Raw genomic sequence first — 56787 nt, 5'->3', positions numbered from 1 at the left:
CACACACGCCTGCTTGCAGGGTGCAACGCTCGAGTGCGGCGGAACTAATGATTGCCTTCCGGAAAATCAAGCGACGTTTGAACACAAACTGTTTCAAATCTTGCTGAATGTCCGAAGGGCGTGATCCCCTCGGGATGAGCTCGCTTCGGATTTGGTAAGTTTGGTTAACGCCTTGTTTACCACGTCTGGAGAATTGTGCGTCAGTCGGTTTCCCGTGGTTATCCTGTCTCGCGTTCCTCAGGGCTGTCTGCATGCAGGAGAGGAAGGGCGCAATGGCCGCCAACGCGACGAAGAGCATAACCCCGGGACCGGTATCCGTTCCCGACGGGCCAGTCCGCGCGACGTTTCACCGCAACCCGCGCACCCTTTCCAGACAGGCGTTCCAATGAGCAGCAACTGGTCGTATCTCGACAATCTGAACCAGGGCAGGCAGCGCCGCCCGCGCACCTCCCTTGAGGATCTGAACCGCACACTGGACGACCTTGAAGCCAGGTTCGGCGGCGATCAGCCGGGCCATGGAGGCGCCTCGCGCGAATCGGACAGGCGAACCCGCAGGCTGACCGGCGAGTACGAGAGCGGCCCCGTCCGGGAACCGGCTTCCCACGTCGCGAGGGAAAGCGCACGCTCGTCCGATCTCGAACGCTCGCTCGCAGAACTCCGCCAGGAATTGCAGCGCTCGCGCCCGCAGCCGGCAATCTCGCCGCTCGCTTTGTCCGACGTCTCCGGCGAACTCAAGGCCTTGCGGGAGGAGATGCGCACCCAGATGGCATCCGGCATGCGCAAGGAATTCGACGTGCTTCGCAAGGACATCGAACACGCCTACGGGAACAACGGTCCGGACGGGCGCGCGCTTGCCGCGGAGATGGAGCGGCTTTCCACCACGATCCATTCCATGGCCGAACGCAGCGACGAGCGCGGGCTCGACCTGTTGCGCGCCGAAATGGAACAGGTCCGTCAGACACTGGCTGAACTCGCGCGCGAGGAGACGGTCCGCTCGATGGACAGCCGCTGGGAAAAGCTGGAACAGCGATCGCTCGGCCGGGCGGGACCCGATCCGGAAGTCGCTGCGCTGAAGGAACGGCTCGAGCAGATCGGCGAGGCCGTCGGCAATCTTCCCGATTCGCGTTCGCTGCTGTCGCTTGAAGACAAGGTCCGCACGCTGGCGACGGCGATCGACCATTTTTCCCGCAACAACGACCGCAACTCGCCCGCTTCCGTCAAGAATGTCGAAAACCGGCTCGACGAGATCTCCCGCGCGATTGCTTCGTCTTCCGCCAGCGCCCAGACCTATCGCGCCGAACCGTTCGAGCGCATCGAAGCCCGCATTTCAGCCCTGGCCCAGCAACTCGACATGCTGGTTGAAGAAGCCTCCGCTTCGGATGTGGCCGAAAGATTGAACAATCTCACGCGCCGCGTCGAGGACATCGCCCATCTCGCCGCGCGTCCCGATGAATCCATCGAACTGCTTCACCGTCAGATCGCCAAGATCGCGGAACGGCTGGAAACCAACTCCAGCGGGGTCGAGCGCGAGCAGATCGTCGACAGCCTGGAACGGCGCTTCGCCGAGATCGCGACGCTGTTCGAGGAACGTCACGACCGTGCCACCACGCTTGGCCAGGCAATGTTCCGCGAAATGGAACACCGGATCGATGGTCTGGCGGAAAGGCTGGACAAGCGCCGGGAACCGGAACTCGGCATCGACGTGGCGCTCCTGCAGGCGCTGGACGAAAAGTTCGCGGACCTGTCGGAGCGGATCGACTCGCGGCATCGGGAAGGCGTCGACCCGCGGCTTCTGGAGGAGTTCGACCGCCGGCTGGAAAGCATGGCCGACCGTCTCGATTCGACGTTCCGCAGCGCCGCCGATCTCGATCCCTCGCTCCTGCAGGCGCTCGACCGCAAGTTTGCGGATCTCTCGGAGCAGATCGATTCGGGTCGCAGCACGGAGCCCGACGCAAGGACCATGCTGACGCTGGAACGCCGCCTCCAGGAAATCGCCGAAAAGCTCGATAGCTCCAGCAGCTGCGCCTCGGATGCGGATCCGCAGCTTATCGCCGGTCTTGAAAGACAGATCGCGGGCCTGGCCGAGCACCTGTCGAGACCCTCCCGCGAAGCGGACGCGCAGGCGGGTCTGGCACCACGGCTCGATAACATCGAGCGCTCGCTCGCCGATCAGCGGGACGCCATCGTCTCCGCCGCGCAGGAAGCTGCTGAGAACGCGGTCCGTTCGATGCGCGACGGCGGGTTGGACGACGAGGACATCGCCGCCCTGGCCAGCGAACTGAAGACGCTTGAAATTCTTGCGCGCAAGTCGGATGAGCGGAATTCCCGCACATTCGAGGCGATCCACGACACCCTGTTGAAGGTCGTCGAGCGCCTCGGCTCGCTGGAGGTGCGAAACGGCGATTTGGCCTCGTCCTACCGCAGCCGAATCCCCGACGCGGGCGTGCCACCGATGGCCCCCGTCTCGCCGGAACCGCAGATGCCCCCGCTGGCAAGGGCGACGCCGGCAGCGCTATCCGCCTCCACCGCCATGCCCCCTCGCGCACCGATGCCGGTAAAGAAGTCGCCGGCTCAGGCCGCGGCGGAAGCGGCGTTCGCCGCCGGCACGAGCGATCCGGCAATCGAGGAGGAAGAGGAACCGGTCCGCCGCTCCATGCTCGGCGGCCTTACCCGCGCCTTCACCGGCAAGAAGCAGGCACGCCCGGTCCGCCAGCAGCCCGATCCGGTCATGCCCGGCATCGAACAGGTCCGGCTCGACGAACCACTGAACGGTACGGTGGCCGACAAGCCCCTGGAACCCGGCTCCGGCGCGCCGGATCTGAACGCCATCATCAAGCGCGTCCGTGACGAGCGGGGCACCACCGTACAAGAATCGGACCCCACCGCGGGCAAGGCGGACTTCATCGCGGCGGCGCGGCGCGCGGCACAGGCGGCCGCCGCCGAGGCACAAACGTTCAAGCAGGGCGGGTCGCCAGCCGGTCCGAAGGGAAAGCTCAGTCCGGCGGAATTCCTGCGCGCCAAGCGCAAGCCCATCCTCATGGCTGCGGCCGCGATCATGATAGCCCTTGCCAGCCTGCAACTGGGCAAGGCCTTCTTCGGCGGCGAGGCGCAGATGGCCGAGATCGAGCCCCTCCCGGCGAGCGACGCCCTGGTAGCGAGCGCCGCCGACACGGCGTCGGTCGACGGAGAAGACAATGCCGCCGGCGCGGTGCGTGCGGTCGATGGAACGCCCGCATCGTCCGACGCCGATATGGAGGGCTCGCCGAACTTCGACGTCTTGCCGGCGACGGGTGCCGAGGAGATGGACGACGACGGACTGGCGGCGCTCCCAGAGGACGAAACCGCACCTGACGCTGGCGAAGTGGCGGCGCTGCCGGAGATGGACGGTGGTGGAACCGCGTCCTCGCCGACTTTCGAGGCGCCGCCCGTCGAGGCCGGGCCGATCGCGCTGCGTGAAGCCGCCGAGACCGGCGACCCGAAGGCGATGTTCGAGATCGGCAACCGCTACGACACCGGCCGCGGCGTCGAGTCCGACCGTGCAGTCGCGGCGACCTGGTACGAACGCGCGGCGGAACAAGGCTTTGCTCCGGCCCAGTACCGGATCGGGAGCTTCTACGAGAAGGGTATCGGCGTCGAGCGCGACATCGCCCGGGCCAAGACCTGGTACCAGTTGGCGGCCAACCAGGGAAACGCCAGCGCGATGCACAATCTGGCGGTGCTCTTCGCCATGGGCAGCGACGGAGCGGTCGACAACGATTCCGCCGCGCGCTGGTTTCAGAAGGCGGCCGAACTCGGCGTGACGGACAGCCAGTACAATCTGGGCATCCTGGCGGCGAAGGGCCTCGGGGTCCCTCAGAGCCTGGAAGAGTCCTACAAGTGGTTCGCCCTCGTTGCAAAGACCGGCGACAAGGATGCCGCGGCCAAGCGCGACGAGGTGGCCAACTCGCTCCGGCCGGAGCAACTCGCCAAGGCGCGCGCGACCACCGAGTTGTGGAAGCCGAAGCCCGTCGTGGAGGATGCCAACGTCGTCGAGATTCCTGAGTCCTGGGAGGAGAGCGAAGGAACGACGGCAAGCATCGACATGAAGAAGGCCGTCCAGAACATCCAGCTGATCCTGAACAAGAACGGCTACGATGCCGGCTCGCCCGACGGCATCATGGGCCAGAACACCCGCAATGCCATCATGGCCTTCCAGAAGGACAACGGACTGACCGCCGACGGCGAGGTCAGCGACGAACTGGTGAAGCTTCTCCTCAACAAGAAGTGACCCCCGGCCCGCCTCCGGCCGGAGCGACCGATCCTCATGTCGCAATTGCGACCGGCGGCGGCGTCATAGGTCTTTGACTCCGCCGCAATGTCGGCGCAAGAACCCCTTAAGCACCCGTGTGCTACGAATATCGCGGGACGGGGTGTTTGTCTCAGGCAAGATGGTCTGGTTGGTCGCGTGGGTATTTATCTCCCCATCGCTGAGATGTCTGTCAATCTGTTCGTTCTGCTGGCGATGGGCGCGGCGGTCGGATTTCTGTCGGGCCTGTTCGGGGTGGGCGGCGGCTTCCTGATCACGCCGCTCCTGATCTTCTACAACATTCCGCCGGCGATCGCTGTCGCGACGGGTGCCAACCAGGTCATCGCTTCCTCGTTTTCCGGTGCTCTCGCCCATTTCAAGCGAGGCACGATCGACTTCAAGCTCGGCGGCGTGCTGTTGGTGGGCGGCGTCTTCGGCTCCTCGATCGGCATCTATGTCTTCAAGCTGCTGAGGCAGATCGGCCAGCTCGATCTCTTCGTCTCGCTGCTCTACGTGGGCCTGCTCGGCACCGTCGGCGCGCTGATGATGATCGAGAGTGTGAACGCCTTGCGTGCCGCGCGCCTCGGTGGCGCGCCGAGCCTGCGCCGTCCCGGCCAGCACAACTGGATCCACAAGCTCCCGCTGAAGATGCGCTTCCGGGCGTCGAAGCTTTTCGTCAGCGTCATTCCGGTTCTGGGCCTGGGCGCCGCGATCGGCTTCCTGGCTTCGATCATGGGCGTGGGCGGCGGATTCATCATGGTCCCCGCCATGATCTACCTGCTGAAGGTCCCGACGAACGTCGTCATCGGCACCTCGCTGTTCCAGATCATCTTCGTATCCGCCTACACCACCATCGTGCACGCCACGACCAACAAGACCGTAGACATCGTCCTGGCGCTTGCCTTGATGGTGGGCGGCGTTGCCGGAGCCCAGTACGGGGCAAAGGCGGGACAGAAGCTGCGCGGCGAACAGCTGCGCGCGCTGCTCGCCTTGCTGGTGCTCGCGGTGGCGATCAGGCTCGCCTTCGATCTCTTCGTGCGGCCGGCCAACCTCTACTCGCTTTCGCCGCTGGAGGTATTCTGACTGCCATGCGGAGCCGCCTCCTCCAATGGGCAATCGCCGTCGCGCTGCTGGCGACCATTTCGGCCGCGCCGGCACAGGTTGCCGAACCCGGCGCGCCGGAACAGGCGCGGCCTCAGCAGGCGCCTGTCCCCAACCCGGAAAGCATCCAAATCGGCCTTTCGACGGACCGTATCTCCATCACTTCGGACTTCTCGGGAGCGGACCTGACGATCTTCGGCGCCCTCGACAACGCCGACCCGCTCATCAACCGCCAGGGGCGATACGATGTCATCGTGGTCCTGGAAGGGCCAGCCCGCCCGACCGTCGTACGGAAGAAGGAACGCATTCTCGGCGTGTGGATCAACATCCATTCGCAGACTTTCGTCAACGTCCCGGCATCCTACTCCGTCGCCACCACGCGGGCGATGCAGGACATCACCGACCAGGTCAATTTTCGCCAGCTCGCGCTAGGCAGCGACAACATCTACATGCAGCCGCTCGACCGCACCGAGGATCCCGTGACGATCAAGGACTTCGAGACCGCCTTGCGCGGGCTGAAGAAGCTGCGGGGGCTCTACACCGAAAACATCGGCGGCGTGCAGTTCCTGACGCAGAGCCTGTTCCGGGCCACGTTGAGGCTGGCGCCCAACATCCCGGTCGGCACCCACAAGGCACGCGCCTTCCTGTTCCGCAACGGCGTCTTCATCAAGGAGAACTCGGCCAACCTGGCGATCCTCAAGGCCGGTTTCGAACAGTCGATCTTCCGCTTCGCCAACGATAACGGCCTGCTTTACGGCCTGCTCGCCGTCCTTCTGGCCATGGTGACGGGCTGGCTTGGCCGTGTCATTTTCCGGCGGGATTGAAGCCTTGAACCCGCCGGCCGACGAGATGGGCTCCGACGCGACCGGACGTACCGCGCGCCTTCTGGCCCTGATCGGTTTCATCCCCTTCGCCGCCCTGTCGCTCTGGCTGTTCGGGATTTCGGAGGAACATCCCTGGCGCGCGGCGACGATCCTTCTGTTGAAATCCTACGCAGTCGTGATCCTGTCGTTCCTGGGCGGAATCCGGTGGGGTCTGGGAATGAAGACGACTTCCGGGGAAGGACGCCGCGACCTCGTTGCGAGCTGCGCGCCTCCCCTTGCCGGATGGGCGGGATTTTTCATCCCGGTCCCCTACGCCTTCGCTCTGTTCGCCGTCGCCTTCGCCGCTCAGGGAGCCTGGGATGCCTTCGCGGTGCATCATGATCGCGCCCCGCGCTGGTTCGGACCGACGCGGCTGTTGCTGACGGTACTCGTCGTCTCCGCGTTGATCCTGTCCTTCGCCGCGACGGCCCGAAGTGCTCAGCCGGGATGAAGCATTGAGCCGGCGATCGGATAGACGCGGCTGCGGCCCAGCATCAAGGCCCTGAAGAGGCCCCAGTCGAAGAGTCTCGAGAAGGCCCGGTCGCGCACGTTGAGCGCCCCCGTATAGGCGCCGAATGCCGGCATCACGAGGCGCCGCCCGTCCGTGGCGAAACAAGGCCGGCGGACCGACCTGCCGCGCCGCACGATGCGGGCGCCGGGATGGAGATGTCCTGCGATCTCGCCGTCGCACGCGGCGCCGGTCGGCTCGTGCCGCAGCACGATGCCTCCGACCGCGAGCTCGCGGACCGTCTGGCCGGGCAGGCCGGCGGGCGGCTTGGGATCGTGATTGCCCGCCACCCAGAACCAGTCGCGGCCCGTCATCATGGCGAGCAGTTCGTCGCGGAAGATGTCGGGCATGCGTTCCGCGCCCCGGCCGTCGTGGAAACTGTCGCCGAGGCTGACCACGGTCGAGGGACGAAACGTACAGATGGTTGCCGCCAGTTTCGACAGCGTCGCGGCCGTGTCGTAGGGCGGCACCATGGCGCCGCGCCGTGCGAACGCCGATCCCTTCTCCAGGTGCAGATCGGATACGACGAGCAGTCCGAGCGCCGGAAAGAACAGCGCCCCGCTGCGGTCGCAGACGGCAAGCTCCCCGGCTATCGAGATCGTTTCGGCGCCTTCGGTGGCGATGGCTGCTGCCTGCATGTCTTCCCGGTGCTCAGTCGAGGCCCATGGCCTCTTCGATCAGTTCGTCCGCCGCTTCGCCGAGCAGCGCGTCGCTGGCGTCGCCATTCACCGGCTCCTTCCCGATCTCCAGCATGATCGGGACCGCGAGCGGCGAGATTCGCTCCAGATCCTTATGCACGATTCGCCCCTTGATCCGCGACAGCATTTCGCCGAGCCGGGCGACGTCGAGCAGCCCCGTCGCCGCGTCGGCCCGCGTCGCCTGAAGCAGGATGTGATCGGGCTCGTGCTCCCGCAGCACGTCGTAGATCAGGTCGGACGAGACGGTGACCTGTCGGCCGGTCTTTTCCTGACCCGGATGGCGCCGCTCGATCAAGCCCGCGATCACGGCGCAATTGCGGAAGGTACGCTTGAGCAGCCAGCTCTCGGCGAGCCACGCTTCGAGGTCGTCGCCCAGCATGTCCTCGTCGAAGAGCTGTCCGAGCGGCAACCCGCGCGTTTTGAACATGGCCCCCAAATCGCGCAGTCCCCAGACGGCAAGCGCATAGTCCGTGGCGACGAAGCCGAGCGGCTGCGCACCGGCGCGCTCCAGCCGTCGCGTCAAAAGCATGCCGAGCGTCTGGTGCGCCAGCCTTCCCTCGAAAGGATAGGCGATCATGTAGAAGCGCCTGCCGCGCGGAAACGTCTCGACCAGCAGATCGCCGCTCCTCGGCAGCACCGACTTGTCGCGCTGGATGCGCAGCCAGTCTGAGACCTGGTCCGGCAGGGCCTGCCAGCGGTCGGGATCGGCGAGCATGCCGCGCACCTGGTCGGCGAGATAGGTGGAGAGCGGAAACTTGCCGCCGGCATAGGACGGCACCATCGCATCGTTTCCGGCGGCGTTGGAGACGAAGGCCTCGTTGTCGCGGATGCCCTCGAAGCGCAGCACCTTGCCGGAAAACATGAAGGTGTCGCCCGGCGCGAGCGATTCCAGAAAATATTCCTCGACCTTTCCGAGCACCGGCCCGCCGCGCGAGGCGGTGCCGCGCCCGCCGCGGACGTATCGCACGTTGAGCATCGGTGCCTCGATGATTGTGCCGACGTTCAACCGGTACTGCTGCGCGATGCGCGGATGGCTGACCCGCCACAGCCCGTCCTTCGTCCGTCGTATCCGGGCATATCGTTCGTATGTCCGAAGCGCGTAGCCACCGGTCGCCACGAAGTCGACGATCCGGTCGAAGGTTCCGCGATCGAGGTCGGCATAGGGTGCGGCCGTCCTCACCTCCCGGAACAGGTCGTCGGCGGAGAAGGGTTCGGCGCAGGCGCAGCCCATCACGTGCTGGGCCAGCACGTCGAGCGCGCCGATCACCAGCGGCGGCGTGTCCTGCGCGCCGAGATAGTTCGCCTCGATCGCCGCGCGGCATTCCATCACCTCGAAGCGGTTGGCCGGCACGAGGATCGCCTTCGACGGCTCGTCCATGCGGTGGTTGGAGCGGCCGATGCGCTGCGCGAGCCGGCTCGCGCCCTTTGGCGCCCCGACATGCACCACGAGATCGACGTCGCCCCAGTCGATGCCCAGGTCGAGCGTGGATGTGGCGACGATGGCGCGCAGCGCGTTCGTCTCCATCGCCTTCTCCACCTTGCGCCGCTGCGCCACGTCGAGCGAGCCATGGTGCAGCGCGATCGGCAGCACGTCCTCGTTCACTCGCCACAGCTCCTGGAAAAGCATCTCGGCCTGGCTGCGGGTGTTCACGAACAGAAGCGTGGTGCGGTGCCGCCGGATCTCCTCGTAGACCTCGGGAATGGCATAGCGGGCAGAGTGTCCCGACCACGGCACGCGCTCGCGCGATTCCAGGATGGTGATCTGAGGCTTGGCGCCGCCGCTGACGGTGATCACATCGGACATGTCGCCCCTGGAATCCTGCGAGACCAGCCATCGCCGCAACTCCTCCGGCTCCGCGACGGTGGCCGAAAGCCCGATCGCCTGCAGCCCGGGCACGAGCGCGCGCAATCGCGCCAGTCCCAGCCCGAGCAGATGGCCCCGCTTGGAAATCACCAGCGAGTGCAGTTCGTCGAGCACGACGTAGCGCAGTCCGGAGAAGAACCGGGCCGCGTCCTTGGAGGCAATCAGAAGGGCGAGTTGCTCGGGGGTTGTGAGCAGGATGTCGGGCGGCGACATTTTCTGCCGTTGGCGCTTGTGCGAGGGCGTGTCGCCCGTGCGCGTCTCCATCGAGACCGGCAACCCGATTTCGGCGACAGGCTTGGCGAGGTTGCGCTCGATGTCGACCGCGAGCGCTTTCAGGGGCGAGATGTAGAGCGTGTGCACCCCCCGGAATGCCTCGCCCGGCTTGCGCTTCGGCCGCTCCGCCAGATCGACGAGGCTCGGCAGGAAGCCGGCCAGCGTCTTGCCCGCGCCGGTCGGTGCGATGAGGAGGACCGATCTGCCCTCCTGCGCTCTGGCGAGAAGATCGATCTGGTGCGCGCGCGGCGACCAGCCCTTTTCCGCGAACCACCGGATGAAGGGCTGCGGCAGGCGGGCAACGGAAAGGTCGGTACCGAGGGTGGGCTGCTCTGTCACGCAGACAGAACTAAAGCAGAACAGCTGGCCCGCCAAGCCCGCGGCCGCGCGTCCCTTGCGACCGCCGCCTGCCCTGAAGGTTGCCGGCCGACTTCAGTTGAGCGCTTCGAGGGAGGCGGGAGGCTGGACGATCGTGGTTTCCAGTATGCTTTCGCGATCAACCTCGCGGCGCGCCACCACGATCAGTCCCTCGATCGGCTCGCCGCGATCCATTCGGATCGCCGCCGGTTCGATCGAGACTATCTGGAATCCGCTCGCGGCCAGGAGATCGCGCAGATAGCGCTCCGAATGGGCGTAGCGCCGGGACGGGCGCAGCACGAGGGGCTCGGGCCCGGCGTAGTGTTCGACGGAAAAGGCCAGAAGCCCGCCCTGGGTGCAAACAGTCGCCGCGGCGGCCAGCACGCGCTCCAGCGCGCCGACGTAGAGGAATACGTCCGCGGCCACGACGAGGTCGGCGCGCAGATCACCGGGGTCGAACGTCTGGAGGTCCTGCAAAGTCAGCCGGTCGTAGACGCCCTTGGCCTGCGCTCTTTTCAGCATCTGCGCGGAAATGTCATAGCCCTCGATGAAGCTCGCGGCGTGACGCAGGCGCTCGCCCATCAGCCCGGTTCCGCAGCCGAGGTCGACCACGTGCACGAAGGCACCGGCACCGGCATCCGCGAGCGCCTGCGCGATCAGTTCGGGCACGCGGTACGCCAGCTTCTCGACCAGCGACCTGTCGAACCTGTCGGCATATTGGTCGAAGAGCGCCGCCACGAAGGCGCTCGGCGGCGCGTCGATCTGGTGCGCGGCGCCGATGAGGCCGAGCTTCATGCTGGCGCCGAGCCGGTCGTCCGGGTCCAGGCGCAGGGCTTCGGTCCAGGCATCGGCTGCCCCGACCAGTTCGCCCGCCGCTTCGCGCATCTCGCCGAGGCGGTACCAGCCCGCCGCCCAGGTTGGCACCAGCCGCAGCGTTTCGGCCAGCAGATCGGCCGCCGCCGCGTGTTCGCCGCCTTCGAACAGCATCTCGGCGTAGTCCGCACGCCGGTCTGCGACGAGATCGCCCGAGGAAAGCTGCATCGATGTCATGAAGGTAAGTCCGGAAACCCGGATTCGCCGGGCGGCGGCTTATTGCTCAGTCCGGGAAAACTTGCAAGCGGCATTCGGCCGCTTCGACCGGGATTCTCTGATGGAGTACAGCGAGCCAGCTCACCGGAAGTAAATATCGTAATTAGTTTCTCATATATTCTATATTATTCTCGAATATTACTTAGATCTCGAAGAAAATTGAACCTTGCGCGAAGCTTGCGTTAACAGCTCTGCCCGCGTTGATTTCCTGATTGTGTCAATATATTCTTCGAGAACAGATTCTCGCGAAGGAGGCACTGATGACCTTGACGACAGTGATTTCGCAGCCGAGGCCGGTAGGCAGCGCGACGTCTCAAGCCAGGAAGGAAGCGGCGGACCCGAATGCGTTCTCCGAGGTCATGGGAGCACAATCCAATCAGACCGCGGCCGGCGACGACGGCGGGTCAGAGGCCGCCACACCGACCATTACGGCAAGCTGGACGGCCCCCACGGCGGGAGCCGGCCCGGAGGATCTCAGCGGTCTTCCCGTCGAAATCGAGGACGAACTGAGCGGCCTGCCTGTCGAACTCGAGGATCAGTTGAGCGACCTGCCCGAAACGGAAGACGAACTCAGCGGATTGCCTGTCGAGAAGCAGGATGATCTCAGCGGACTGCCGGTCGAAGCCGAAGGACCTGTCGCAAGCCGCCCGAGCGTCAGCAAGGAATGGGTCGGCGAGGCCGCGACCGTCTCCTCCAGCCAGGGCGCGTTCGCTGGCGATATGGCTTTCGAGACCGTGACAAGCCTGCTGGGCCGCTATGCGACCTCGCCCGCCGCACCCTATCAGGCTGCCTCCAAGTAGCGGCATCTCCGCAGGTCAGCGCGGTTCCGCGAAACGCAACATGCATTCCTGGAACGCGTCCGCCGTTCCGCAATTCGCCGGCATGTCCACCCTGAGGCGGGCGACCGCGAATTCCTTCCACGGACGCGGCTCCGTGCCTGAAATTGCGACGTTGATGAGTTCCGGCAAGGTCGAGCGGTTGTGCCATTCCGGATACGTCTTGCCGCCCGCTGCGGTATAGGTGAAGGACAGCCTGATCGGGCCACGGATCAGGGGCAGGTCCTCGCCGCCGGAGCGCTGGTCGCCGTGGTCGCGGCGCGATCGCACGATCGCCGGGTCTCCGCCGACATTTGCGCGCAGATAGGTAACGCGGTCGATGCCGGCCCGTGCGTTGTAGCCCAGCGCCGGGCGCAGGAAAGTGATGCTATTCTCGCTGCCCTCGAAGAGTACCGCGGTACCTCTGTCGTCCTTGGCAAAAGGTTGCGCAGCCTCCAGGTCCTCGACCAGCCGGTCGAGGATGATGGCGGCCATGTCCGTACGGCTCCCCGACGCGATGAGATCCCGCCAGCGCGTCAGCCAGCTGCCCGTATAGAGGGAAATGCCGCCGAACAGGATGCTCGCCAGGAGGAGGGCAACGATCGCCTCCAGCAGCGAAAAGCCGCGGCGCGACTGGCGCGAGCGCCTCCTCATTGCCGCCCGATCCGAACCGTCTCGAACAGCGGCGCCGAATCCAGACTCAGGTCGCCGCCCCCGTCGAGAACCGACACAATGTATAATCGCCATCCTACGAGCTCCAGATCGTCTTCGCGATCCCAGTCGTACGGTTCGACGCGAACCACGTAATCTCCGACCGTGCTTTGCCCTTCGCGCAACGGTTCGAGCCCCATCGCCACCGTGGCGGCTTCCTGCTGCTCCTGGCGCCGTTCCGCTGAGCGTTCCAGGCCCCCGAACGATCCGGCGACGCCGCCGATGATCGCGGCCACCGGCCCCATGATGAGCAAGGCTATGACGAAGGCGGCTAGCACCTCGATCAGCATGAAGCCGCGCTTCGAACGGAGCGTCATATGGACGCCATCTCCACGCGCCCGGTCAGCCAGTCGACGCGCAGTTCCATGGAGCGGCCGCCGCCGGTGAGCGTCAGCACTCCGCCGCAGGAGCGGCCGTCCGAGAGATAGCGCAAGGCCCGCTGGCCGTCGATGAGAGGGCAGAGGTTCGAAGTAACCCAGCGCAGGCCGATTCCGCTGCGGATGGCGAGGGGTTCGCCTCCGGCGACGCGGATGCGACCGCGATCCGCGTCCACCTCGATGTCCACCGCGCCCTGCTGCCGGACTGCCAGCGAACGGCCTTCCCGGAACGATGCGGCCACCTTCACGGCCTCGGCTTCAAGGTCGGCGGCCGATACGCTCGCGCGCGGCCGCGGCATCAGGACCAGCGCAGCCAGCGACATGATGGCGATCGCCAGCACGATGTCGAGGAGCACGATGCCCCGTCTCGAAGCTTTGCGGTCGGGACGCATCTCAGCGCGGTGGGAGCGAACTGGCTCCGTTTCCGTCCGGACCCGCCGTCGCGATGCGGAAGGTATGGCCGTCGCTGGAATAGATGTAGTCCCGGCCCCAGGGGTCGGCCGGTACGTTGTCGCCGCGCAGGTAGGGTCCGTTCCAGGTCTGCAGGCTGGATGGCTGCTTGACGAGGGCGGTCAGTCCTTCCGACTGGTTGGGATACCGGCCGACGTCGATGAAGAAGATGTCGAGCGCGCTGGAGAAAGCCTCGATCTGCAGCTTTGCCGCGCGTTCCCGCGAGTCCGACAGCTGCGCCAGCACGCGCGGCCCCACGAGTGCCGAGATCAGCCCGATAATCGCCAGGACGACCAGCATCTCGATGAGCGTGAATCCCGCCTGCCGCCGGCGCCGGCGCGAAGGGCGGGTCCGGAACGGGTGATTTCTCATCAATCGTTCAAACATGAGTTCAAGCTCCGCTAACGAACCAGATCGTTGAAAGACATCAGCGTCGACATGATCGACACGATCATGCCTCCGATCAAGACACTTATGGTGGCCACCGCCGCGGGTCCGACGAACCCGACCGTGCGGGCCAGGGAGCGCTTGAGCCGCGCTTCGTAGAAATCGGCCACCTTGTAGGCGAGAGCCGCCATCTCGCCGCTTTGCTCACCGATGCGCAGCATTCGCATGGCGAGCGGCGGCAGGTCCAGGATCTCGATCGCCTGGCTGAGCCGCTGGCCCTGTCGAACCGCGTCCGAGGCTCGCTGCGCCCTCTCGCGGGCAACGGCCCCGTGATCCACGGTTTCGCTGATCAGCTTGATTGCGGTCGGCGCGGGAACGCCCGTCTCGCTCATCATGCCAAGCATACGCGTGAAGCGCGCGGTGCGATAGCTGTGCGCGATGTCCGAAAGGATCGGAAGCTTCTCTCCGACGCTCCAGAGCGCGGTCCTCAGGGTGCCTCGGCGAGCCGCGATGAACAGTCCGAGAAGCACCACTGCCAGAAGCGCGAGCAGCCATTCTCCTTGCTCGCGCAGGAAGCGCGAGACCGTGAGCATGGTGTTCAGGAGCGCGTCCGGTTCCCGGGTCTGGGCCAGCATCGGCTCGAATTGCGGCAGGACGCCGATCATGAAGAAGACCAGCACGGCGACCGTGCCCAGCATGAGGACGGCCGGATACCGCAACGCCTCCGAAACGCGCGCGGCGAGCGCCTCGAATCGCTGCCGCTCGTCGGCCGTCCGTGAGAGCAGGCTCGGCAGCATCCCGGTCGATTCGGCGACCTTGATCATGGCGATCTGGAAAGGCGGGAAGAGCTGCGGCCAGTCCTCGAGTGCCTGCGAGAACGAGCGTCCGCTCGAAAGCGCAGCATGAAGTCCGCTGACGACCGGCCTGAGACGGCCATTGTCGAACTCCTTGCCCATGATGGCGAGGGCTTCGTCGATCCGGATCCCGGCATTGAGCATGATCGAAAGATCCGACAGGAAACGCGTCACCTGCTGCGCGGAGATTTTTCCTCCGGACAAAGACGAAGAGGAAGCGCGGTCGCGGTGTTCCTGGACGCTGACGGGAATCAGCCCGCGCCGGTCGAGGAGGCGCGCGGCATCGTCTGCGTCGCCGGCCTCGATACGGCCCTGCTCGAGACTGCCCTGCGCGTTGAGAGCCTTGTAGGCGAATGCGGTCATGGCGAACCGGCTGTACTTTACCCTGCTCCGACTCGCGCCGATCGATCGATCCTCGGGCGCGCACATTCCCACCCTGCTCGCGGCTCGTCTGTCTCGACGAGTTCTCCAAAGCCGGCACCTGGATTAGTATACCAAGCCGATACCTTCCGCAACGTAGACCCGGGACATGCATCTGGCGATCATACCCTCCGCAGTCCTGTCGCGGGTCGTCGTATGACGTTCATTGTGGGTTCAGCCGCGCCATGAAAGGATGCCGGCAACGTCGAGGCCCGTCGTGGCACGACAGCAAACGTTGAGGAACGACAAATGGCGCATCCCCATCTCGGCCAGGTCCCGATAAAGCCAGCAATGGAGAGCGGGAATAAGAGACGAAGCTCCGTCCGCCGGCCGGCGCTCGCGGTCCGGCTCTTCGCCCCTTTCATGGCCCTGGGTGTCTTCCTTGCGGTCATTCCAGTGTCTACGATGGAGGCTGCAGCGTTCGATTTCAGCCGCGGGCATTCTGGCCCTTCGCCGTTCGTGCGGACACCGGGAAAGCAGGGTCCGGGCCCAAATCTTCGGCATCAGATACAGGTGAGCCCCATGGAACGCGTGATCGTCCAGTTCAATCCGCACGGGGACCGTGACTCGGAAATCCGCCGGATCCTCGACGCGCTGGACGGCCTGCCCCACAAGGTGGCTTCCACGTTCGAGGTCACTCCGGCCATCGTGCTCGAGGTGAATGCGAAGGGCATGGAACGCCTGCGCGCGCTTCCCGGCGTGACGCTCCAGATGGATTCGCTCTCCAGGCCCAACTGATCGCGGCGTAAAATGTCGCCGGCTTACTGGAGTGACCGGAAGCGGATGAGGGCTTGGCCGCCCTCCCCGTCCAGTACCACCTCCGAACCTCTGACCTCCGCCAGCGTCCATCCGTCCCGGCTTTCGCCCTTGCGCAGGCTGAACGCGCTCTCCACCCCTGCCGCCCGGAACGTCGCGATGACGAGCCGGGTCGACCGCACGACCCCGACGAGTTCCCACTGCGGCGGCGAGAACTCGATCTCGGCTTCGGGAATGTCCTCGACCTCGATTTCCACGGGCCGCTCTATCAAGGCCGGGGGTTCGACTTCCTCTGGCTCGAACTTCACCGGCGCGCGCCGCTCGGGGGAAAATAGGGGAAGTTCGCGAAGCGCCACGTAGTCCTCGGGGGTGCGTTCGCTCACGGCCAGCGGTTCCGAAAGCTGCGTCATGGCCGGCCCGCCGAGCGCGACCGTGCCGATCAAGACCCAGAGGCGGAACAGTCGTCCCGGCCGCGCCATCAGATCTCCTCCCCGATCCGGAAAGCCGACAGCGTCATCCTCAGCGAAAGCGCGCGGTCGCCCCCGGCCATGGCGCTGTCTCCGGTGACGTCCCCGATGCGACGGTTCGGACGCAGCACGATCGAATCGACCACGATGACGGGCAGCGAAACCTCGATCGCGTGCAGGAACTGCGGCAGCGACTGCTCCATCACCTCCACGTCCGCGTTCAGGCGCACCCGCACGAGTGGATTTCCGGCCTCGTCGGTGACGTCTTCGACGGTCTCCACCTGGGGCGCGTCGACCGCGCGGACGACGGCGCCCGTCGCTGCGGCGAGGTCGGAGATCTCGCGCTGGAACTGCGCGGAAGCCAGCCCCTGGGTTCGCCCGCCCATGAGAAGCTGAAGATCCTTGAGGGTGTCCTCTTCCGTGGCGGAGCCGGAGCCGGCCATCGATGCGGCGCGCTCCTCCATCTGCGCAAGCCGCCTCTCGAGGACGGCGAGCGCTTCCTGTTCGGCCTGCCACGACATCCAGGCATCGCCTGCGAGGATCCCCGCCCCCACCACGAGAACGACGACGACGAACAGCGAGGACAGCCGTCCATCGAACCAGGATCTGCGGGCCGCGCTCAATGCAGCCCCCCCCCGGTGCGGATGAGCGGCAGCGTTTCCAGCACGAAATCCGACGTCGTCCCGTCCTGCGAGCGGGTCGCGGGGCCGACGAGCCGGCTTTCCACGAAACGCCCGGACGATTCCAGCGCAGTCAGCACGTCGGGCACGTTGCTGGTCTTCCCGGTCAGGCGCAGCGTCCCGTCGACGAAGACGATCTCCGTCGCATAGGCATGGATCGGCAGCGCCGCCGCCAGATCGTCGAGAGCGCCCACGACGCTCACCGCCTGATTCTTGATGTCGAGCGCGGCCTGTTCGGGAGCGGTGGCGACCTCTTCGGGATTGCTGGCCTTGACGATGGCGTCGCGCGCCTTCTCCATGCGCGCCTCCAGATCGGCCCGGCGGCCGGCATTCTCGCCGGCGGTAAGATTGCCCCACACCAGGGAGCCGCCGGCCACGACCGCGGCCAGGACGAGGATTGCCGCCAGGGAGCGCCTGATCACGCGTCGCGCGCTCGCGACACCGGCGCGGCCCGTCAGCTGAATGGCGCCTCCCGAACCCGCCGCGGGCGCTTCGACGGTGATGCCCCGCGGCTGCGCACGCTCGATCTGTTCCAGCACGGGCGCCAGGCGCGACCTCCCGACGATGGCGATCGAGGCCACCAGCCGTTTCGCCACGCGGTCGATCTCGGCGATCCTATGGCCTGAATACGATTCCCCCGGCGGCAGCGGAGACAGCGAACTCATCCGCGAGGCGACGATCCCGTCCATGTGATCCGCGGCTTCGAGCGGCAGTTCTATCCTGCGCCGGATCAGCCATTGATCGGGAACGCCGAGGACGACGTTGCGGCCCTTAACGGCGCTGGCGAGGGTCTCGGCATCGCCGGCTTCTCCGAGGCGTACGGCAACGGCCGTGCTGCGCGCGGAGCCCCCGAGCAGGTTCAGCGTCTTGCCATCGGGGTCGATCTCGATGTGCGCGCGTTTGCCGCGCAGCCCCGACCCCATCGAATCGCTGATCAGCGAGGCGGGACCATCCAGCCAGTCGTCGAACGCCCGGACAACGCCACCCAACGTCATCTGCATGTCAGCCTCGATGCCTCCCGGTCATGACGATGGCAGCCTCATTTAGCGTCATCCGCGAGACGGCGCCAGTCGAGGACCCGGTAGGGCAACTCGTCGTCCGCCGACACCATGATCGTCGCCTCGTAGGTCTCGCGATGGCCCGATGGCAGTTCGACATCGAGTTCCACCCGCCAACTCGGCGCGAGGTCGGCGGTGTTGTATTCGATGTCGGAGAGGAATTGCTGCAGTTCGGTCTCGTCGAGACGGCCTTCACGATATCGCCCGATCGCCTGAACGACCGATCGCGGCAGGCCCGGTATCTTTTCCAGCAGTTCGGGCTCGGCCTCCTCCATGTGCATCCCCTCCAGCCCGGAGGACACGGTCACATAGCGGTCGATCCCGACCGCCACGTCTTCGGGCATATCCCGGACGAGAGCGATCTCGTGCACCGATCGGAACGGATGCGCTTCCTTCGGCTGTCGCGGCGCGGTGGGGGTTTCTCCCTCCTTTGCCTCCTCCTCGTCTGCACGGCGGTCGAGGATCTCGTCGGAGAGCTTGTCGGAAAGTCCGTTGCTCGCGCCCGCGGCCCGCAGCACGCCGGTGATCAGCGGCTTCTGCGCGGTGTTCAGATCCACCCGCAGGGCTTCGTTCTTGAGGATCAGGGACACCGATCCGGAACTCGTCTCCAGCGAGCCGGTGAGCGTGTCGGGCAATGTCTCGTTCGCGTCGGACGCTCCCGCCCGAACCAGCCCCGCCGCCAGCGCCAGCCCCGCATCCGCCAGCATGCGCGCGGCGGCCTTGTCTTCGGTGACGCGCACGTTGGTGACGACACTGCTCATGTGAAGCCGCAGCACCACCGCGAGGAACGCGATGAAGATCATCACCCAAAGGACGCCGACGAGGATAGCGCCCCGCCGAGAGTCGGTGGGGAACCGCGGCAGCGGCAGCCACCCCCGGTAACGTTCATTCGTGCGCATATGCTTACGCATTGACGGGAAACCAAGCCCACACGATCACGGCGGAAGGCGCCAGGAACGCGCCGAAGGGAACGCGTGCCACCGCGCGCAGCGGGCGGCCCTTGCGCCATGACCGGATGATCACGAAGAGCGCCGCCGCGGTGGATGCGAGCAGAAGTTGCAGCCCGATTCCCCACACGCCCACCAGCATTGCCGATGCCCCAAGCAGCTTGACGTCGCCGAACCCGATCCCGGAGCGGCCGCGAAGCTGGGCATATGTAAAGGATATCGCCGCCATTCCCGTTCCCACGGCCAGTCCTTCCGCGAAACTGACTCCGACCGCCCACGGATCGGCGGTCGCTTCGAGACGGAGCAGAAGTGCAACGAGAGCGATCATGACCGTATACCGATCCGGAATGATCATGCGTGCCAGATCCTCCACCGCAATCGCGGCGGCGGCAAGGCAGAGAACGAGCCCGGCGATCAGAACCCACCAGGGCTGCGCCAACAGCCGCGGCAGAACGGCCAGGGCCAGAATTCCCGCACCGATCAGCGCGCCGCGGCGGCGCGCGGCCTTCGGCGTCATTCGATCACGGTCTTGACCGGACGGGGGAGCGGAACGTTGCGGCTCGGCTCCTGCATGATCCGCAATTGCGAACGCATCTGCTCCGCCACCATCTGCGCATCGAGGCTGTCCTTGATGACCTGCGGACGGATGAGGATGATCAGTTCGGTGCGGGTCGCGTTGTTCTGGTTGGAGCGGAACGCCTCGCCGATGATCGGCAGGTCACCCAGAACCGGAACACCGTCGCGTCCGCGCTGCTGCTGTTCCGAAATCAGCCCCCCGAGGAGCACGGTTTGGCCGCTGGTGACCGAGACGGTGGACTGGATCTTGCGCTGCGAGATCGTCGGCGTCAGCGACTGCGACGATCCTCGCGCGACCGATGATATCTCCTGCTCGATCGTCAGGTTGATCGTGCCGTTGGCCGTTATGCGCGGCAGGACCTTGAGGATCACGCCCGTTTCGCGGAACTCGACATTGTTGACGATCGGCGCCTCGGGATCGGTCACCGACTGCGCGGTGCGCGTCACGATCGGGATCTCGTCGCCGACCTGAAGGACCGCGGGCTTGTTGTCCAGAACCACGAGGTTCGGCGACGACAGGACCTTGACCTCGGTCACACCCCGCAGCGCGTCGATGACCACGTGAGGATCGGATTCAGGCCCCAGAAGCAGGTTGAAGCCGGGAAGAACCCTGGAGATCGCCGCTTCGGCGACGTCCTTGAACAGCCCGACGGATCCGTCGTCGCCCGATTGCAGGAAGAACTGGACGCCGTACCTGAGATCGTTGCTCAGCGTCACTTCGGCGATTGTGGCCTCTATCGCCACCTGCGCCGCCGGGCGATCCAATGCGAGGATGGCCTCCTCGATGAGGCGCTGCTGGTCAGGCCGCGCCAGGATCAGGAGCGAATTGTTTTCGGGATTGGCGGTCACGCGTATCCCTCCGCTATAGCCGCCACCCTGGTCGCCTCCGCCCGATTCGATGCCCGTCGACAGGTCGTCCTCGATGGGAAGCGCGTCGGCCATGCGATCGGAGGGCGTCGCGGGCGCGGCCGGATCGCCGGAGCCCGAGCGATCGGCAGGTTGCGAATCCGGCGGGAACTGCGCCGCCGGATCCTCCGTGACGGCAGACGCGCCATTGAATATCTGGTTGACCATCGAGGCCAGCCGCGTCGCTTCGAGATGCTGGACGCGATAGACTTGCAGGTATGAGGCCGAGGCCTCGAGCTTGTCGAGCCGCTCGATCCACGTGGCCGCGCGCTGCAGCATCTGCCGCGACCGCGCCACGACCAGCAGCGAATTGTTCCGCTCGATGGGCTGGACGCGGATCGTGTTGCTGCCGCGCCCGCCCTCGCCGAGGTCGAGCACGCGGTTGAGTTCCGGGATCATGCTCTTTGCCGTCCCGTTCTGGATCGGGAAGATACCGACCGACTCGTCCGCCAGCCAGTCCTGGTCGAATGAAATCGCGGCATCGATGGCCGCTCGCCGTTCGGCAGCGGTTCCCTGGAACAGCAGCGCGTTGCCGTTCGGGTCGACGCGAACCATCCCTTGACGCGCCACGAAATTCTCGAGCAGCGGCATGATCGTACTCGCCGAAACGTGACGCAGGGGATAAGCCGTTACGCCGTAGCCGGGCTGGACGTTCACGCCCCGGCTGAGTTCCGCGATCCCGATGGCGTCGGATGCCGGCATCAGCCGCAGCCTGTCTCCCTCGCGCACCATTGCGATCCCGTTGCTGCGCAAGGCGGATTCGAAGGCGGTCAGGATCTCGCCGGCCGGAAGCGGGCGGGAGGTGACGATCGAGACGGTTCCGGTCGCCCTTTCGTCGAGCGAATAGGTGATCCCGAGCATGTCCCCGAGCACGGTGCGCGCAGCCACCGCGACTTCGGCGTTCTCGAGACTGACGTCGAACTCTTCGTCGCCCAGCCGCTCGACCGACTTGCGTTCGCTGCTGGTCAGCCTCGCGTCGGTACCGTAGTAGATCGCTCCCTGACGATTGTCGTTCCTGGCCCGCCTGAAGCCTGACAGGAAGCCACCGCCTTTGGCTGCCCTCGCGCCAAGATCTGCCTGCGTGACGCCGCTCAGGGGATCGGGGCGGCCGGAGACGTCGTCGGCGGCGTCCTGGAGAAACGGTCCGGTCGTGCACCCGGATGTGGAAAACGCAAGGAGGACGGCCAATCCCCAGCATAAGAAGCGCGCTGTGGCCGGATTCCGCCGTCCGGACCTGGTAAAACTCACCGACCTACCCCCAACATTTAAGCGACGGCGCTGGTTCAAACCGTACCGACCCAGCTTCGCCTTGACAACTGGCAAGGCCTGTTTTCTCTTCGACACTTGGCCGTAAGCTGAACAAAGTTGCCAAAGCGCCACCGGAACCGAAAGTAAAGACATGCTCCAAGTCATCATTCGGCCGACGGCTGGACCAAGCTTCACATGAACATTCATCATCCGGGCATCGGGTCCGAGCGCTTGCTTGAAGCATTGGCCGGGTCGGGATTGATCGGCCGCGCGGAACTGCAAAACCTGTTCGGCGATCTGGTTGAGCCCGGCACTGCGGACATCTACAGGCTTGTCGAAGGCCAGCTCGTCGATCCCGACGCGCTGGCTGCGTTTCTTGCGACATATTACGGGCTCCCCCTAGCCGAACGCGAGGAACTCGCACATATCGAGCCGATTGCACAGCATCTTTCGCACCGGTTCCTGATCGACAACTGGCTGCTTCCGCACCGGACGACCGATGGACGGCTTCGGATCGGTGTCTTCTTCCCCGGCGACAGCGAACCCATCGATGCGCTGCGGGCCGCATTCGGAGAGGCAGCCGAACTGTGGGTGATGTCGGCGCCGGACCTGGAATCGGGGCTGCTGCGGCTCACCGGCAGCGAGAGCGGCGTATCCGTCTCAACCGACATGACGCCCTCCGACGATGCGATTGCCGGCCTACGGGATCTGGCGAGCGGTGCGCCGGTGGTCGTGGCGGTCGACGACATGTTCAGGCGCGCGCTCGATTTGCGTGCCACCGACATTCATCTCGAGCCGATGCGGGGACGCCTCGTTCTACGCTTCCGCATCGACGGCGTGCTGCGCATCATGCCTTCGCCCCCCCCGGAGATGGCCGAAGCGATGGTTTCCCGCATCAAAGTTCTGGCCGGGATGGACATCGCCGAGCGGCGCAAGCCGCAGGACGGCGGCATGCGCATCAGGGTCGGCGAACGCGACATCGAGTTTCGCGTCGCCACGCTGGCCTCCATCCATGGTGAGACCGTCGCCCTGCGCATCCTGCAGCGCGAGAGCGCGCTCCTTGATCTCGGCAGCGTCGGCCTCGGCGCGCGGGACCGCCGGTCCCTGGAGCGTCTGCTCGACCACACGCACGGCATGATCGCGGTTGCGGGTCCGACCGGCAGCGGCAAGACGACCACGCTCGCTGCGGCCCTGTCGAAGCTCAACGATCCCGGACGCAAGATCGTTACCATCGAGGACCCGGTCGAATACCAGATCCCCGGCGTCGTTCAGGCCCAGATCCAGCCGGCCATCGGCGTCACCTTCGAAGCCGCGATCCGCTCCTTCGTGCGCCAGGACCCCGACGTGATCCTCGTCGGCGAAATCCGCGACCGAGACACCGCGCGGGTCGCGGTGCAGGCCGCGCTGACCGGCCACCTCGTGCTGACGACGGTGCATGCGAACACGGCCACTGCAGCATTCACGCGCCTGCGCGATCTCGGCGTGGAAACCTATCTTCTGGTCGGCGCCATGCGCGGCGTGCTTTCGCAGCGCCTGGTGCGCAAGCTCTGCGATCACTGCAAGCAGGAGGCGACCATGACGGAGGAGGAACTGGTCGCCGAACCCAGGTACGAGGCCGTCGGATTCAGGGCCGGCGACCGCGTTCATCACGCGGTCGGCTGCTCGCGTTGCGCCGGCGCGGGTTACCGGGGTCGGATCGCCGTGTTCGAGGTGCTGACGCTTTCGGACGAGATCAGCCGCCTCGCCTCCAGCGGGGCCGACAATCTGGAGATCGAGGCTGCGGCGATCGCGGCCGGGATGACCACGATGTCGCAGGACGCCGCCGCCAAGGCGCACGCCGGACTGACCTCGCCCGCGGAAGTCATCCGGGTGACCGGCTTCCGCTGAGCGACCGGCGTTCTTCGGATGCGGGACCCCGCGCACCGCCGGAGCGGGCGGCGCCGCGCGTCGCTTCTGGCAACGTGCTCCGGTGACGCTATTCCGATGCGTCGTTTCTCCCCTAGCCCCCGGCATTGAGAAATCGGCTCCGTCTGCTAAGAACCCCTGCCCTGGGAGGAAGATGAAAAGCATGTCCGAACGACCCGTCCTGATCGCCGGAGGCGGCATCGGTGGTCTCGCCATGGCGCTGACGCTGCATCAGATCGGCGTACCATGCGTCGTGTTCGAATCGGTCAGGGAGCTTCGCCCGCTTGGCGTCGGTATAAATCTCCAGCCGAACGCCGTGCGCGAGTTCCACGATCTCGGCATAGGCGAGCGCGATCTCGACCGGATCGGCCTGCCGGCGCGGGAATGGGCGCTCGTCGGCCTGAACGGCAACGACATCTATTCCGAACCGCGCGGCCTGCTGGCGGGCTACGACTGGCCGCAATACGCCGTGCATCGCGGCCTTCTCCAGATGCTGTTGTTTGACAAGGTGATCGAACGTCTGGGCCGCGATGCCGTGCGTCTCGACCGCCGGGTGACCGGCTACCGCAACGATGCCGGCGGCAGCGTGACCGCCACCGTCGAAACGTCCGACGGAGGCATCGAGGAGGTAACGGGTGCGCTGCTGATCGGTGCGGACGGCCTGCATTCGGCCGTGCGGGCGCAGATGCATCCGGACCAGCCCCCCATCCACTGGGGCGGCGCGGTAATGTGGCGCGGCACGAGCCCCGGCGTGCCGATCCGCTCGGGCGCCTCCTTCGTCGGCCTCGGCACGCATCGCCATCGCCTGGTCTTCTATCCGATCTCCCCGCCGGACCCGCGAACGGGCCTCGCCACCATCAACTGGATCGCCGAGGTGACGGTCGACAATTCCGACGGGTGGAAGGAAACCGGCTGGTTCAAACCGGTCGGGATCGAAGATTTCGTCCACCATTTCGAGGGGTGGACCTACGACTGGCTGGACGTACCGGCGCTGCTGCGCGGCGCCGACATGGCCTACGAGAACCCGATGATCGACCGCGACCCGGTCCCGACTTGGCGCGACGGCCGGGTCATCCTGATGGGCGATGCCGCCCACCCCATGTATCCGACCGGCTCCAACGGCGCGAGCCAGGCCATCATGGACGCGCGGCTCCTGGGCGCGGCATTCGTGGAACAAGGCCTTACAGCCAATGCGTTGCGGGCCTATGACGAACGCCATTGCGGACCGGTCTCGCAGGTGGTCCTGCGCAACCGCGGCGCCGGCCCCTTCGGCCTCCTCAACATGGTCGACGAGCGCTGCGGCGGCGAATTCGACGATATCGACGCCGTCATTCCGGCCGACGAACGCGCCGCCTTCATGGCCGGCTACAAGTCGGCCGCCGGCTTCGCCATCGAGAAGCTCAACAACGCGCCGCCGACGATCCCTCCGGGAGCGCACGTGAACGCGAAGGTCGACGCGTAGGCGGCGCGCGAACCTCTACCCGTCAGTCGCCCATTCCGCGCCTATTCAGCGTCTCGCCAGCCCCGCCAACTGGTGGGAGATTTCGGCATTGATCGCCGACGCGCTCTGGAAGATCGCGAAGCGGTCGTCGTGATACCGGCGGCGAGTGGGATCCGGCCGGTAGAAAGTCCCTTCGACCGGCTGCGTCCGCGACACCATAGGGTCTCCCGATGCCGGTATGAGTGCGGCTCCCATGAGACCGGTTTCCGAATTTCCCGGCACGAAGACCGGGCGATCGAGCACATCGGCCTTCAGCTGGCAGACTGCGGGACTCGTGGCCAGCCCTCCAGAGAAACTCACGTGCTCGACGCGAACGCCGTTCGCCTGTTCCGCGCGCGACAGGATCTCGCGAGACAGATAGTTCATGCCTTCGGCCACCGCACGCACGAAGTCCTCTCCGTGATGCGACGTGCTCAATCCCAGGAAGGCGCCGCGCAGGTTCGGGTCCCACCACGGCGTGCGTTCCCCATCGAGGTAGGGGAGGAACAGCGGGGTCTCTCCGGCGGCCGTGACGGCGGCTTCCAGCTTCTGCGCCGTCGGGGCCTCGGGACAGAACCGGTCCAATGCCCATTGCAGGCGCGTCGCGGCGCCCTGGCTCGGTCCGCCTAGCTGCCAGATGCCGGCGCCCCATTCGACCGTCAGCAGACCCTGGGCTGCATGGGCCGCGTCGGAGATCACGCCGGACACGTCGCTGGTGCCGGAAATGCTGTAGGCGAGGCCCGGCACGAGGGCGCCGGAGCCCAGCACGCAGCTCCACGTGTCGATCGATCCGCAATGGACCGGCACCCCCGCCAGTCGGGAAAGCGGTTCCGGTAGCCCCTTGCGCACCTGGCCGACTGGCGCGAACGGGGAGTACGTGTCCGGCAGGATGTGGCGATTTATTCCCAGGGCATTCAGGACGTCGTCCCGGCTATCGCCCAACGCGCGGACCATCGGGGCCTGCGAAATCGTGTCCGACACGGCGACACCGGTCAGCATCAGGTTCAGGAAGTCTTTCGGCTCCACCACCTTGCGCAACTCGGCCCAATTGTCGGGCTCATTCTGCTTGAGCCAAAGAATGCGCGATAGCGGCTCGTACGGGCCGAGCCTTTCGATCACCTGGCGTACCTCTTCCGGGGCGTTGGCGCGCATGTCCTTCAGCAGGCTGGCCGATCTGGAATCCTGGAAGGGAATGGCGGAACGCACCGCTCGGCCGGACCCGTCGAGGAACACCTGTGTGCGGGTGAAGCCGCAGCCTGCGATGGCCGTCACCGCCGCCAGATCATGGCCGACAGCGGCCAGCTCCTTGCAGCCGTCGACGAACGCGCGCCACCAAACCATGGGATCGACGTCGAAGACCACCCCATCCGCGCTCTGGATGGATAGCGGCTTTCGCACGAAGGCCACGAAGCGGCCGTCGGCTGCGACGATCGCCAATCTCAGGCTGCTGCCGCCGAGGTCGAACGCGAGGGTATGCTGCATGGAGGGTCCCGTCATGCTTCGTTGGCACTAGTGGACCCGGTTTACCTCACCGCTCAAAATGTAGTGCGAAAGATTGTCGGCGGTGAGCGAGCCGCCTTCGAGCGTGATCTGGACCTTGCCCGTGCGCAGTATCGTCACCCGGTCCGCGACGGCGGCCACGTCGTTCATGGCGTGGCTGATCAGGATCACGGTCTTGCCGTTCTTTTTCAGCGACCGGACGAGTTCCAACACCTGTTCGGTTTCGCGCACCCCCAGCGCGGCCGTCGGCTCGTCGAGGATCACGACGTTGGCATTCCATCGCAATGCGCGGCAGATCGCGACGGCCTGACGCTGGCCGCCCGACAGCGCGTTGACCTTGGCGTTCATGTCGGTGATCGTATCGTTGAGCTGCGACATGTAGCCCATCGCGTCGCTCCGCATCCGGCGCTTGTCGAGCAGCCGCAGCCCCAGGACCCTGCGCGTCAGTTCCGCGCCCATGAAGATGTTCTGATAGATCGACATGTCCGGCGCCACCGCCAGATCCTGATGAATCGTGGCCAGGCCTGCCCGCAGCGATGCATTGGGCGTGTCGAAATGGCGCTCGGTCCCGTCGACCAGCAAGCTCCCCTGGTCGGGTTGTTCCACCCCGGCCAGGATCTTGATCAGCGTGGATTTGCCTGCACCGTTGTCGCCGCAGATCGCGTGGATCTCGCCTTCGTGAACTTCGACGCTGACGCCGCGCAAGGCTTCGACGGCGCCGTAGTTCTTGTAGATGTCACGCGTCGATATCTTGACCGGCATTGCGTTCTAGCGTCCCTGGCGGTGGCGGTGCAGGCTTTTCCCTACTGGAGGAATTCGTCGACGTTGGACTTGTCCACCAGCGTTGCCGGGATGAACAGGTACGGGCCGGGCACCAGTTCCTCCTTGGATTTTCCCTCGACCGCGATCTGGTTCATCATGTTGACGGCCTTGCTGGCCATGTCCTCGAACGGGATTGCGACCGTCGCGGTCATCATGGATTCCGGATCCTTGATGCGGCGATAAACTTCCTGCCCGCCGTCGATAGAAACCAGCGACACGTCTCCCTTGTTCAGGCCACTCTCCTTCAGGAGATCGTCGATGATGAGCGCCTGCCCGTCGAAGGAGGCCCAGACGCCGTCGAAATTGCCGGCGTTCTGGAGGATCAGCGCGCTCATGCCGTTACGCACGTCGTCCTGCCAGCTCTTGGTGCGGGCCATGGAGTGCTCGCCCACGACCTTTACCGCCGGGTTTTCGGCCAGCACGGCATTGAGGACGCTGCCACGGATGCGCGCGCCGGTGTTGGATTCGAAACGCTGCAGGAGGACGTTGCCTTCGAAGTTGATGGTGCCCAGCAGGTAGATCGCCGCTTCCGCCGCCATGATGTATTCGTTGGGGGTCACGTCGAACAGCGTATGCGGGCTGGCGCCGCTGGAGATCGTGATGACCGGTATGCCCGCATCCTTCGCCGCCTTGAACTGCGCATCGAACTCCACCGGCTTGGACATGCACAGGATGAGGCCGTCGACACCCTTCTGGATGAGGTTATCGAGTTGCGAGGCATGAGTCTCGAGCGCCCCGTTGGAGTTGAGCACCTGCGCTTCCCAGCCCAGCTTCTCCGCTTCCGCGCCCACGGTATTGGCGCAGCGCGCCTGGGTTTCCGCCGACATCTGGAAGGCGACCACGCCCAGTTCGAAAGCGGCGGCCTGCGCCGCGAAAAATGCGGTGCTCGCCAGGCCGCCTGCCACCAGCAATGCCTTGAACTTTCTCATCCTACTTCTCCCCTTTGTTGTTACAGAGCGAACGCCGCCCTCTTCAGAACGGACGCCGACACGGCGACCGATGCGATGATGATGATGCCGAGCATGATGTCCTGGATGTAGTATTGTGCGCCCAGAAGCACCAAGCCGTTCGACAGGATCACGATGATGAGGGCACCCACGACAGTGCCCAGTATGTTGGGTTTCGCCGGCGTGAACATCGTCATGCCGAGAAGCGTGGCGGCAATTCCGTTGAGCAGGAAATCACCGGCCATCTGGGGTGCTGCCGACGACAGGTTCGCGACGAGGAACACGGCTGTGATGCCCGCTGCAAGGCCTGCCAGCGTCAGCCCAAGGATCTTGCAGCTTCGTGTATTGATGCCCGACCGGCGCGCCGCTTCCTCGTTTTCCCCGGTGGCCTGCATGTGAACGCCGGTCCGCGTCTGCGTGTAGAGGACGACGGCGACCAGAATGAGTACCATCGTGAAGAGTATGATCACCGGCACGGGTCCGATCTTTCCGCGGCCGAGGTAAAGGAAATTGGCATCCCAACGCCCGACGAAGGCGACTCCGCCCGTGATCATGAATGCGAGCCCGTTCGCGACGGAGGCGGTGCCGAGCGTCGAGATCAGCGACGGCACCTTGAGCATGGTCACCAGGAAACCGTTCAGCAGACCTGCCGAAACTCCAACCGCGATACCGGCGCAGACGGCGACGGGCCAGGCGACATCGATGGAGATGAGGCTGCCGATGACGACGGCGGAGAGGCTGCAGACGTTGGCGAAAGACAGGTCCAGTTCGGATGTGATCAGCGCAAAGGTGAACCCGATGGCGAGGATCGAAAGGAAACTCGCCTGCTTCAGTACGTTCAGAAGGTTGGCCGCCGAACTGAAGTTGTCCGCGAAAATGAGCAGGAACACGAAGAGAGCCAACCCCGCCAGCAGGGTGCCGTAAACCTCGATGACGCTCTTGAGACTCATGCGGTACGATCCGGGGCAGAGACGGCCGGCCCGGCGGGAGCGGCAAGCGTGATGCGGCGGTGGCTCTCCTGCATGTACCTCACCCCAGGCACTGCGGCGGACAACTCTTCGCCCAGAAGGGCATGATCGCCCGCCCTGCGTCATGGTCCCGATATCCCGGAGGCGGTGGACTTACGTCGCCCCACCAGCCATGCGCGCACATGGACCGCCACGCCATCTGGTCTTCCAGCGTGCGCGCATCGGTGTCATGGACCTTCTTGAGCCCCTGCCAGGCATCGCGCACCGCGCGGTCCGCAGCATCGGAAGGCTCGAGGCAATAGTCATAGAAAGCTCCGGTGAGCGCTTCCATCTCGGCCGCGATCTCGGGCCATTCGTCCCGTTTTAGGTGCCAGGCGCCGAGCCAGTCCGCAACCACGGCCTCGATCGCCCCTTCCCTGCCAAGATGCGCGAATTTGCGCGTGGTCAGCAGCATGTGGCGTGTGAGTTCGGCGGCGGCGTGTTCGCGCCGGGCCAGCATCGCGGCCTCCTTCATCGCCTCGATCGCGCGGTCCGCTTTCCCGCTGAAGTCGGCAAGCATATGTGTCATGTCAGCGCTTTCGATCTCTCGTGTACCATTTCGTCCAGCACCCGGACGCTCGCGGCGATGCGGGCGAACATGGCGTCTGCGTCGAGCGAGCCGACGACATGCGCGTTGGCGGGCTGTCCGCCGCGACCCCACCAGTCGATCGTCGACCGGCCGACCGTGGGCCCTTCCGCGGTCTCGATCGTGACATGGCAGTCCCGGCCTTCGAAGAGCGTCGGCCAGAGCAGATAGGCGATGACGCAGGCATCGTGCATCGGGTGACCGCCGTCTCCGCCAAGCGCGGCTCCCCCCGGACGCTCGCGCCGGAGCATGGACAGGATCGCGGTGCCGACCGGCCCCTTCGCAGCGAAAGACGCCAGCCGGGCAGGCGTCGCGACCGCCTGATAGGTGGCGTTGAGCGGAAAGAGCGTGATCGGCAGACCCGCGTTGAAGACGACCGCTGCCGCATGCGGGTCGACGAAGAAGTTGAACTCCGCGGCAGCCGTCATGTTGCCGAGGTCGCGGGCACCGCCCATGATGACGAGCCGCTCGATCCTGTCCTTGATGTCGGGGGCCTGGAGCAGCGCCAGCGCGATGTTGGTGAGCGGCCCCAGGGCGCAGATCGTCATCCCCGAGCCGCTGCCGCGAATACAATCGATCAGGAACGGAACCGCATGGGACGGTTGTGCCGGCCGGCGCGGCGCTGGTATGTCCATTCCGGCCAGGCCATCTGCCCCACACATGAATTCCGCCGTGTGCAGGGGCCGCAGGATCGGCTGCGCGCAGCCGGCATGGACGGGCACGTCCGGCCGCCCGGCAAGCTGGCAGACACGCAGGGCATTGACGGTCGTCTGCGCAACGCCGACGTTCCCCGCGACAGTGGTGATGCCCGCGATGTCCAGCGCGAGTCCCGCGCTCAGCGCCAGCAGGATCGCCAGCGCGTCGTCCTGGCCCGGATCGGTGTCTATGATGATTGGAATTCTCATGCCCCCAGCCTGCATGCCCCGAAGTCCAGACTTTCGATCCGCACCGGCCCCTTGAAGCGCACCGGAATTTATCTTAGTGGCTAAGATGCTCAGCGATTAAGAGAAGTTTTGGGATGCCTGTCAAGCAGCAAAATCCGGCGAACACATCCCGGAGCAAGGAGGCGCGCATCGCCGAACTGGAACGCAAGATCCGCGCGGCGAGCGCCCAGCGGACCCTGTACAGCGGCGTGCTTGCCAGCAAGCTGGGCCTGAATCAGACGGATCTGGAGTGCCTGTTCATCATCACGCTCGGCCAGAACGTCACGCCGGGGCAACTGGCGGTGGAGACGGGGCTGACGACCGGCGCGATAACCGGCGTCGTGGATCGTATCCAGCGCGCGGGCTACATCGAGCGCAAGCGTGATCCGCGCGACCGCCGCCGCTGGTTCCTGGAGCCGGTCCCGCACCGCATCGAAGAAATCCGCGCCATCAATCGCCGCGCATTCGCTTCCTGGACCGAAGAGCTTGGGCGATATTCGGAAGCCGAACTGGACCTGCTGCTCGACTTCTCCGACCGCAACTACCTTGCCGCCGTGAACGCCACCGTCGCCCTGCGCCAGGACACCGAGGGCTCCGCCCCTGGAATGAAATCGTCCGGACACTGACGCGATCCCGAGCTCTCTGCTCGGGTAGACCGGGCCTGAATGGGTGCTGTGATGTGTCGGGCGGGCGCGAAGCTTCTCCACCGAGCCCGCGAGCGACTGGGGCTGGCCTCCCCGCGCACCAGATGCGGCAATCGGCAATCGCCGCCTGAAAACTCCATTGCTCACGATCCCCCCGACGGACCGCGGGAGCCGCAGCATGCGAGAGATGTCGCTCGGAATGCCCCACGGAACGAGCCCCGGGGAAAGGGCTTCCGAGCATCCCGACCCCTCCGCTATAATCTTCCTTGGAAGATATCATTGACCCATCTGGCGAGATGTGATTATCTTCCGCGGATGATGCTTGAGCCGGTTATGGGAGGAAATGCTCATGCTTACACGCGAGGAAAACGATCGCCTCACGCAGGTCGGCGCCGGTACGCCGATGGGCGAGACCATGCGGCGGTACTGGCTGCCCATCGCGACGTCCGATCAGCTTCCCCATCCGGATTGTGCGCCGCTGCGCAGCATGCTTTTGGGCGAGCCCTTTGTCGTCTTCCGTAATACGGACGGCGAAGTGGGTGTGCTCGACGAGTTCTGCATGCACCGTCGGGTCTCGCTGGCGCTGGGGCGCGTCGAGGATAACGGCATCCGCTGTCTCTACCACGGCTGGAAGTTCGCCGTGGACGGCACGATCCAGGAGACGCCGAACCACTGCAACGAGAAGTTCAGACAGCGCCTGAAGGCTCCGGCCTTCCCCGTACGGGAAGCGGGCGGGCTGATCTGGACCTATATCGGTCCGAAGGAAAAGCAGCCGCCTTTCCAGCACTATCTTTTCATGGAAGGCCCGAACGAAAACCGGGTGGCCCTAAGGGTCGACACGGCCGCGAACTACCTGCAGCTCTGGGAGGGCGGCACGGACTCGTCCCACGTGGGGATCCTCCATCACGACCACGTCGCGATCGCCAAGAACAAGGACGAGGAGTTCGATCTCGGCGTCATGGCGGTGGAAGATCATGCCCCGGTGCTCGACATCGTCGACACGGAGTATGGCTATCACTATGCCGCCAAGCGGCGCGGCCCGGTCGACGAGAACGGAGACGAGAGCTTCAGCGTTCGCGTGACGCCGGTGATCTTCCCGACCGGCAGGATCATCCCGGCTCCAAACACCTTCCAGTACTTCCTGTTCGAGGTGCCGCAGAACGACCACGTCACGAGCACCTACATCGTCTGCCACGGTCAGAAGAAGGCGGACCGCCATGGCGTCAAGGCGATCCTCGGCCTGAACGACGAGCGCTTCTGGCGCGAGGAGGACTGCCTGTTCCGGGCTTCGTGGGAGGTGAACCGCATGAACCAGGATCGGCATCGCATGAACACCAGCTTTGCCGGCTTCAGCGGTATCGAGCAGGAGGACGCCGTTCTCGCCGTATCCATGGGGCCGATCGTCGATCGCACCAAGGAACACATGGTGCCCGCGGACCGTGCCGTCGTTCATCTGCGCGCGAGGCTTCTGGAATCGATCCGGCGGGTCGAAGAAGGTGGCGATCCGATAGGGCTGCGGGTCGAGGATTTCTCGGGCGTTCACTCGCTGATCGACACGACGGTGCGGAAGAACGAAAGCTGGCAGAGGCTGCTTCCCGGCAACATGGAACTCCTGAATGCGGCCGAATAGGTCGCCTGCCGTCCTATGGCTGCGCCCGAGCGCGGCGAAGCCGCTGGCAACCGGGCCGCGGCCTACGATCCGCCGGATCTGGAGCGAAGAACCGTGAACATGGAACATGGCGCCGGTTTCGACCTGGCGCCGCCTGCCACGCAGGCGGTCCTGGTCGGGCGTGTGGAGAAGCTGACGGCCGACATCGTCGCCATCGAGCTCTGCCCGGAGCACGGTCGCGAACTCCTCGCGTTCACGGCCGGTTCGCACGTGGACCTGCATCTTCCGAACGGTCTGCGGCGCAGCTATTCCCTCGTCAACGATCCTGCCGAACGGCACCGCTACAGGCTGGCAGTAAAGCGCGAACCCGGCGGCCGCGGCGGCTCCGCCCATATCCACGACCTTCTGGACGTCGGGCACCGGCTCGAAGTCAGCCGTCCCCGAAACAACTTCCTTTTGGAGGAGCGCGCCAGCTGTTCGGTCCTGTTCGCCGGTGGGATCGGCGTCACGCCCCTGCTCTCGATGGCGCTGCGTCTCTGCCGGCTCGGCCGCCCGTTCCACTTCCATTATGGTGCGCGGTCGCGCCAGGACGCCGCCTTCGTCGACGACCTGCGGAAGCTGCCGCTGCCTGAAGGTTCGACGGTCCGGCTCCACTTCGAGGACGCCGGAGGAGGCCCCATCGACTTCCGGGCGATCGCGGACGCGGCCCCCGACGGATCCCACTTCTATTGCTGCGGACCGGGCCCCATGATCGCCGCGTTCGAAACTCAACTGGCACATGTTCAGCCTTCGAGGCTGCACCGCGAGCATTTCACGGGAGAGACAGTGTCCGCTCCGCAGGGAGGCTTCGAGGTCGTCTTGGCGAAGTCCGGGCGGAGCATCGTCGTGCCCGAAGGCGTCACCATTCTCGATGCGCTTCTCGATGAAGGCGTCGAAGTCGACTTTTCCTGCATGGAAGGCTTCTGCGGCTCATGCCGCGTCGCGGTCCTGGAGGGCAGTCTCAACCATCACGACACGGTGCTGAGCCCAGGCGAGCGATCGTCAGGCAAGGTCATGATGATCTGCTGCTCTACCGCGGCCGGAGAAAGGCTGGTGCTGGACATCTGAACCATCCGACGAACCGGCGGGAGCTTAGTCCGGTTCGACCAACGTCATCATCGTTTGAACTCAGGGAGGAGTACCAATGTTCGAACTTAAGAGAAAATTGGCGGCATTCGCCGCAGTCACGGCGCTCGTGGTCGGGTTGCCGGTCACCGCGGACGCGCAGGACCAGATCAAGGTCGGCATTCTGAGCCACGACACGGGTCCATTCGCGCAGAACGGCCGGGGCTTCCATCGGGGTATCGAGGTCTATCAGGCGCTCCACGGCAAATCCGCGGGCGGTCGCGAGATCGAGTTCGTCTACCGGGACATCGGCGGCCCCAATCCCGCTGTGGGCAAGCGCCTCGCGGAGGAACTGATCGTCCGCGAGAAGGTGCACATCTTGGGCGGGTTCGCCCTGTCGTCGGAGGCACTTGCCGTGGGGCCGATCGTCGAGCAGACGAAGACCCCCGCCATAACCTTCATCGCCTCGTCCCCGTCCGTCCTGGCCGGCTCGCAGTATTTCCTGAAGAGCGGACAGCACATCGCGCAGTCTTCGAGCGCGGGCGCGACCTTCGCGCGCAAGCAGGGCGCGGAGAAGTGCTACATCGTCGTGTCTGACTATCAGCCCGGCTACGATGCGCAGAAAGCCTTCCGAAAGACTTTCGAGTCGGAGGGCGGCCAGATCGTCGGCGAGGTTCGCGTGCCGCTCAACACGGTGGACTTCGCCGCCATCGTCGAAGGCATCGCTTCGACCGAGACGGACTGCATCAACGTCTTCGTCCCGCCGGGCGCACCCGCTATCGGGCTGCTGCGTGCCCTCGCCGAGAGAGGCCTGGTCGAAAGCAATTTCGTCGTCGGCATGGGCGAGGCAGAAGACCACATCCTGCCGCAGTATGACGACTCCGTCGTAGGCTTCAAAGGCGCGCTCTATTATGCCGAGGCCCTGGACAATGAGGAGAACAAGACGTTCATCGCGAAGCTGAAGGAACTCTACGGTCCCGATACACAGCCCGACTTCGCCAGCGCATCCGCCTATGACGGTGCGCATCTCATCTACGAGATGGTGAAATCCCAGGAAGGCAAGGACTGGAGCGGCCCGGACGCTGTCGAGGCGGTGAAGGGTCTTTCTTGGAACGGCGTACGCGGTCCCATGAAGATCGATCCCGAGACGCGTGAGCTCGTGCAGAACATCTATCTGCGCGAAGTCCAGAAGGTGGACGGCAAGCTGCAGAACGCGATCGTCGACCAACTGGAAGCCGTCGAGGCGCCGTCCAAGGAGTGGATGGAGAACTAGCCTGCACAGTCGGACCATGCGCAGGCGTGCAGCCTTGCGCATGGTCCGGCGCTTCTTCCCTGCGGTTGGAGTGCTTCCATGGAGCAGTTTCTCGCCTCGCTGGCGTTCATCATTCTGTACGGCGGCACATATGGCGCCGTGCTCTTCATCATCTCCGTCGGGCTGGTCATGACCATGGGGCTGATGCGCGTACCGAACCTCGCGCATGGTGCCTTCGCCGCCCTGGGCGGATATCTCACCATATTGCTGATGAACCAGGCCGGCATGCACTACTTCGTCGCCGTTCCCGCGGCGGTCATTCTCGTCGCGGCTCTCGGGGCGTTGGCGGAGCGCACGATCTACGTACGTCTCTACAACATCCCCGAACTGGACCAGATCCTGCTGACGGTCGGCATAGCATTCATCTTCGTCGGAGGACTGGCCCTGACGTTCGGGCCGAACGTCTTCACCATCAGGCTGCCGGAGGTGCTGAGCGGATCGGTGGACCTGTTCGGGCGTTCGTTCCCGGTCTACCGCGTCTTCCTGCTCGCCGTCGGCGCGCTGATCATTCTCGGGTTCTGGCTTGTCTTTGACCGGACTACCCTCGGCGCGAAGCTCCGCGCGGCGGTCGACAACCGCAGCATGGCGCAGGCGACCGGCATCAATGTGGAGCGCATCGTGATGCTCGCCTTCGCGGCCGGTACCGGCCTCGCGGCACTGGGCGGCGCCATCGGTGCCGGCTTGTTTCCCCTGGAGCCGCTCTATCCGATCAAGTACCTGACCATCATCCTGATCATCGTGGCACTTTCCGGCTTCGGCAACATCAAGTCGTCGATCGTCGTCGCAATGGTGGTGGGCATCGCCGACACCGCGGCGCGCTACTACCTTCCGGAACTGGGCGGCTTCGCCATCTACGCACTCGTCATCGCGGCGGTCGCCATGCGCCCGGCCGGAATGTTCGCCAGGCAGGGATAGGCACGATGAAGATCACCGTCTCTTCCACGGGCCTGAGTGCCCTCGACCGGCCGCGTTTGCCGATGATCGCGCTGGTCGTCTTCGCGCTGGCGCTGGCCGTCTTCTTCGTCTTTCCGGACCGCCTCTCTCTTGCCGCCTACATCGGCATCTTCGCGCTGTTTGCCCTCTCCCTCGACCTGGCGCTCGGCATGGCGGGCATCGTCACGCTCGGTCATGCCGCGTTCTTCGGCGTCGGGGCCTACACCGCTGGATGGCTGGCCCTTGCCGGCTGGCAGGAGCCGATCACCGGCGTCGTGATCTCGGGCCTCTGCGCGGCCGCGCTGGCGGGGGCGCTCGGGCCTTTCATCCTGCGCCTGACGGGATTGCCTCTGGTCATGGTCACGCTGGCCGTCGGCGTCTTCCTGTTCGAGGCCGCGAACAAGCTCACGTGGCTGACGGGTGGAGACGACGGGCTGTACGGGATGACGTTCAGCCCGGTACTCGGCATCTTCGAGTGGTCGATCTACGGCACGACCGACTACCTATACGTGCTGGCCTGGCTCGCTCTGGCCTTCTACGGGTGCCACAGGCTGACGACGTCGAACTTCGGACTGGCGCTGCGCGGCGTCCGCGAAAATCGCCTGCGCATGAGCCTGCTGGGCTCATCGGTCCTTGCACAACTGACCCTTGCCTATGCGCTGAGCGCCTTCATCGCAGGGGTTGCAGGCGCCCTGCTCGCCCAGACGTCCGAGTTCGTCGGTCTCGAAGTCCTGAGCGTCGAGAAGTCGATCGACGTAGTGGTGATACTCGTGCTCGGAGGTGTGGGCCACCTCTACGGGGCTCTCCTCGGCGCGCCCGTCTACCTGCTCATCAAGGACATGAGCAAGGAGTGGAACCCGCACGCCTGGATGATCATCATCGGATTCATGCTGGTCTTCGTCATGCTGGTGGCGCGTGGCGGCATTCACGGTGTGCTTCACAAGGTGATCGCGCGTTCTCGAGGCAAGCACCCGAATGGAGAACCCCGGTGACGGACAACCTCCTCGAAGCGATCGGCCTGCAGAAGTCGTTCGGCGCGCTGAAGGTGGCACAGGACGTCACGCTTCGGCTTCGCCCCGGTGAACGCCACGCGCTCATCGGGCCGAACGGCGCGGGCAAGTCGACGCTGGTGGCGCTCCTTTCGGGCGTCCTCGCTCTCGGCGGCGGCCGGATCCTGCTGGGGGGACGCGACATCAGCCGGTCCTCCCCATCGCAGCGCACGCGTGAAGGGCTGGTCCGCACCTTCCAGGTGTCGAACCTTTTCGGTGGGCTGACGGTGCTTGAAAACGTCTATCTTGCAATCAGCGAACGGGCCGGCGCCAGCTTCCGGCTCTGGCGGCCGGCGTACCGGAATACCGACCTGATCGGCCGGTCGCATGAGATCCTGGAGCAGCTCGGCCTCGGCGACGTGGCCCGGACGCGGGTCGACCAGCTGGCCTACGGTCAGCAGAGGCTTCTCGAGATAGCCATCGCCCTCGCGCTCAGGCCCAAGGTCCTGCTTCTCGACGAACCGACCGCGGGAATTCCATCGACCGAGGCCGGCATCCTCCTCGACGCGCTGGACCGCCTCCCTCCGGAGATCGCGATACTGCTCATCGAGCACGACATGCAGGTGGTCCGCCGCTTTGCCTCGACGGTCACCGTTCTGGTTGAAGGGAAGATATTGATGACCGGCAGCCCGATCGAGGTGATGAGCTCCGAGGAGGTCAGGTCGGTCTATCTGGGCAAGGCGGGGCAGACGCGTTTCGCTTCCGAGGTGGCACATGCTTGAGGCCGAACGTCTCACCGGCGGTTGGGGTCCCACGATCGTCGTGGAGAACGTGGACCTGAACGTCGGCGATGCCGAGTGCCTTGCGATCGTCGGGCGCAACGGCGTCGGCAAGACGACGCTCCTCGAAATCGTTGCCGGGAGGACCAGTGCGAAATCGGGTCGCCTGCGTCTCGACGGGCAGGATCTGGTGCCGCTGTCGATCTATCAGCGTGCGCGTGCGGGGCTCGGCTATGTTCCCCAGAACCGCGAGGTGTTTCCGACGCTGACCGTCCGCGAGCATCTGTCCATTGCATCGCGGCCGGGTCGCTGGACGCGCGAGAAGGTCCTGGAGCTGCTGCCCCGGCTCGGCCAGCGCCTCGACAACCTCGGATCGCAACTCTCCGGCGGGGAACAGCAGATGCTGGCGATCGCGCGGGCATTGCTCGGCAATCCCCGGCTGATCCTGATGGACGAGCCATCGGAAGGCCTTGCGCCGGTCGTGGTCGAACATCTCATTTCCGTGCTTCGGGAAATCATCGCGGACGGGTCCCTGTCGATGATCCTCGTCGAGCAGCGGATCGACCTCGCCCTGGAGCTGTCGGACCGTTTCATCATCATGGACCGGGGGCAGATCACCTATCAGGCGAACAGCCCCGACTTCGACCTTCAGGCCGGTCGCCTGCCGGAACTCATGGGCCTCACACATTAGCAAAGCGGAAAGCACAAGGTACGACATGGCGTTCATCCATCCGAAACTGCGTCCCCTCATCAAGGCCGCAATAGGCCAGCCGACGATCGCCGGGCTCGCCCCGTCGGACGTTCGGGCCAAGTCCGAGGAGAGGGCACGCGCCCGCCCCAAGGGTCCGGACATCGACAGGGTGTGGGACCGCCCCGTGACCGCCGAGGATGGACACGAGGTCCCCGTGCGCATCTATTGTCCGGCGTCCGCGCAAGGCGTGGTTGTCGCCATGCATGGCGGCGGCTGGATCGCGGGCAGCATCGACACCTTCGACGACGTGTCCCGACATATTGCCAACGATTCCGGGCAGGCCGTGGTCAACGTCGGTTACAGGCTCGCCCCCGAGAACCCGTTTCCCGCCGGCCTGAACGACGTGCTGGCCGTGCTGCGCTGGGTGGCCCGCCATGGCAAGGATGAAGGGTTGCCGGGCGACAGGTTGATGCTCCTGGGTGATTCCGCCGGCGCCAACCTCGCAGCCGCGGCAGCGCTGAGCGCCAGGGACGCGGCGGAGCCGGACATCCTCCTGCAGGTGCTCGTCTATCCCGGCCTCGATGCGCGGATGGAAAGCGAGACGCACGAACTCTATCGGGAGGGCTACATGCTGACCAGCAACGACGTCGCCCACACCTTCCGGACCTATGGTGTCGGCCAGACCGCGGATGCGGACGACTGGCGCGTTTCACCCCTGCGTGCGGACGACGTGTCAGGCGCGGCGCCCGCCCTGCTGATCTCGGCGGAATGCGACCCGCTCCGCGGCGACGCGGTCGCCTACGCCCAAAAGCTGCTGGAAGCAGGCGTCCCGGCGACACACGTCACCTATTCCGGCGTCACCCACCTGTTCTTCGGCATGCGGGCAAGCCTCGAGGCGAGCAAGATGGCGCAGTTGCAGGCTGCGGCCGCGATACGCGACGCGGCGCGGAATCCGCTTCCGCAATGATTGTGAGGCTTCGGAAAATTCCATATCAATGCAGCGGATTTGGGAAACTGTGGATGCATCGTGGCTCAGAAGAATAGCGAAAGCGGTATCATCTTCGACGACATGCGGGCGTTCGCGGAACTCTGGGCCCGCGAACTGCCGAACTCCGATCCCGAGTTGTTCGGGCTTATCGGGTCGATACTTCGTCTCGCGTCGCTGCTCGAGAACGAATTCAGAAGCTACACGCAGGCCACTTTTGACATGGGCACCGGCGACATGCGCATTCTTCTGGCTCTCCGTCGAGCCGGCGCACCCTTTGCCATGCGGCCCACGGATCTCTTCCAGTCGCTTCTGATTACCTCCGGCGCGGTCACCAAGCAGGTGGAGCGGCTGACGAGGCGCGGCCTTGTCGATCGCATCCCCGACGCGACCAGGAAGCGCAGCTGGCAGATCCACCTGACCGAGAAGGGGAAGGAAGTGACGGACGTGGCCCTGGAAGCGATCAGTTCCCGCTTCGACATCGCCGCCGCGTTTCATCGGATTCCGCTTTCGGAGCGCAGGGCCGGCAACGAGTTCCTGGTCAAGATGATAGAAGGCTACAGCACGTCCCCAAGCAAGGCGGCAGGATGAGGCTCGCCGGCCGGACCGCGATCGTCACCGGCGGTGCCTCCGGGATTGGGCTTTCCTTCGCCGAGCGCTTCGTCGCCGAGGGAGCAAAGGTCGTCATCGCGGATGTTCGCGGCGCGGCCGCGGCGGCGGAAAGTCTGGGAGACAAAGACACCTGCATCGGGATCGAGGCGGACGTCGCTTCCGAAGACAGCGTTGGCCGTATGATCGAAGCCACACTGGAAAACTTCGGCCAGCTCGACATCCTTATCAACAACGCCGCGATCTCCTCGACCTTGAAGCCCACTCCGTTCGAGATGACGTCGCTGGACGACTGGGAACGGATATTCCGGATCAACACGTTCGGAACGTTTCTGTGCTGCAGGGCCGCGGCGGGGCCCATGCGCGACGCCGGCCGGGGACGGATCATCAACATCACGTCCGGCACCGCCTTCAAGGGCACGCCTCTGATGATGCCCTACGTCGCCAGCAAGGGAGCCATCATCAGCATGACACGTGCGCTGGCCAACGAACTGGGCGGACACAACATCCTGGTGAATGCCATCGCGCCCGGCTTCACGGCGACCGATGCCATGAAGCGGAACACCGAATTCTATTCGGCCGCGAAGGATACCGCCGTCGCCACCCGAGCACTCAGGCGGGAGGCTCGTTCGGAAGATCTGGTCGGCGCCGCCGTTTTCCTCGCGAGCGACGATTCCGCCTTCATCACCGGACAGATACTGGCCGTCGATGGCGGCTCGGTCTACCACTGAAGGGATCGACCCTCACTGCACGGGGGCGCGGTGCGGCTTTCAGGCGGTCACCCTGTATTCATGCGCGCCGAGGGCGGCATCGGGTTCGACCGGCATGCCGAGCACGATGAGCGGAAAGCCGTCTTCGAGTTCCCGGCGGCGCGCCGCGGCCAGCATTTCATACATATCCGGATGCACGCGGAGCCCCTCGGGAAGCCTGTTCTGCTCCTCCATCCTGAGCAGTTCCGTGCTCGCGCGATCCAGGAAGTCCGCGAAACCGATAGGGTGCATGAGCTCTCCTCAACTATCTTCCATGGAAGATCGCACGACGACGACGTCCGGTCAATGCGAATAGGACGCCGATAGTGCCGGTATCGGACGCCGTCCTCGATCGGGGTCCCACACGAGCCGCCGATTGTCACCGCGCTGCGGCAAGCGCGTCTGATGGTTGCCCTCCCTCAATGCATCCATGAGCAAGCCGGTAGTCGTACGTCACGGTTCGGACAGTGCGGCAGGGGAGAATACGCAGATCCCGCTTGCTGCTTCACCGGAAGTCGACCTTGAACCGGAATGGTAGCGGCGAGCGTTGGTCGTTGTTGCCGTCGACCATCTCGAGCCGATAGAGCCCCGGACCTTTTACCGGAAAGCGTGCGTCGGTCACGCCGCCCTGCCGTGGTGGGCCGATCCAGCCGCTCGCTGCACCCTCGGCGTCCCACAGGCGCACATGGATGTCGAGATCGGGGGGCACGTCTTCCACGAGGACCGAAACCTCGCCCCCGCGCGGCGCCTCGATGGCGAACCAGTCCGCGTCGCCGCGCGGCAGGATCGTCGCCTCCGCCGCATGACCCGCCGCGAGCGGCGCGGCCGATCCAAAGCCGCCGTTCGGCTCGAAGCGGTCGCCGGTCGCGGTGAAGACGGTCCTGAGCGTGGCATGGTCAATCGAGCGCTCGTCATTGTTGCCGTCGACGATCTCGATGAAGTAGGGGCCTGCCGCCGGCAGGTCGGCGAACCCTTCGGTCAGCCCGCCCTTGCGATAGGGCGCGACCCAGTCTCGGATGACTTGGCGGTCCGCGTTCCAGACCCGGTAGTGGAGGTCGAGGCTCTCCGGCCCCTCGTCGATGGTGACGGCGAGTTCGCCCTGCCCGGGCGCCTCGACATGGAACCAGTCGTGATCGCCCCTCGGCAGGATGTTGAACAGGACCTCCCCGCCCGGCGTCAGCGGAGTCGCGGCGCCGATGTCGTCGTTCGGTTCGTACTGGTCGGGTTGCGGCGTGAACGCGATATCCAGATCGTAGAGCGCCCTGCTCGAAGCATCGGAGTTACCGTCCGCCAGTTCGACGAAGTAGCGCCCGGATGAAGGCAGATCGGCGAAACCTTCCGTGTCGCCACCTCGGCGGAGCGGAGCGATCCAGTCGCGCAGGACGGCCTTGTCGGCGGTCCAGACGCGCATGTGGAGATCGATCTCTGGCGGCACATCGCTGGCATGCACGCTCAATTCGCCAGGATGGTCGACATCGATGGCGAGCCAGTCGCTGTCTCCGCGCGGAAACACCGCCAGTTGGAAAGCTCCGGTACTCGCGACGAGCGCTGCCGCACCGAAACTGTCGTTCGGCTCGGCGGCATCCGCGACCGGTTCGAAGCGGGCGGAGAAGGAGAACGGGACGACGCTCTCGGCATCGTTGTTCCCGTCCGTCATCTCCACCGAATAGACGCCCGGCACGGCGACTTCCGCTTCCAGGACGACGTCGCCACCCGCGCGAGCCGGGCCTTGCCAGTCCCGCACGACGTTTCCTGCTGCGTCCCAGAGGCGCATGTAGACATCGAGATCCTTCGGCACGTTTTCCGCACGAAGCGTCAGCAGGCCGGACTCTGGCGCCCACACGCTCATCCAGTCGCGGTCCCCGCGCGGGAAGATCGCGGGCGCGAAGTCAGCCGGTAGCGGAATGGGTCGCGCCGCGCCGATGCTGTCGTTGGGCTCGAGCGGATCGTTCGACGGCTCGAAGGCAAAGGCGAGCGAGAAGGACTCCGCGCTGTCGGCATTGTTGTCGCCGTCGACGATTTCGACCATGTAGCGGCCGGGCGCCGGAAGGGCAAAGGCTGCCGCGAATTCGTCGCCGGGACGCTCGGCACTCTGCCAATCGCGGACCACGCGCCTATCGGCGTCCCAGACGCGGGCAAAGAGATTGATCTCGCCTGACGGACGCTCCGCGGTCACTTGCAGAAGGCCCGCGATCGGCAGCTCGAGCGCATACCAGTCGGGGTCACCGCGCGGTGCGATGCGCGCATCCACGAGGGCGTCGATGGGCAGATCCTGCGCTGTCCCGTAACTGTCGTTGCCGTCGCGCTCGGCGATCGGTACAGGGCGGGAGGGCCGGAATGTGGAAGCCGACGGAACCGCCACGCTGTCCGCCCAAACTGGCTTGCGCACAATACGGTTGCCGAAAAAGCCTTCGCGGCGCGTCGACCTGACGGCCACGTTTCCCGCTTCGGATGCCGCGGCGACGTCGACCGTTTCTGCTGCCGGCTGTGTGGCCGGCTCGGCTCGCATGCCCGAAGGGCCATTCTCCCCACCTCCATCTGCCGCCGAAGACCCGTCCGCAGCGCCAACTTTGTTTCGGTGAGGGGTCGGTGCATCGGCAGAAAGCTGCGCGGTCGCAACCGCATTCGCCACCATCGGCGCGGGGTTGAGGTAGACTTCCTCGACGAGGCGGACGAGCAGTTCCGGCCGCTGACTGCCGCGCGTTGCGTCGAACACCCGGCCCGCGGCGCGGCGGAACATCAGGCCGACCTCGACGCCCGGACTGCCGATCTCGGCGAGCAGTGCCTCGGTATAGGGCGAATGCTTGCCACCGCCGTCGCTGGCGACCTCACCGGCCGCTGCCGCATAGGCGACGATGGCGCCGCGCCCGGACAACTGCATGGCCGAGAGGCCCTGGAGCGGTCGCGCGGCGCGCTCTTCCCGCATCGATTGCGCCACCACGTCGACGTAGGGATTGTCGCGGCAGGCGTCGAGCACGATCAGCGCCACACGCGCGCTGCGCTCGGTCTCCGCTACCACCTCGCCGATGTCGATGGCGCTGTAGCGAAGGGCCCGCTCGCTGGAAATGTCGACGTCCACCGGGAGCATGAAGTTCTGGCCGCCGATCTGCATGCCGTGCCCGGCATAGAAGAGGAAGGCGATGTCGGCGCCGACCACGGCCTGACCAAAAGCATCGATGGCCGAGATCGCGGCGCGCCGGTCGACGTCGAGGACCAGGGTGACCTCGAAGCCGAGTTCATCCAGTACGCCGGCGATCGCGGTCGCATCATTGGTGGTATTGGCGAGGCGCCCCGCGCCGGTGTAGGCGCCATTGCCGATGACCAGCGCCATCCGACGCTCGCCTGCGAACGCTTCCCAGTTCCAGGCTGCCGCCACGACCAGGAGCAGCCCCAAAAGACACTTGCGCATGTCTCCCCCACGCGCCGTTGCATCCGCTCCCTCTCACACTATCCCTGCGCAAATGAGGCGGAGAGAGCTATGCCTCCATGCGATCGTGCCCCGGAACGTGGTGGAGCGGACGGCGTAGTCCACCGTAGTATTCGGCATTGCGCTCTGATTGCGGGATCATCGCGCAATTGGCCGACGCTTTCCAGAGTGATGTGGCGGGCGCGCTGGACGGCCCATTCATCATCCAGTTCGAACCGCAGCGTGCCGACCTCTCGGAGAATCCTCGACTACCTCTACAAGCCGGATGACAGCCCGTCCCGCGCGACTGAGGAAGCCATAAACGCGCTCAGACTTGGGTGACCAATAGTACGCCAGCTATCCCCACAGCTGCTTTGAGGCGATGGCGGCGCCCTCCCTCAGCGATTTGAGCTTCGCCCAGACCACATCCTCCGCCACCCACTCCCAGCCGGTGAAAGTGCCGAAACCGCAATCGACGCCCGCGATGACCCGTTCCCTGTCCCCGACTGCATCGACCACTGCCAGGATGCGGTTGGCCACGACCTGGGGATGTTCGACGAAATTGGACTTGGAATCGATCACGCCCGGGATGATGGCCATGTCTTCAGGCGGTCTGTTCGCCTTGAGGGCTGTCGTTTCATGCTGGTGCCGCGGATTGGCGAACTCAAGCCCGATCGCGCCGACCTTGGCCTGGTAGACGATCGGCAACAGCACCTCCATCTCCACGTCGTAGCAATGCGGCCCTTCCCAGTTGCCCCAGCACACGTGCAGCCGCACGCTTTCGCGCGGAATGTTCTCGAGCGCCTTGTTCAGCGCGTTGACATGCTTCTGGGTCTGCTCGACGAATTCTTCGTCGGTGAGGTCCTGATAGAGCAGCACCCGCTCCATCGCGAGATCGGGTGCGTCGACCTGCAGGATGTAGCCGGCATCCACCACCGCCTTGTATTCCTGCGCTATCTCCTTGGCGATGGCGTCGAGATAGGCCTCGTCGGTGTCGTAATAGGCATTCAGCATGGTGGAGGCGATGATGCCGGGCGACGGCGCGTTCATGAACCAGTTGGAGACGTTCGCGGCGGCGCTTCCCGCTTGGCGCTTTATGCGGTCGATCTCCTTCTGCAACTGTGCAGTGCCGTGATAGTGAACTTCGTCGATCGCCTCGGGCGCATCGAACACCCGGCCCGTCTTGGGGATGCGCGCCTGCATGCGCTCGGTGAACTTGGGAAAATCCACGAACTCCCTGCCGAAAGGCCGGCTCGACTTGCCGCCGAAACCGCTCCAGCGCTGCGGCACATAGGTCTGGAATCCAACGCGGCCCTGCTCGCCGTCATTGGCAATGTCGATGCCGACTTCAATCTGCTTCTTGATGATGTAGGCGACCCGGTCGTCGGTCACGTCGTCAAGTTTCTTCAGGTCGACCCGCTTGCCCTCCTCCTGTTCGATCAGCATCGAACTCAGCGGCTCGCCACGCGGCATGCTGCCGGTGTGGGTGGTCAGAATCCTGTCGGTGCTCAGTTTCATTCGAACGCGCCTCCCCTTGCGAATCCAGATTGGAAAATCAAAGAATCCTATTTATACTTCATCAGTCGTTATAGCCGCTCGGCCAGTTCAAGAGAAGCGGCACGCGACATTCAAAGGGAGGGAAGAATGTCTCAAATAATCAGCCGTGTCGGTGTCGCTACCGTGCTGGCGTTCGCCTGGCAGTTCGCCGCAGTCTCGCCGGGCGCCGCGCAGAACGCGTTTTCCGATGTCGACCTCGCCCCCGACAAGCGCGGCGGCATCACGGAGATGGAGGATATCTCCAAGTATTGCGGGACCAAGGAACTCAAGGTCGCCTATTCCGACGGCTGGGGTGGCAACTACTGGCGCCAGATCACCCGTGCGGAGTTCGAGGATGAGGCGGCCAAGTGTCCCAACATCAAGGAAGTCCGCTACACCGACGGCGAGTTCAAGGCCGAGAAGCAGATCGCCGACATTCGCGGCCTTATCGCGCAGGAATTCGACGTCATCGTCGTCTTTGCCGATACCGGCGTGGCTCAGCTCAAGGTCATGCGCCAGGCGCTGGACGCCGGCATCGCCGTCGTTCCCTTCACCACGGGCGATGCGCCGTTCGGCGAGATCGGCAAGGACTACCTAACGCGGGTTACCGAGACGCAGATCGGCCTCGGCGCGATGCTCGCCGAGTGGATGGTCAAGACGCTCGACGGCAAGGGCAACGTGATCGTCCAGGGCGGCACGCCTGGCAACCCGATGACCGCGTCGCAGGCCGTCGGCTGGCGCGAGGTCTTCGCCGCCAACCCCGGCATCACCGTGCTCGAAGGCCCGGTCGATACCAACTGGGATCCGGCGCAGGCGCAAAAAGTCACCGCTGCCGCGATCGCAAAGTACGACAAGATCGACGGCATCATGGCCGAAACCACCGGTCCGATCCGCGCCTTCCTCGCGGCCGGCCGTCCGATCCCGGCCTGGGCGGGGCAGGACCTGAACGAGTTGAGCTGCCTGTGGCAGGACAACCATGAGGCCAATCCGACGTTCAAGCTCGCCACGGCCAGCGCACATACGTGGCTGGTTCGCCTCGCTCTGCGCAAGGGCCTCGCCGCGGTCAATGGCATGGACAATCTCGAGCCCAGCCTCATCGACCTGCCGTTCTCGGAAGACAGCACCTCGTCAGATCCGGCGCTCGCGGTGAAGTGCAACAAGGATCTTCCGCCGACGGCCATTCCTTCCGCCATGCTGTCTGCCGAGAAGATGAAGGAAATCCTGTCCAGGTAATTCCTGCTCCGAACGGAAGCCGCGATGATACCCCCCAGAGGCTTGACTGCGGTTCAACCGCAGCCGGAGCGGCGGCGGCCGGAGCGCACCTGGACCCGACGGGAATACAAGGGGCGCAAGAAGCCCCTTCACCGTCTTCTCGTCGTGTCCGCCGCCACGGCCTTGCTGATCGTTGGCGGCGGCATTGCGGCCCCCAGCACGGTTTCGCTCAGCGCGCTTCAGCTGATGCTGCCATTTTTCGCGATCCTCGCGGTTGCGTCCATCGGCCAGCATCTGGTGATCCAGCAACGCGGACTCGACCTGTCGGTGGCCGGCATCATGTCGTTTTCGGCGGTCATCGTTTCGGCGCTGCCGGGTTCCGAGGCCGGCGTTGCGGAGACACTGGCGTATGTCGCGCTTGCGCTCGCGATGGGGCTGGGCGTTGGTACCGTGAACGGCGTGCTGGTGGCGCTTCTACGCGTCAACTCGCTCGTCACCACCATCGGAATGAACACGCTGATGCTGGGGATCACCATGTACGTCACCAGCGGATTCTCGCAGCAGGCCCCTCCTCCGCTCAACAGGTTCGGCGTCGGCAAGTTCCTGGAGATTCCGCTGACGCTCTACGTCCTGATCGTGATTGCCGCGATCGCGATATTCCTGCTTGAGAAGACCACCATCGGGCGGCGCTTCATCGCCACCAGCGTCAATCCGGACGCGGCTCTGACCGTCGGCATCCCGCTCGATGCCTATCGCGTCGCCACCTATGCGCTGGGAGGATTCTGTTACGCCGCTGCGGGCGTGCTCCTGGCGGGCTACGTCCTGTCGCCGACGGTGTTCAGCGGCATGCCCTATCTGCTGGCGACGGTCGCGGCGGTCGTCGTGGGCGGCAACCCGATCGGCGGCGGCCTGCGCGGCAGCATCGCCGCCACGATCGTCGGTGCGCTCTTTCTCACCTATCTCGGCCAGCTCGTTCTCGCCGTGGGCTTCGAGACGGCTGCCCAGAACATCGTTCAGGCCATCATCATCATCGCCAGCGTCGGCGTCGTGGAAGCCGGCCGGCGGATCAAGTTCGAATGGATCCGTTTCAAATTCTGGGTCACCAAGCCCGATGTCGAATTCAGGATCCGCATGATCTACGTGAACACGTTGACCCGACTGGGGCTGAAGAGACTGCTGGACGTTTCGCCGGAAACGAGGACACGCTGGCGCACATTCTATCTGAGATTGAAGAAAAGACTCGAAATCACAGAATGAGCACCGGCAAGCGCAACTTGATGGGCGCCCCTGTCATGGGGATCGTGGGGGCGACCAAGTATTACGGCCCCGTGCAGGCGCTCAAGGCGGTCAGCCTCAATATTCGCCGCGGCCAGGTGCACGCCGTCGTCGGGGAAAACGGCGCGGGCAAGTCCACCCTCATCTCCATCGCGGCCGGCGCCGTTCGTCCCGACTTTGCCGTCATTCGCGTCGGCGGCAAGGAGATCAAGCGCCCGACCGCCAAGAAGCTGCATCGCGCCGGCGTGGCGGTCACGTTCCAGCATCCCGAACTTGCCGAAGAAATGACGGTCATGGAGAACCTCCAGCTGGCTGCGCCCGGACTGACAAGTCGCGAGGAGGCGGCGCGGCTGCTCGCGTCGGTGGCTTCCGACCAGCACGCCATGTCGCTGGATGCGCGCGTACGCGACCTGACGCTGGCGCAATTTCACATCATCGAGATCGCCGGCGCGATCGCATCCAAGCCCAAGGTGCTATTTTTCGACGAGCCGACCGAGCCTTTCCAGCAGGCGGACATCGACAAATTCTTCAAGCTGATCAGACAGTTGCGCGACGAAGGTGTGGCCATCGTCTATGTTTCGCACCGGCTCAACGAAATCCGGGAGATCGCCGATCACATAACGGTGCTCCGCGACGGAATGTCGATCGACAGCCGGCCCGCTTCGCGGATTACGACCGACGAGATCGTTACCCTGATTGCGGGACGCCCGCTCGACCAGGTCTTTCCCCGCAAGGCGAAGGACGTCGGGGAGATCAGGCTCGAAGTCGAGAATCTCTCCGGGCCTGGCTTCACGAACATCAGTTTTGCGGCGCGCGCCGGGGAGATCGTCGGCGTGACCGGCGTCGAAGGCGAGGGTCAGCGCGCGTTCCTGCGCACCATTGCGGGGCTGGAGAAGCGCTCCGCCGGATCGGTGAGGATTGCAGGAAAGCCGGTCGAGGGCACCTCGGCGGCAGCGACCCGCGAAGCGGGCGTCGGTTTCGTCACCGATGACCGCCACGAGGAAGGCCTGTTCCTGACCCTGAAACTGCGCGAGAACGTCGGCATCGGCGCCCTGGATCGCATTTCCACGGCGGGGGTGGTCAACCGCAAGCGCGATCTTGCCTTGACGGCGGACGTGATGAGCCGGCTCGGAGTCTACACCGGCTATCGCATTAAGGATGACGACGACACCAGGGCTTCCGAACTTTCCGGAGGCAATCAGCAGAAGCTGCTGATCGGGCGCGAAATTGCCGGCGAACCCAAGGTCATCATCATCGACGAGCCGACCAAGGGTGTCGATGTCGGCGCGCGCGCCGAGATATACGAACATCTGCGCAAGCTCGCCGACAGCGGCGTCGCGGTAGTGGTATCCTCCTCGGACGGCATCGAGCTCGAGGGTCTGTGCGATCGCGTCTGCGTCTTCGCGCGGGGCCAGATCGTCAAGGAACTCGAAGGCGAGAACCTCACCGACGCCGCGATCACCGAGGCTAACCTGACGGCGACGGTTTCTCGCGCCGACGGCCCGGTCCGGACGGGGGAGGATGACTCGCCCCTGCGCCGCATCCTGGCGGCGGACCGGTTTCCGGCGGCCGTGCTGGCGGTCCTGACCGCCATCGTCCTTCTCGGTACCGCTTCGATCAGCGAGTACTTCCTTTCGCCGTTCAACATCGAAACGATGCTGACCTTCCTCTCGATCCTGGCTTTTCTCTCGATCGCACAGCTGGGGACCATCATCGTCGGCCGCATTGACCTGTCTGTCGGTGCGCTTGCGGGATTCGTGGTCGTGCTCGCGTCCTTTCTGACGCCCGATGGCGCACCCGTGGGTGAGACGATCGTGGGCGTCATCCTGATCCTGGCGCTCACTGCCGCATTCGGAGTCGTTCAGGGCTGGCTGATCACCTGGCTGAACATTCCGGCGATCGTCGTCACGCTCGCCACCTTCATCGGCCTGCAGGGGATGTCGCTGGTGCTCAGGCCACAGGCAGCCGGGACGATCACCGACGCCATTTCGGATGTCGCGCAGTCGACGTGGCTCGGCATGCCGGCCGGCTTCATCGCTATGATGGTCACCGTCATCGCGTTCGAGTTCATCCTCTTCCGCACCAGGCTCGGGCGGCGGCTGCGCGCCGTCGGGTCAAATCCGACGGGCGCGGCGCAGGTCGGCATCCGGGTCAACTGGCACATCATGCTGGCCTTCGTCCTGTCCGGCTTGCTGACCGGGATCGCCGGCCTGATACTTGCCGGGCAGGTCGGCATCGGGTCGCCCGCCACCGGCATCGACTACACGCTGATGAGCATCACCGCCGTGGTGCTGGGTGGCACCCGGATTGCCGGCGGACGCGGCTCGGTCATCTCCGTCCTGACGGGGGCGGCACTGGTGCAGTCGCTGTCGAGCGCATCCTCCTTCATCAACCAGGATTCCGCGGTCCATCTGATCGTTTTGGGCGCCGTCACGCTGGTTGCCGCGACGTTCTTCAGCGTCGCTCGCCGCGACAGGGAACGAACCGGATAATCCCATGCTGTTTGCCGTTCACGCCCTGGATCACGATGACGCTCTCGAGCGACGGCTCGCCAACTACGACGCGCACAGATCCTACCTGGCAGCGAGTCCGATAAGGACCGTCGTCTCCGGCCCGCTGCTGGCGGACGACGGCGAAACGATGATCGGTTCGCTCTTCATCGTCGAGGCGGAAACCAAGGACGAGGTTGCCGCGTTCAACCGCGCCGACCCGTTCGCGGCAGCCAATGTCTGGAAAAGGGTCGACATTCACGCCTTCAGCAAGCGCGTGGACAATCGCTGAGGCCCTCGCCGTCAGTTCGTGAATCCGGCGGCCGGCTCCGAGACGGCTCACGCCCGGCCTCGGCCCCGCGCGATTCAACTTTGAGAGCCTGAAATTGTTGGTGCCGCTTGCGTGACTCGAACACGCGACCCCATCATTACGAATGATGTGCTCTACCGACTGAGCTAAAGCGGCCCGGCCCGATGCATCGACGCATCGGGCGAAGGTGAGCGCGTGATACCGGCATCGGGCGGCAAATTCAAGACGAAAGCCGCGACAAATCACCGTCGGCTCGAAGCCGGTGTGGGTCCGGCAGTCGGGACTGTGCTGGCGGGAGCGGACGCGGGCGGGGAGACGAGCCTATCGCTGCACTGCGCCCGGTGCATGGCCCGTCGAGCATCGCGGCACGGCAGGGCGACAGCCATCACCGCGCCGCGAGACCACCGGCGATCGGCCGATCCCAATCGACCGCGAACCCTGCGGCAGAAAATCCTCGGCGGCCCGGTGGACTCTTCCTTCCGCTGGAGTAATCTCCCCGTCGAACCTGGGGCGCATGGGCATGCGCCACCCACCCAGAAGGCAGGTCAGGAGGAAACTGATGTCCGAAATCGAAATGGTCGTGAATGGCCGCACCGTCACCGGCAACGTCGAGGACAGGACGCTGCTCGTGCACTTCCTGCGCGAGAACCTCGGTCTGACCGGCACGCACGTGGGCTGCGACACGTCGCAGTGCGGCGCCTGCGTCGTCCATCTCGACGGCAAGGCGGTGAAGAGCTGCTCCATGCTCGCGGTCCAGGCCTCCGGTTCGGACGTCGTGACGATCGAGGGACTGGCCGACGGCGCCGATCTTCATCCCGTGCAGGCGGCGTTCCGCGAACATCACGGCCTGCAGTGCGGCTTCTGCACGCCGGGCATGATCATGGCAGCGACCGACATGATCGCCCGCCACCCCGAGGGGCTGGACGAGAAGACCGTGCGGGCCGAACTCGAAGGCAACATCTGCCGCTGTACCGGCTATCACAACATCGTCAAGGCGATCCTGGCGGCTTCGGAGACCATGTCGAAGGGCGCCGCCCGCGCCGCCTGAAACCGCGGCGGGGAGGAGAAGCGGCCGAGGACGCGAAAGCCGCATCGGGCAACGGCACCATGGCGGTCGTGGACCGGAGATCCGATCTCCCGCCGCCCAAGCCGCAACGGACACGAGAATTCCGGAGGAGGAATCTTTAATGGGCATCGAAGGCATCGGCGCAAGGGTCGTGCGCAAGGAAGACAAGCGTTTCATCACCGGCGCGGGACGCTACGTTGACGACATGGTGGTGCCGGGCATGAAGCACGCCGCGTTCGTCCGCAGCCCGCACGCGCATGCCGAGATCGAGAGCATCGACGTCGCCGCCGCGAAGAAGATGCCCGGCGTCTACGGCGTTCTCACCGGCCGCGAGATCAAGGCCGACGGCATCGGCAACCTGATCTGCGGCTGGATGATCTATTCCAAGGACGGCACCCCGATGAAGATGGGCGCCTGGTCGCCCATGGCGACGGACCGCGTGCGCTTCGTCGGCGAGGCGGTGGCGATCGTCGTGGCAGAGACGAAGGGCCAGGCGCGCGACGCCGCCGAGAAGGTCGTCGTCAATTACAAGGAACTGCCAGCCGTCACCGATGCCGTGGCCGCCTTGAAGTCCGGTGCGCCGCAGCTTCATCCGGAAGCCGATGGCAACCTCATCTACGACTGGGAAATCGGCGACGCCGCCGCCGCCGACAAGGCGATCGCGTCGGCCGCGCATGTGACGAAACTGAAGCTTGTCAACAACCGCCTCGTGCCGAACGCGATGGAACCCCGCGCCGCACTCGGCCACTACGACAAGGCCGAGGACCACTACACCTGCTGGACCACCTCGCAGAACCCGCATGTCGCCCGCGTGGTCATGAGCGCCTTCTACAACGTCGCGCCAGAGAACAAGCTGCGCGTCATCGCGCCCGACGTCGGCGGCGGCTTCGGCTCCAAGATCTTCATCTATCCGGAGGAGATCGTCTGCCTGTGGGCCTCCAAGAAGACCGGCGTGCCGGTCAAGTGGGTCGCGGACCGCACCGAGAGTTTCCTCACCGACGCCCACGGCCGCGACCATGTCACCGAAGTGCAGATGGCCTTCGACGCCGACAACCGGATGACGGCGCTCAAGGTCGACACCATCGCCAATCTCGGCGGCTATATGTCGCTGTTTTCGTCCTCGGTGCCGACCTACCTCTACGCCACGCTGCTGTCGGGCCAGTACGTGATCCCGGCGATCCATTGCAACGTGCGCACGGTCTACACCAACACGGCGCCGGTCGATGCCTATCGCGGCGCGGGGCGTCCGGAGGCGACCTACGTCATGGAACGCGTGGTGGAGACCGCGGCCCGCGAACTGGGCGTCAGCCCGGCTGAACTGCGCCGCAAGAACTTCATCACCCAGTTTCCCTACCAGACGCCAGTCATCATGGCCTACGACGCGGGCGACTATGCCGCCTCGCTCGACGCGGCGATGAAGGCGGCCGACTATGCCGGCTTCGAAGCCCGCCGCGCCGAGGCCAAGTCCCGTGGAAAGCTGCGCGGCATCGGCATGAGCTGCTATATCGAGGCGTGCGGCATCGCGCCCAGCCAGGCGGTGGGCTCGCTCGGCGCCGGCGTCGGCCTGTGGGAATCGGCCGAGGTGCGGGTCAACATGGCCGGCACGATCGAGGTGCTGACCGGCTCGCACAGCCACGGCCAGGGCCACGAGACCACATTCGCGCAGCTCGTCAACCAGCGCTTCGGCGTCCCGATCGAGCAGGTCTCGATCGTCCACGGCGACACCGACAAGGTGCAGATGGGCATGGGCACCTATGGCTCGCGCTCGGGCGCCGTCGGCATGTCGGCCATCGTCAAGGCGCTCGACAAGGTCGAAGCCAAGGCGAAGAAGATCGCTGCCCACCTGCTGGAGGCGGATGAGGCAGACATCGTGATCGAGAACGGCGAACTGAAGGTCGCCGGCACCGACAAGACCCTGCCCTGGTTCCAGATGGCGCTTGCCGCCTATGCCGCGCACAACCTGCCGGCGGGCATGGAGCCCGGCCTTAAGGAAGGCGCCTTCTACGATCCCTCCAACTTCACCTTCCCGGCCGGCTGCTACATCTGCGAGGTCGAGGTGGACCCCGACACCGGCACGACCGAGATCGTGCAGTTCGTGGCGGCCGACGATTTCGGAAACATCATCAATCCGATGATCGTCGAGGGCCAGGTGCATGGCGGCATCGCCCAGGGCGTCGGACAGGCCCTCCTGGAAGGCTGCCAGTACGACGCAACCTCGGGGCAGCTGATCACCGCGAGCTACATGGACTACACCATGCCGCGCGCCGGCGATCTGCCGTCCTTCAGCGTATCGACCTCGAACACCCCCTGCCCCGGCAATCCGCTCGGGATCAAGGGCTGCGGCGAGGCCGGTGCGATCGGCTCGCCGCCCGCCGTCATCAACGCGCTCACCGACGCGATCGGCAACAATGATCTCACCATGCCAGCGACGCCGCAGAAGGTCTGGGCGGCGTTGAAGGCGGCCACGCGCCATTGAGCGAAGCGATCGGAGACGAAGAAGATGTATACCACCAATTATCATCGTGCGTCCTCGGTGGAGGATGCGGTCAAGCTTCTGGGCGAGGCCGAGGACGGCAAGGTCGTATCGGGCGGCATGACGCTGATCCCGGCCATGAAGACGAGGCTCGCCGCACCGAGCGACGTGATCGACGTGCGTCACATCGCAAGCCTGAAGGGCATCACGGTATCGGGCCGCGCCGTCACCATCGGCGCCGGCACCACGCACGCCGAAGTCGCCGACAGCAAGGAACTGGCGGCCGTCTGCCACTCCTTCTGCCATATGGCGGGCCAGATCGGCGATCCGCACGTGAGGCATCTCGGCACGCTCGGCGGTTCGATCGCCAACAACGATCCGGCCGCCGACTATCCCGCCGCGCTGCTGGCGCTTGGCGCCACGGTCGTCACCAACAGGCGGGAGATCGCTGCGGAGGACTTCTTCACCGGCCTGTTCGAGACCGCGCTGGAGGCCGACGAGATCGTCACGGCGGTGAAGTTCACTGCACCGGCGAAATGCGGCTACCAGAAGTTCCGCAATCCCGCATCACGTTACGCCATGACCGGCGTCTTCGTCGCCAAGGGCGATGACGGCGTGAAGGTCGGCGTGACCGGCGCAGGCGACGACGGCGTCTTCCGCTCCTCCGAGATCGAGGCGGCGCTCGCGTCGAACTTCGACGCTTCGGCCCTCGAGGGAATGACGGTCCCCTCGGACAACCTGATGTCCGACATCCACGCGTCGGCGGAATACCGCGCCAACCTCATCGTGGTGATGGCCAAGCGCGCGGTGAAGATGGCGAACGGCTGAGGACATTCCGGGCGGGCGTTTGCACAAGGGCTCTCCTTTCGGGGGAGCCCTTCCCGGTTCATGAGGCCCTCCGTGGCCCATTCTATGGGTGGCGCTTTCGGAGGCTCGACCAAACCAGCGACGCAACTCTTCTGCGTTCAGCCAGGGGCAGCGCCTGAAACCAATCGGCCCGCGAGCGCGTCGACGAGGCGTGCCGCGCCGTCCCGGAGCGGATCGACGGTCGGAAGACCCATCCGCTCCTCGATCGTCTCCAGGCAGGCCCGCGCATCCTTTTCCCCGAGGGCTACCGTATTGACCGCGATGCCGCAGACCTCTACGTCCGGATTGACGATCCGAGCGGAAACGAGCGCCAGATCGCGCAGTGCCTCGAGCGAAGGCAACCGGTAGTGCGGCAGGCCGCGCATGTGCGTGCGGGTGGGCTCGTGGCATAGCACCAGGGCGTCCGGGCGCCCGCCATGCACCAGCGCCATCGTCACGCCGGAATACGAAGGATGGAAGAGGCTCCCCTGCCCTTCGATCAGGTCCCAGTGGTCCGCGTCGTTGTCCGGCGTCAGCCATTCGATGCTGCCCGCCATGAAGTCGGCCACCACGGCGTCGAGCGGCACGCCGGAGCCGGTGATCAGGATGCCGGTCTGGCCGGTGGCGCGAAAGGTCGCCTTCATCCCGCGCGCTCTCATTTCGCGCTCCATTGCAAGGGCCGTGTACATCTTGCCCACGGAGCAGTCCGTTCCGACGGCGAGGCATCTCTTGCCCGTGCGCGGCTTTCCGTCGGCGATCGGATAGCTCACGGTCGGAAGACGCACGTCCAGGAGGCGGGTGCCAGAGCGCTCGGCCGCCGCCACGAGCTCGGGGATGTCGGAGAGCCGGTTGTGCAGTCCCGAGGCGATGTCCATGCCGGTTTCCGCCGCCTCGACCAGCGTCCTGACCC

The 56787-nt window shown here is 65.3% G+C and carries 51 protein-coding genes and 1 tRNA gene (1 of these 52 cut by a window edge); 26 read left to right on the top strand and 26 right to left on the bottom strand.

Annotation, left to right across the window (positions count from 1 at the left end; translation table 11 throughout):
• Positions 1 to 385: 385 nt before the first annotated feature.
• The 4 genes from ABGN05_RS01640 (at position 386) to ABGN05_RS01625 (ending at position 6700) form a co-directional block, all read left to right on the top strand.
• On the top strand, positions 386 to 4267 hold the full coding sequence (locus ABGN05_RS01640; protein WP_367952248.1) for a peptidoglycan-binding protein: 3882 nt from the start codon (positions 386 to 388) through the stop codon (positions 4265 to 4267).
• Positions 4268 to 4444: 177 nt separating this feature from the next.
• Positions 4445 to 5368, top strand: a complete 924-nt coding sequence (locus ABGN05_RS01635) for a sulfite exporter TauE/SafE family protein (protein WP_367952247.1) — start codon at positions 4445 to 4447, stop codon at positions 5366 to 5368.
• A gap of 5 nt (positions 5369 to 5373) precedes the next feature.
• Positions 5374 to 6210, top strand: a complete 837-nt coding sequence (locus ABGN05_RS01630; RefSeq protein ID WP_367952246.1) for a TIGR02186 family protein — start codon at positions 5374 to 5376, stop codon at positions 6208 to 6210.
• A gap of 4 nt (positions 6211 to 6214) precedes the next feature.
• A complete protein-coding gene (locus ABGN05_RS01625) occupies positions 6215 to 6700 on the top strand; it encodes a DUF3429 domain-containing protein (RefSeq protein ID WP_367952245.1) in 486 nt (161 codons plus the stop codon).
• On the opposite strand, the gene pdeM is transcribed toward ABGN05_RS01625, so the two are convergent.
• From pdeM to ABGN05_RS01610, 3 genes are all read right to left on the bottom strand, one after another.
• Positions 6688 to 7395, bottom strand: coding sequence for a ligase-associated DNA damage response endonuclease PdeM (gene pdeM, locus ABGN05_RS01620; protein ID WP_367952244.1), 708 nt, complete (start codon positions 7393 to 7395; stop codon positions 6688 to 6690). The genes ABGN05_RS01625 and pdeM overlap by 13 nt on opposite strands.
• Before the next feature lie 13 nt (positions 7396 to 7408).
• Entirely contained in the window at positions 7409 to 9931 is a 2523-nt protein-coding gene (locus ABGN05_RS01615) for a ligase-associated DNA damage response DEXH box helicase (RefSeq protein WP_367952243.1), read from the bottom strand.
• A gap of 93 nt (positions 9932 to 10024) precedes the next feature.
• Positions 10025 to 10999 (bottom strand): class I SAM-dependent methyltransferase, encoded by a 975-nt coding sequence (locus tag ABGN05_RS01610; RefSeq protein WP_367952242.1) that lies wholly within the window; start codon positions 10997 to 10999, stop codon positions 10025 to 10027.
• 299 nt (positions 11000 to 11298) lie between these two features.
• Here ABGN05_RS01610 and ABGN05_RS01605 point away from each other — a divergent pair, with 299 nt between their 5' ends.
• Positions 11299 to 11838 carry a hypothetical protein gene (locus ABGN05_RS01605; protein ID WP_367952241.1) on the top strand — a complete coding sequence of 180 codons (540 nt, stop codon included), beginning with the start codon at positions 11299 to 11301 and terminating at the stop codon, positions 11836 to 11838.
• A gap of 15 nt (positions 11839 to 11853) precedes the next feature.
• Here ABGN05_RS01605 and ABGN05_RS01600 read toward each other — a convergent pair whose 3' ends face one another.
• From ABGN05_RS01600 to ABGN05_RS01575, 6 genes are all read right to left on the bottom strand, one after another.
• Positions 11854 to 12507, bottom strand: coding sequence for a PulJ/GspJ family protein (locus ABGN05_RS01600; protein WP_367952240.1), 654 nt, complete (start codon positions 12505 to 12507; stop codon positions 11854 to 11856).
• Complete coding sequence (locus tag ABGN05_RS01595; RefSeq protein WP_367952239.1) at positions 12504 to 12854, bottom strand: hypothetical protein; 351 nt, start codon at positions 12852 to 12854, stop codon at positions 12504 to 12506. The genes ABGN05_RS01600 and ABGN05_RS01595 overlap by 4 nt, the downstream gene beginning before the upstream one ends.
• Positions 12855 to 12877: 23 nt before the next feature.
• Positions 12878 to 13297 carry a hypothetical protein gene (locus ABGN05_RS01590; RefSeq protein WP_367952238.1) on the bottom strand — a complete coding sequence of 140 codons (420 nt, stop codon included), beginning with the start codon at positions 13295 to 13297 and terminating at the stop codon, positions 12878 to 12880.
• 37 nt (positions 13298 to 13334) lie between these two features.
• Positions 13335 to 13778 carry a type II secretion system major pseudopilin GspG gene (gspG, locus tag ABGN05_RS01585; RefSeq protein WP_367952237.1) on the bottom strand — a complete coding sequence of 148 codons (444 nt, stop codon included), beginning with the start codon at positions 13776 to 13778 and terminating at the stop codon, positions 13335 to 13337.
• A 14-nt stretch (positions 13779 to 13792) separates the two neighbouring features.
• Positions 13793 to 14995: a type II secretion system F family protein gene (locus ABGN05_RS01580; protein WP_367952236.1), complete on the bottom strand. Its 1203-nt coding sequence runs from the start codon at positions 14993 to 14995 to the stop codon at positions 13793 to 13795.
• 231 nt (positions 14996 to 15226) lie between these two features.
• The gene (locus tag ABGN05_RS01575; protein WP_367952235.1) at positions 15227 to 15493 is read right to left on the bottom strand and encodes a hypothetical protein; all 267 of its coding nucleotides are present in this window, start codon (positions 15491 to 15493) and stop codon (positions 15227 to 15229) included.
• Positions 15494 to 15574: 81 nt separating this feature from the next.
• Here ABGN05_RS01575 and ABGN05_RS01570 point away from each other — a divergent pair, with 81 nt between their 5' ends.
• Positions 15575 to 15790 (top strand): hypothetical protein, encoded by a 216-nt coding sequence (locus tag ABGN05_RS01570; protein WP_367952234.1) that lies wholly within the window; start codon positions 15575 to 15577, stop codon positions 15788 to 15790.
• Positions 15791 to 15813: 23 nt separating this feature from the next.
• Here ABGN05_RS01570 and ABGN05_RS01565 read toward each other — a convergent pair whose 3' ends face one another.
• From ABGN05_RS01565 to gspD, 6 genes are all read right to left on the bottom strand, one after another.
• Positions 15814 to 16287, bottom strand: coding sequence for a hypothetical protein (locus ABGN05_RS01565; RefSeq protein WP_367952233.1), 474 nt, complete (start codon positions 16285 to 16287; stop codon positions 15814 to 15816).
• Positions 16287 to 16898, bottom strand: coding sequence for a type II secretion system protein GspM (gene gspM, locus ABGN05_RS01560; RefSeq protein WP_367952232.1), 612 nt, complete (start codon positions 16896 to 16898; stop codon positions 16287 to 16289). The genes ABGN05_RS01565 and gspM overlap by 1 nt, the downstream gene beginning before the upstream one ends.
• Positions 16895 to 17956, bottom strand: a complete 1062-nt coding sequence (locus tag ABGN05_RS01555; RefSeq protein ID WP_367952231.1) for a PilN domain-containing protein — start codon at positions 17954 to 17956, stop codon at positions 16895 to 16897. Before ABGN05_RS01555 ends, gspM begins: the two co-directional genes overlap by 4 nt.
• A 38-nt stretch (positions 17957 to 17994) precedes the next feature.
• On the bottom strand, positions 17995 to 18816 hold the full coding sequence (locus ABGN05_RS01550) for a hypothetical protein (RefSeq protein WP_367952230.1): 822 nt from the start codon (positions 18814 to 18816) through the stop codon (positions 17995 to 17997).
• 100 nt (positions 18817 to 18916) lie between these two features.
• Entirely contained in the window at positions 18917 to 19477 is a 561-nt protein-coding gene (locus tag ABGN05_RS01545; RefSeq protein ID WP_367952229.1) for a prepilin peptidase, read from the bottom strand.
• Positions 19474 to 21630: a type II secretion system secretin GspD gene (gene gspD / locus ABGN05_RS01540; RefSeq protein ID WP_367952228.1), complete on the bottom strand. Its 2157-nt coding sequence runs from the start codon at positions 21628 to 21630 to the stop codon at positions 19474 to 19476. Before gspD ends, ABGN05_RS01545 begins: the two co-directional genes overlap by 4 nt.
• A 255-nt stretch (positions 21631 to 21885) precedes the next feature.
• Between gspD and ABGN05_RS01535 the strand changes: the two genes are divergently transcribed.
• Complete coding sequence (locus ABGN05_RS01535; RefSeq protein ID WP_367952227.1) at positions 21886 to 23577, top strand: GspE/PulE family protein; 1692 nt, start codon at positions 21886 to 21888, stop codon at positions 23575 to 23577.
• Between the two features lie 181 nt (positions 23578 to 23758).
• Positions 23759 to 25057 (top strand): flavin-dependent oxidoreductase, encoded by a 1299-nt coding sequence (locus ABGN05_RS01530; protein ID WP_367952226.1) that lies wholly within the window; start codon positions 23759 to 23761, stop codon positions 25055 to 25057.
• 45 nt (positions 25058 to 25102) lie between these two features.
• On the opposite strand, the gene ABGN05_RS01525 is transcribed toward ABGN05_RS01530, so the two are convergent.
• The 6 genes from ABGN05_RS01525 to ABGN05_RS01500 form a co-directional block, all read right to left on the bottom strand.
• Complete coding sequence (locus ABGN05_RS01525) at positions 25103 to 26557, bottom strand: xylulokinase (protein WP_367952225.1); 1455 nt, start codon at positions 26555 to 26557, stop codon at positions 25103 to 25105.
• Between the two features lie 27 nt (positions 26558 to 26584).
• On the bottom strand, positions 26585 to 27337 hold the full coding sequence (locus ABGN05_RS01520) for an ATP-binding cassette domain-containing protein (protein WP_367952224.1): 753 nt from the start codon (positions 27335 to 27337) through the stop codon (positions 26585 to 26587).
• Between the two features lie 41 nt (positions 27338 to 27378).
• Positions 27379 to 28326 (bottom strand): sugar ABC transporter substrate-binding protein, encoded by a 948-nt coding sequence (locus tag ABGN05_RS01515; protein WP_367952223.1) that lies wholly within the window; start codon positions 28324 to 28326, stop codon positions 27379 to 27381.
• A gap of 20 nt (positions 28327 to 28346) precedes the next feature.
• Complete coding sequence (locus ABGN05_RS01510) at positions 28347 to 29294, bottom strand: ABC transporter permease (protein WP_367952222.1); 948 nt, start codon at positions 29292 to 29294, stop codon at positions 28347 to 28349.
• 79 nt (positions 29295 to 29373) lie between these two features.
• Complete coding sequence (locus ABGN05_RS01505) at positions 29374 to 29880, bottom strand: hypothetical protein (RefSeq protein WP_367952221.1); 507 nt, start codon at positions 29878 to 29880, stop codon at positions 29374 to 29376.
• Positions 29877 to 30842, bottom strand: a complete 966-nt coding sequence (locus ABGN05_RS01500) for a nucleoside hydrolase (RefSeq protein ID WP_367952220.1) — start codon at positions 30840 to 30842, stop codon at positions 29877 to 29879. Before ABGN05_RS01500 ends, ABGN05_RS01505 begins: the two co-directional genes overlap by 4 nt.
• A 113-nt stretch (positions 30843 to 30955) precedes the next feature.
• On the opposite strand from ABGN05_RS01500, the gene ABGN05_RS01495 reads away from it, so the two are divergent.
• From ABGN05_RS01495 to ABGN05_RS01445, 11 genes are all read left to right on the top strand, one after another.
• The gene (locus ABGN05_RS01495; RefSeq protein WP_367952219.1) at positions 30956 to 31486 is read left to right on the top strand and encodes a MarR family winged helix-turn-helix transcriptional regulator; all 531 of its coding nucleotides are present in this window, start codon (positions 30956 to 30958) and stop codon (positions 31484 to 31486) included.
• 367 nt (positions 31487 to 31853) lie between these two features.
• Positions 31854 to 33134 (top strand): Rieske 2Fe-2S domain-containing protein, encoded by a 1281-nt coding sequence (locus tag ABGN05_RS01490; protein WP_367952218.1) that lies wholly within the window; start codon positions 31854 to 31856, stop codon positions 33132 to 33134.
• Between the two features lie 15 nt (positions 33135 to 33149).
• Entirely contained in the window at positions 33150 to 34220 is a 1071-nt protein-coding gene (locus ABGN05_RS01485) for a PDR/VanB family oxidoreductase (RefSeq protein ID WP_367952217.1), read from the top strand.
• 76 nt (positions 34221 to 34296) lie between these two features.
• A complete protein-coding gene (locus ABGN05_RS01480) occupies positions 34297 to 35490 on the top strand; it encodes an ABC transporter substrate-binding protein (protein ID WP_367952216.1) in 1194 nt (397 codons plus the stop codon).
• A gap of 78 nt (positions 35491 to 35568) precedes the next feature.
• A complete protein-coding gene (locus tag ABGN05_RS01475; RefSeq protein ID WP_367952215.1) occupies positions 35569 to 36444 on the top strand; it encodes a branched-chain amino acid ABC transporter permease in 876 nt (291 codons plus the stop codon).
• Positions 36445 to 36449: 5 nt separating this feature from the next.
• Positions 36450 to 37454, top strand: a complete 1005-nt coding sequence (locus tag ABGN05_RS01470; protein WP_367952214.1) for a branched-chain amino acid ABC transporter permease — start codon at positions 36450 to 36452, stop codon at positions 37452 to 37454.
• Positions 37451 to 38233, top strand: a complete 783-nt coding sequence (locus ABGN05_RS01465; RefSeq protein ID WP_367952213.1) for an ABC transporter ATP-binding protein — start codon at positions 37451 to 37453, stop codon at positions 38231 to 38233. The genes ABGN05_RS01470 and ABGN05_RS01465 overlap by 4 nt, the downstream gene beginning before the upstream one ends.
• On the top strand, positions 38226 to 38921 hold the full coding sequence (locus ABGN05_RS01460; protein WP_367952212.1) for an ABC transporter ATP-binding protein: 696 nt from the start codon (positions 38226 to 38228) through the stop codon (positions 38919 to 38921). The genes ABGN05_RS01465 and ABGN05_RS01460 overlap by 8 nt, the downstream gene beginning before the upstream one ends.
• A gap of 25 nt (positions 38922 to 38946) precedes the next feature.
• Positions 38947 to 39888, top strand: a complete 942-nt coding sequence (locus ABGN05_RS01455) for an alpha/beta hydrolase (RefSeq protein ID WP_367952211.1) — start codon at positions 38947 to 38949, stop codon at positions 39886 to 39888.
• Between the two features lie 60 nt (positions 39889 to 39948).
• Positions 39949 to 40497 carry a MarR family winged helix-turn-helix transcriptional regulator gene (locus tag ABGN05_RS01450; RefSeq protein WP_367952210.1) on the top strand — a complete coding sequence of 183 codons (549 nt, stop codon included), beginning with the start codon at positions 39949 to 39951 and terminating at the stop codon, positions 40495 to 40497.
• Positions 40494 to 41246 (top strand): SDR family NAD(P)-dependent oxidoreductase, encoded by a 753-nt coding sequence (locus ABGN05_RS01445; RefSeq protein WP_367952209.1) that lies wholly within the window; start codon positions 40494 to 40496, stop codon positions 41244 to 41246. The genes ABGN05_RS01450 and ABGN05_RS01445 overlap by 4 nt, the downstream gene beginning before the upstream one ends.
• A 39-nt stretch (positions 41247 to 41285) precedes the next feature.
• On the opposite strand, the gene ABGN05_RS01440 is transcribed toward ABGN05_RS01445, so the two are convergent.
• From ABGN05_RS01440 to ABGN05_RS01430, 3 genes are all read right to left on the bottom strand, one after another.
• Entirely contained in the window at positions 41286 to 41516 is a 231-nt protein-coding gene (locus ABGN05_RS01440; RefSeq protein ID WP_367952208.1) for a hypothetical protein, read from the bottom strand.
• A gap of 253 nt (positions 41517 to 41769) precedes the next feature.
• Positions 41770 to 44673: a caspase family protein gene (locus tag ABGN05_RS01435; RefSeq protein ID WP_367952207.1), complete on the bottom strand. Its 2904-nt coding sequence runs from the start codon at positions 44671 to 44673 to the stop codon at positions 41770 to 41772.
• Positions 44674 to 45027: 354 nt separating this feature from the next.
• On the bottom strand, positions 45028 to 46188 hold the full coding sequence (locus ABGN05_RS01430; protein WP_367952206.1) for a cobalamin-independent methionine synthase II family protein: 1161 nt from the start codon (positions 46186 to 46188) through the stop codon (positions 45028 to 45030).
• 126 nt (positions 46189 to 46314) lie between these two features.
• Between ABGN05_RS01430 and ABGN05_RS01425 the strand changes: the two genes are divergently transcribed.
• Genes ABGN05_RS01425 through ABGN05_RS01410 form a run of 4 tightly spaced genes read left to right on the top strand, consistent with a single transcriptional unit; the run spans position 46315 to position 51474 of the window.
• Positions 46315 to 47439, top strand: coding sequence for a substrate-binding domain-containing protein (locus ABGN05_RS01425; protein WP_367952205.1), 1125 nt, complete (start codon positions 46315 to 46317; stop codon positions 47437 to 47439).
• A 24-nt stretch (positions 47440 to 47463) separates the two neighbouring features.
• The gene (locus tag ABGN05_RS01420) at positions 47464 to 48675 is read left to right on the top strand and encodes an ABC transporter permease (RefSeq protein WP_367952204.1); all 1212 of its coding nucleotides are present in this window, start codon (positions 47464 to 47466) and stop codon (positions 48673 to 48675) included.
• Positions 48672 to 51185, top strand: a complete 2514-nt coding sequence (locus ABGN05_RS01415; RefSeq protein WP_367952203.1) for an ATP-binding cassette domain-containing protein — start codon at positions 48672 to 48674, stop codon at positions 51183 to 51185. Before ABGN05_RS01420 ends, ABGN05_RS01415 begins: the two co-directional genes overlap by 4 nt.
• 4 nt (positions 51186 to 51189) lie before the next feature.
• The gene (locus ABGN05_RS01410) at positions 51190 to 51474 is read left to right on the top strand and encodes a YciI family protein (protein WP_367952202.1); all 285 of its coding nucleotides are present in this window, start codon (positions 51190 to 51192) and stop codon (positions 51472 to 51474) included.
• Between the two features lie 98 nt (positions 51475 to 51572).
• Here ABGN05_RS01410 and ABGN05_RS01405 read toward each other — a convergent pair.
• Positions 51573 to 51648: transfer RNA gene (locus ABGN05_RS01405), tRNA-Thr, on the bottom strand.
• 403 nt (positions 51649 to 52051) lie between these two features.
• Between ABGN05_RS01405 and ABGN05_RS01400 the strand changes: the two genes are divergently transcribed.
• The 3 genes from ABGN05_RS01400 to ABGN05_RS01390 all read left to right on the top strand — a co-directional run bounded on the left by ABGN05_RS01400 (position 52052) and on the right by ABGN05_RS01390 (position 55859).
• Positions 52052 to 52540, top strand: a complete 489-nt coding sequence (locus ABGN05_RS01400; protein ID WP_367952201.1) for a (2Fe-2S)-binding protein — start codon at positions 52052 to 52054, stop codon at positions 52538 to 52540.
• A gap of 139 nt (positions 52541 to 52679) precedes the next feature.
• Positions 52680 to 55034, top strand: a complete 2355-nt coding sequence (locus tag ABGN05_RS01395) for a xanthine dehydrogenase family protein molybdopterin-binding subunit (RefSeq protein WP_367952200.1) — start codon at positions 52680 to 52682, stop codon at positions 55032 to 55034.
• 24 nt (positions 55035 to 55058) lie between these two features.
• Positions 55059 to 55859: an FAD binding domain-containing protein gene (locus tag ABGN05_RS01390; RefSeq protein ID WP_367952199.1), complete on the top strand. Its 801-nt coding sequence runs from the start codon at positions 55059 to 55061 to the stop codon at positions 55857 to 55859.
• A gap of 137 nt (positions 55860 to 55996) precedes the next feature.
• Here the strand turns inward: ABGN05_RS01390 and dgcN are convergent, their stop codons facing one another.
• Positions 55997 to 56787: the 3' portion of an N-acetyltransferase DgcN gene (gene dgcN, locus ABGN05_RS01385; protein ID WP_367952198.1), read on the bottom strand. Its footprint extends 235 nt past the window's final position; only the last 791 of its 1026 coding nucleotides appear in the window; its start codon lies off the right edge, out of view; it ends in the stop codon at positions 55997 to 55999.

This window comes from Aquibium pacificum (assembly GCF_040839445.1).
Taxonomy (GTDB): Bacteria; Pseudomonadota; Alphaproteobacteria; order Rhizobiales; family Rhizobiaceae; genus Aquibium; species Aquibium pacificus.
Note: the sequence above shows the minus strand (reverse complement) of the source record. Positions and strands in the feature narration are given on the sequence as shown.

Coding starts and splice junctions, on each gene's coding strand:
- ABGN05_RS01640 (WP_367952248.1), top strand. CDS start 386: ATGAGCAGCAACTGGTCGTATCTCGACAATCTGAACCAGGGCAGGCAG.
- ABGN05_RS01630 (WP_367952246.1), top strand. CDS start 5,374: ATGCGGAGCCGCCTCCTCCAATGGGCAATCGCCGTCGCGCTGCTGGCG.
- pdeM (WP_367952244.1), bottom strand. CDS start 7,395: ATGCAGGCAGCAGCCATCGCCACCGAAGGCGCCGAAACGATCTCGATA.
- ABGN05_RS01610 (WP_367952242.1), bottom strand. CDS start 10,999: ATGACATCGATGCAGCTTTCCTCGGGCGATCTCGTCGCAGACCGGCGT.
- ABGN05_RS01605 (WP_367952241.1), top strand. CDS start 11,299: ATGACCTTGACGACAGTGATTTCGCAGCCGAGGCCGGTAGGCAGCGCG.
- ABGN05_RS01600 (WP_367952240.1), bottom strand. CDS start 12,507: ATGAGGAGGCGCTCGCGCCAGTCGCGCCGCGGCTTTTCGCTGCTGGAG.
- ABGN05_RS01595 (WP_367952239.1), bottom strand. CDS start 12,854: ATGCTGATCGAGGTGCTAGCCGCCTTCGTCATAGCCTTGCTCATCATG.
- gspG (WP_367952237.1), bottom strand. CDS start 13,778: ATGTTTGAACGATTGATGAGAAATCACCCGTTCCGGACCCGCCCTTCG.
- ABGN05_RS01580 (WP_367952236.1), bottom strand. CDS start 14,995: ATGACCGCATTCGCCTACAAGGCTCTCAACGCGCAGGGCAGTCTCGAG.
- ABGN05_RS01575 (WP_367952235.1), bottom strand. CDS start 15,493: ATGCCCGCGGCTGAAATCGAACGCTGCAGCCTCCATCGTAGACACTGG.
- ABGN05_RS01570 (WP_367952234.1), top strand. CDS start 15,575: ATGGAACGCGTGATCGTCCAGTTCAATCCGCACGGGGACCGTGACTCG.
- ABGN05_RS01565 (WP_367952233.1), bottom strand. CDS start 16,287: ATGGCGCGGCCGGGACGACTGTTCCGCCTCTGGGTCTTGATCGGCACG.
- ABGN05_RS01555 (WP_367952231.1), bottom strand. CDS start 17,956: ATGCAGATGACGTTGGGTGGCGTTGTCCGGGCGTTCGACGACTGGCTG.
- ABGN05_RS01550 (WP_367952230.1), bottom strand. CDS start 18,816: ATGATCTTCATCGCGTTCCTCGCGGTGGTGCTGCGGCTTCACATGAGC.
- ABGN05_RS01545 (WP_367952229.1), bottom strand. CDS start 19,477: ATGACGCCGAAGGCCGCGCGCCGCCGCGGCGCGCTGATCGGTGCGGGA.
- ABGN05_RS01535 (WP_367952227.1), top strand. CDS start 21,886: ATGAACATTCATCATCCGGGCATCGGGTCCGAGCGCTTGCTTGAAGCA.
- ABGN05_RS01530 (WP_367952226.1), top strand. CDS start 23,759: ATGTCCGAACGACCCGTCCTGATCGCCGGAGGCGGCATCGGTGGTCTC.
- ABGN05_RS01525 (WP_367952225.1), bottom strand. CDS start 26,557: ATGCAGCATACCCTCGCGTTCGACCTCGGCGGCAGCAGCCTGAGATTG.
- ABGN05_RS01520 (WP_367952224.1), bottom strand. CDS start 27,337: ATGCCGGTCAAGATATCGACGCGTGACATCTACAAGAACTACGGCGCC.
- ABGN05_RS01515 (WP_367952223.1), bottom strand. CDS start 28,326: ATGAGAAAGTTCAAGGCATTGCTGGTGGCAGGCGGCCTGGCGAGCACC.
- ABGN05_RS01510 (WP_367952222.1), bottom strand. CDS start 29,294: ATGAGTCTCAAGAGCGTCATCGAGGTTTACGGCACCCTGCTGGCGGGG.
- ABGN05_RS01505 (WP_367952221.1), bottom strand. CDS start 29,880: ATGACACATATGCTTGCCGACTTCAGCGGGAAAGCGGACCGCGCGATC.
- ABGN05_RS01500 (WP_367952220.1), bottom strand. CDS start 30,842: ATGAGAATTCCAATCATCATAGACACCGATCCGGGCCAGGACGACGCG.
- ABGN05_RS01495 (WP_367952219.1), top strand. CDS start 30,956: ATGCCTGTCAAGCAGCAAAATCCGGCGAACACATCCCGGAGCAAGGAG.
- ABGN05_RS01490 (WP_367952218.1), top strand. CDS start 31,854: ATGCTTACACGCGAGGAAAACGATCGCCTCACGCAGGTCGGCGCCGGT.
- ABGN05_RS01485 (WP_367952217.1), top strand. CDS start 33,150: ATGGCTGCGCCCGAGCGCGGCGAAGCCGCTGGCAACCGGGCCGCGGCC.
- ABGN05_RS01480 (WP_367952216.1), top strand. CDS start 34,297: ATGTTCGAACTTAAGAGAAAATTGGCGGCATTCGCCGCAGTCACGGCG.
- ABGN05_RS01475 (WP_367952215.1), top strand. CDS start 35,569: ATGGAGCAGTTTCTCGCCTCGCTGGCGTTCATCATTCTGTACGGCGGC.
- ABGN05_RS01470 (WP_367952214.1), top strand. CDS start 36,450: ATGAAGATCACCGTCTCTTCCACGGGCCTGAGTGCCCTCGACCGGCCG.
- ABGN05_RS01460 (WP_367952212.1), top strand. CDS start 38,226: ATGCTTGAGGCCGAACGTCTCACCGGCGGTTGGGGTCCCACGATCGTC.
- ABGN05_RS01455 (WP_367952211.1), top strand. CDS start 38,947: ATGGCGTTCATCCATCCGAAACTGCGTCCCCTCATCAAGGCCGCAATA.
- ABGN05_RS01445 (WP_367952209.1), top strand. CDS start 40,494: ATGAGGCTCGCCGGCCGGACCGCGATCGTCACCGGCGGTGCCTCCGGG.
- ABGN05_RS01440 (WP_367952208.1), bottom strand. CDS start 41,516: ATGCACCCTATCGGTTTCGCGGACTTCCTGGATCGCGCGAGCACGGAA.
- ABGN05_RS01435 (WP_367952207.1), bottom strand. CDS start 44,673: ATGCGCAAGTGTCTTTTGGGGCTGCTCCTGGTCGTGGCGGCAGCCTGG.
- ABGN05_RS01430 (WP_367952206.1), bottom strand. CDS start 46,188: ATGAAACTGAGCACCGACAGGATTCTGACCACCCACACCGGCAGCATG.
- ABGN05_RS01425 (WP_367952205.1), top strand. CDS start 46,315: ATGTCTCAAATAATCAGCCGTGTCGGTGTCGCTACCGTGCTGGCGTTC.
- ABGN05_RS01420 (WP_367952204.1), top strand. CDS start 47,464: ATGATACCCCCCAGAGGCTTGACTGCGGTTCAACCGCAGCCGGAGCGG.
- ABGN05_RS01415 (WP_367952203.1), top strand. CDS start 48,672: ATGAGCACCGGCAAGCGCAACTTGATGGGCGCCCCTGTCATGGGGATC.
- ABGN05_RS01410 (WP_367952202.1), top strand. CDS start 51,190: ATGCTGTTTGCCGTTCACGCCCTGGATCACGATGACGCTCTCGAGCGA.
- ABGN05_RS01400 (WP_367952201.1), top strand. CDS start 52,052: ATGTCCGAAATCGAAATGGTCGTGAATGGCCGCACCGTCACCGGCAAC.
- ABGN05_RS01395 (WP_367952200.1), top strand. CDS start 52,680: ATGGGCATCGAAGGCATCGGCGCAAGGGTCGTGCGCAAGGAAGACAAG.
- ABGN05_RS01390 (WP_367952199.1), top strand. CDS start 55,059: ATGTATACCACCAATTATCATCGTGCGTCCTCGGTGGAGGATGCGGTC.